The 52,272-nt window shown below is 69.1% G+C and carries 48 protein-coding genes, 1 tRNA gene, 1 pseudogene and 1 riboswitch; of the genes and pseudogenes, 27 read left to right on the plus strand and 23 right to left on the minus strand.

The window, feature by feature from the left end:
• The first annotated feature begins 66 nt into the window (after positions 1-66).
• Positions 67-456 (plus strand): 50S ribosomal protein L17, encoded by a 390-nt coding sequence (gene rplQ, locus PKA16_RS01470; protein WP_324399674.1) that lies wholly within the window; start codon positions 67-69, stop codon positions 454-456.
• A gap of 22 nt (positions 457-478) precedes the next feature.
• Positions 479-555, plus strand: a tRNA-Met gene (locus tag PKA16_RS01475).
• 99 nt (positions 556-654) lie between these two features.
• Here the strand turns inward: PKA16_RS01475 and PKA16_RS01480 are convergent.
• A complete protein-coding gene (locus PKA16_RS01480) occupies positions 655-3,339 on the minus strand; it encodes a bifunctional acetate--CoA ligase family protein/GNAT family N-acetyltransferase (protein WP_324399675.1) in 2,685 nt (894 codons plus the stop codon).
• A gap of 325 nt (positions 3,340-3,664) precedes the next feature.
• On the opposite strand from PKA16_RS01480, the gene PKA16_RS01485 reads away from it, so the two are divergent.
• Genes PKA16_RS01485 through PKA16_RS01505 form a run of 5 tightly spaced genes read left to right on the plus strand, consistent with a single transcriptional unit; the run spans position 3,665 to position 7,898 of the window.
• Positions 3,665-5,320 carry a cbb3-type cytochrome c oxidase subunit I gene (locus PKA16_RS01485; RefSeq protein ID WP_324399677.1) on the plus strand — a complete coding sequence of 552 codons (1,656 nt, stop codon included), beginning with the start codon at positions 3,665-3,667 and terminating at the stop codon, positions 5,318-5,320.
• Positions 5,310-5,960 (plus strand): cbb3-type cytochrome c oxidase subunit II, encoded by a 651-nt coding sequence (locus tag PKA16_RS01490; RefSeq protein WP_324399679.1) that lies wholly within the window; start codon positions 5,310-5,312, stop codon positions 5,958-5,960. Before PKA16_RS01485 ends, PKA16_RS01490 begins: the two co-directional genes overlap by 11 nt.
• Before the next feature lie 13 nt (positions 5,961-5,973).
• A complete protein-coding gene (locus PKA16_RS01495) occupies positions 5,974-6,579 on the plus strand; it encodes a cytochrome c (RefSeq protein WP_324399681.1) in 606 nt (201 codons plus the stop codon).
• 24 nt (positions 6,580-6,603) lie between these two features.
• Positions 6,604-7,266, plus strand: a complete 663-nt coding sequence (locus PKA16_RS01500) for an SCO family protein (RefSeq protein WP_324399683.1) — start codon at positions 6,604-6,606, stop codon at positions 7,264-7,266.
• Entirely contained in the window at positions 7,263-7,898 is a 636-nt protein-coding gene (locus PKA16_RS01505; RefSeq protein ID WP_324399685.1) for a hypothetical protein, read from the plus strand. The genes PKA16_RS01500 and PKA16_RS01505 overlap by 4 nt, the downstream gene beginning before the upstream one ends.
• Here PKA16_RS01505 and PKA16_RS01510 read toward each other — a convergent pair.
• Entirely contained in the window at positions 7,882-8,754 is an 873-nt protein-coding gene (locus PKA16_RS01510; RefSeq protein ID WP_324399687.1) for an HAD-IIB family hydrolase, read from the minus strand. The genes PKA16_RS01505 and PKA16_RS01510 overlap by 17 nt on opposite strands.
• A 234-nt stretch (positions 8,755-8,988) precedes the next feature.
• Between PKA16_RS01510 and PKA16_RS01515 the strand changes: the two genes are divergently transcribed.
• The 5 genes from PKA16_RS01515 to PKA16_RS01535 all read left to right on the plus strand — a co-directional run bounded on the left by PKA16_RS01515 (position 8,989) and on the right by PKA16_RS01535 (position 18,239).
• On the plus strand, positions 8,989-9,561 hold the full coding sequence (locus PKA16_RS01515) for a hypothetical protein (protein WP_324399689.1): 573 nt from the start codon (positions 8,989-8,991) through the stop codon (positions 9,559-9,561).
• A 64-nt stretch (positions 9,562-9,625) separates the two neighbouring features.
• On the plus strand, positions 9,626-12,889 hold the full coding sequence (locus PKA16_RS01520) for an Ig-like domain-containing protein (RefSeq protein ID WP_324399691.1): 3,264 nt from the start codon (positions 9,626-9,628) through the stop codon (positions 12,887-12,889).
• Positions 12,890-13,079: 190 nt separating this feature from the next.
• Complete coding sequence (locus tag PKA16_RS01525) at positions 13,080-15,362, plus strand: type I secretion system permease/ATPase (protein ID WP_324399693.1); 2,283 nt, start codon at positions 13,080-13,082, stop codon at positions 15,360-15,362.
• Positions 15,352-16,599, plus strand: a complete 1,248-nt coding sequence (locus PKA16_RS01530; RefSeq protein ID WP_324399695.1) for an HlyD family type I secretion periplasmic adaptor subunit — start codon at positions 15,352-15,354, stop codon at positions 16,597-16,599. The genes PKA16_RS01525 and PKA16_RS01530 overlap by 11 nt, the downstream gene beginning before the upstream one ends.
• 413 nt (positions 16,600-17,012) lie before the next feature.
• Positions 17,013-18,239 (plus strand): TolC family protein, encoded by a 1,227-nt coding sequence (locus tag PKA16_RS01535; protein WP_324399697.1) that lies wholly within the window; start codon positions 17,013-17,015, stop codon positions 18,237-18,239.
• A gap of 24 nt (positions 18,240-18,263) precedes the next feature.
• Here the strand turns inward: PKA16_RS01535 and PKA16_RS01540 are convergent, their stop codons facing one another.
• From PKA16_RS01540 to PKA16_RS01550, 3 genes are read right to left on the minus strand one after another with little or no spacing between them, the layout of a single operon-like run.
• Positions 18,264-19,892, minus strand: a complete 1,629-nt coding sequence (locus PKA16_RS01540; protein WP_324399699.1) for a peptide chain release factor 3 — start codon at positions 19,890-19,892, stop codon at positions 18,264-18,266.
• Positions 19,893-19,898: 6 nt separating this feature from the next.
• Positions 19,899-20,264 carry a type II toxin-antitoxin system RelE/ParE family toxin gene (locus tag PKA16_RS01545; RefSeq protein WP_324399700.1) on the minus strand — a complete coding sequence of 122 codons (366 nt, stop codon included), beginning with the start codon at positions 20,262-20,264 and terminating at the stop codon, positions 19,899-19,901.
• Positions 20,210-20,482, minus strand: a complete 273-nt coding sequence (locus PKA16_RS01550; protein ID WP_324399702.1) for a type II toxin-antitoxin system ParD family antitoxin — start codon at positions 20,480-20,482, stop codon at positions 20,210-20,212. The genes PKA16_RS01545 and PKA16_RS01550 overlap by 55 nt, the downstream gene beginning before the upstream one ends.
• Before the next feature lie 58 nt (positions 20,483-20,540).
• Positions 20,541-20,624, plus strand: a riboswitch (S-adenosyl-L-homocysteine riboswitch).
• 66 nt (positions 20,625-20,690) lie between these two features.
• On the opposite strand from PKA16_RS01550, the gene ahcY reads away from it, so the two are divergent.
• The 4 genes and pseudogenes from ahcY to PKA16_RS01570 all read left to right on the plus strand — a co-directional run.
• Positions 20,691-22,148: an adenosylhomocysteinase gene (ahcY, locus tag PKA16_RS01555; protein WP_324399704.1), complete on the plus strand. Its 1,458-nt coding sequence runs from the start codon at positions 20,691-20,693 to the stop codon at positions 22,146-22,148.
• Between the two features lie 46 nt (positions 22,149-22,194).
• Entirely contained in the window at positions 22,195-22,998 is an 804-nt protein-coding gene (locus PKA16_RS01560; RefSeq protein ID WP_324399765.1) for a TlyA family RNA methyltransferase, read from the plus strand.
• On the plus strand, positions 22,995-23,828 hold the full coding sequence (metF, locus tag PKA16_RS01565; protein ID WP_324399706.1) for a methylenetetrahydrofolate reductase [NAD(P)H]: 834 nt from the start codon (positions 22,995-22,997) through the stop codon (positions 23,826-23,828). Before PKA16_RS01560 ends, metF begins: the two co-directional genes overlap by 4 nt.
• A 492-nt stretch (positions 23,829-24,320) precedes the next feature.
• A pseudogene (locus tag PKA16_RS01570) lies at positions 24,321-24,623 on the plus strand (septal ring lytic transglycosylase RlpA family protein); the annotation flags it as partial.
• A gap of 191 nt (positions 24,624-24,814) precedes the next feature.
• Here the strand turns inward: PKA16_RS01570 and PKA16_RS01575 are convergent.
• The 8 genes from PKA16_RS01575 to rlmJ all read right to left on the minus strand — a co-directional run bounded on the left by PKA16_RS01575 (position 24,815) and on the right by rlmJ (position 32,011).
• Positions 24,815-25,714, minus strand: a complete 900-nt coding sequence (locus PKA16_RS01575) for a DMT family transporter (RefSeq protein ID WP_324399708.1) — start codon at positions 25,712-25,714, stop codon at positions 24,815-24,817.
• 50 nt (positions 25,715-25,764) lie between these two features.
• Complete coding sequence (gene paaE, locus PKA16_RS01580; protein WP_324399710.1) at positions 25,765-26,868, minus strand: 1,2-phenylacetyl-CoA epoxidase subunit PaaE; 1,104 nt, start codon at positions 26,866-26,868, stop codon at positions 25,765-25,767.
• A gap of 178 nt (positions 26,869-27,046) precedes the next feature.
• Positions 27,047-27,571, minus strand: a complete 525-nt coding sequence (paaD, locus tag PKA16_RS01585; RefSeq protein ID WP_324399767.1) for a 1,2-phenylacetyl-CoA epoxidase subunit PaaD — start codon at positions 27,569-27,571, stop codon at positions 27,047-27,049.
• A 59-nt stretch (positions 27,572-27,630) separates the two neighbouring features.
• Positions 27,631-28,467, minus strand: a complete 837-nt coding sequence (paaC, locus tag PKA16_RS01590; RefSeq protein WP_324399712.1) for a 1,2-phenylacetyl-CoA epoxidase subunit PaaC — start codon at positions 28,465-28,467, stop codon at positions 27,631-27,633.
• Entirely contained in the window at positions 28,467-28,766 is a 300-nt protein-coding gene (gene paaB, locus PKA16_RS01595; RefSeq protein ID WP_324399714.1) for a 1,2-phenylacetyl-CoA epoxidase subunit PaaB, read from the minus strand. Before paaB ends, paaC begins: the two co-directional genes overlap by 1 nt.
• Before the next feature lie 15 nt (positions 28,767-28,781).
• Positions 28,782-29,807 (minus strand): 1,2-phenylacetyl-CoA epoxidase subunit PaaA, encoded by a 1,026-nt coding sequence (gene paaA, locus PKA16_RS01600; RefSeq protein ID WP_324399716.1) that lies wholly within the window; start codon positions 29,805-29,807, stop codon positions 28,782-28,784.
• A 163-nt stretch (positions 29,808-29,970) separates the two neighbouring features.
• Positions 29,971-30,918, minus strand: a complete 948-nt coding sequence (locus tag PKA16_RS01605) for a hypothetical protein (protein ID WP_324399719.1) — start codon at positions 30,916-30,918, stop codon at positions 29,971-29,973.
• Between the two features lie 184 nt (positions 30,919-31,102).
• Positions 31,103-32,011, minus strand: coding sequence for a 23S rRNA (adenine(2030)-N(6))-methyltransferase RlmJ (gene rlmJ, locus PKA16_RS01610; protein ID WP_324399721.1), 909 nt, complete (start codon positions 32,009-32,011; stop codon positions 31,103-31,105).
• A 200-nt stretch (positions 32,012-32,211) separates the two neighbouring features.
• Between rlmJ and rplM the strand changes: the two genes are divergently transcribed.
• The 4 genes from rplM (at position 32,212) to erpA (ending at position 34,099) form a co-directional block, all read left to right on the plus strand.
• The gene (rplM, locus tag PKA16_RS01615) at positions 32,212-32,640 is read left to right on the plus strand and encodes a 50S ribosomal protein L13 (RefSeq protein ID WP_324399723.1); all 429 of its coding nucleotides are present in this window, start codon (positions 32,212-32,214) and stop codon (positions 32,638-32,640) included.
• Positions 32,641-32,651: 11 nt separating this feature from the next.
• A complete protein-coding gene (rpsI, locus tag PKA16_RS01620) occupies positions 32,652-33,044 on the plus strand; it encodes a 30S ribosomal protein S9 (RefSeq protein WP_324399725.1) in 393 nt (130 codons plus the stop codon).
• Between the two features lie 149 nt (positions 33,045-33,193).
• Positions 33,194-33,646 (plus strand): polymer-forming cytoskeletal protein, encoded by a 453-nt coding sequence (locus tag PKA16_RS01625; protein WP_324399727.1) that lies wholly within the window; start codon positions 33,194-33,196, stop codon positions 33,644-33,646.
• 87 nt (positions 33,647-33,733) lie between these two features.
• Entirely contained in the window at positions 33,734-34,099 is a 366-nt protein-coding gene (gene erpA / locus PKA16_RS01630) for an iron-sulfur cluster insertion protein ErpA (protein ID WP_324399769.1), read from the plus strand.
• A gap of 187 nt (positions 34,100-34,286) precedes the next feature.
• On the opposite strand, the gene PKA16_RS01635 is transcribed toward erpA, so the two are convergent.
• Positions 34,287-35,651, minus strand: a complete 1,365-nt coding sequence (locus PKA16_RS01635; RefSeq protein WP_324399729.1) for a M23 family metallopeptidase — start codon at positions 35,649-35,651, stop codon at positions 34,287-34,289.
• A gap of 148 nt (positions 35,652-35,799) precedes the next feature.
• On the opposite strand from PKA16_RS01635, the gene tyrS reads away from it, so the two are divergent.
• The 3 genes from tyrS (at position 35,800) to dtd (ending at position 38,518) form a co-directional block, all read left to right on the plus strand.
• The gene (gene tyrS, locus PKA16_RS01640; RefSeq protein WP_324399731.1) at positions 35,800-37,035 is read left to right on the plus strand and encodes a tyrosine--tRNA ligase; all 1,236 of its coding nucleotides are present in this window, start codon (positions 35,800-35,802) and stop codon (positions 37,033-37,035) included.
• Positions 37,036-37,101: 66 nt separating this feature from the next.
• Positions 37,102-38,052: a cation diffusion facilitator family transporter gene (locus PKA16_RS01645; RefSeq protein ID WP_324399733.1), complete on the plus strand. Its 951-nt coding sequence runs from the start codon at positions 37,102-37,104 to the stop codon at positions 38,050-38,052.
• A 16-nt stretch (positions 38,053-38,068) separates the two neighbouring features.
• Positions 38,069-38,518 (plus strand): D-aminoacyl-tRNA deacylase, encoded by a 450-nt coding sequence (gene dtd, locus PKA16_RS01650; RefSeq protein WP_324399735.1) that lies wholly within the window; start codon positions 38,069-38,071, stop codon positions 38,516-38,518.
• Between the two features lie 34 nt (positions 38,519-38,552).
• Here the strand turns inward: dtd and ybeY are convergent, their stop codons facing one another.
• Positions 38,553-39,035, minus strand: coding sequence for an rRNA maturation RNase YbeY (ybeY, locus tag PKA16_RS01655; RefSeq protein WP_324399737.1), 483 nt, complete (start codon positions 39,033-39,035; stop codon positions 38,553-38,555).
• Positions 39,036-39,088: 53 nt separating this feature from the next.
• Between ybeY and ttcA the strand changes: the two genes are divergently transcribed.
• Together ttcA and PKA16_RS01665 are read left to right on the plus strand one after the other, a co-directional pair.
• Complete coding sequence (gene ttcA, locus PKA16_RS01660) at positions 39,089-40,030, plus strand: tRNA 2-thiocytidine(32) synthetase TtcA (RefSeq protein WP_324399739.1); 942 nt, start codon at positions 39,089-39,091, stop codon at positions 40,028-40,030.
• A gap of 18 nt (positions 40,031-40,048) precedes the next feature.
• Complete coding sequence (locus PKA16_RS01665) at positions 40,049-40,693, plus strand: DUF4136 domain-containing protein (protein WP_324399742.1); 645 nt, start codon at positions 40,049-40,051, stop codon at positions 40,691-40,693.
• Between the two features lie 220 nt (positions 40,694-40,913).
• Here the strand turns inward: PKA16_RS01665 and PKA16_RS01670 are convergent, their stop codons facing one another.
• Positions 40,914-42,149 (minus strand): MFS transporter, encoded by a 1,236-nt coding sequence (locus PKA16_RS01670; protein WP_324399744.1) that lies wholly within the window; start codon positions 42,147-42,149, stop codon positions 40,914-40,916.
• 132 nt (positions 42,150-42,281) lie between these two features.
• On the opposite strand from PKA16_RS01670, the gene PKA16_RS01675 reads away from it, so the two are divergent.
• Together PKA16_RS01675 and PKA16_RS01680 are read left to right on the plus strand one after the other, a co-directional pair.
• On the plus strand, positions 42,282-42,929 hold the full coding sequence (locus PKA16_RS01675) for a histidine phosphatase family protein (RefSeq protein ID WP_324399745.1): 648 nt from the start codon (positions 42,282-42,284) through the stop codon (positions 42,927-42,929).
• A complete protein-coding gene (locus PKA16_RS01680; protein ID WP_324399748.1) occupies positions 42,913-44,097 on the plus strand; it encodes a DSD1 family PLP-dependent enzyme in 1,185 nt (394 codons plus the stop codon). The genes PKA16_RS01675 and PKA16_RS01680 overlap by 17 nt, the downstream gene beginning before the upstream one ends.
• Positions 44,098-44,181: 84 nt before the next feature.
• Here the strand turns inward: PKA16_RS01680 and PKA16_RS01685 are convergent, their stop codons facing one another.
• From PKA16_RS01685 to PKA16_RS01715, 7 genes are all read right to left on the minus strand, one after another.
• Complete coding sequence (locus PKA16_RS01685) at positions 44,182-44,973, minus strand: ABC transporter ATP-binding protein (RefSeq protein ID WP_324399750.1); 792 nt, start codon at positions 44,971-44,973, stop codon at positions 44,182-44,184.
• Positions 44,970-46,232 (minus strand): ABC transporter substrate-binding protein, encoded by a 1,263-nt coding sequence (locus PKA16_RS01690; protein ID WP_103045390.1) that lies wholly within the window; start codon positions 46,230-46,232, stop codon positions 44,970-44,972. The genes PKA16_RS01685 and PKA16_RS01690 overlap by 4 nt, the downstream gene beginning before the upstream one ends.
• A 46-nt stretch (positions 46,233-46,278) precedes the next feature.
• Positions 46,279-47,352, minus strand: coding sequence for a branched-chain amino acid ABC transporter permease (locus PKA16_RS01695; RefSeq protein ID WP_324399753.1), 1,074 nt, complete (start codon positions 47,350-47,352; stop codon positions 46,279-46,281).
• A 152-nt stretch (positions 47,353-47,504) separates the two neighbouring features.
• The gene (locus PKA16_RS01700; protein ID WP_324399755.1) at positions 47,505-48,383 is read right to left on the minus strand and encodes a branched-chain amino acid ABC transporter permease; all 879 of its coding nucleotides are present in this window, start codon (positions 48,381-48,383) and stop codon (positions 47,505-47,507) included.
• Positions 48,380-50,314, minus strand: coding sequence for an AMP-binding protein (locus PKA16_RS01705; protein ID WP_324399757.1), 1,935 nt, complete (start codon positions 50,312-50,314; stop codon positions 48,380-48,382). The genes PKA16_RS01700 and PKA16_RS01705 overlap by 4 nt, the downstream gene beginning before the upstream one ends.
• A gap of 237 nt (positions 50,315-50,551) precedes the next feature.
• Positions 50,552-51,352 (minus strand): ABC transporter ATP-binding protein, encoded by an 801-nt coding sequence (locus tag PKA16_RS01710; protein ID WP_324399759.1) that lies wholly within the window; start codon positions 51,350-51,352, stop codon positions 50,552-50,554.
• Between the two features lie 201 nt (positions 51,353-51,553).
• Complete coding sequence (locus PKA16_RS01715; RefSeq protein WP_324399761.1) at positions 51,554-52,054, minus strand: Lrp/AsnC family transcriptional regulator; 501 nt, start codon at positions 52,052-52,054, stop codon at positions 51,554-51,556.
• Positions 52,055-52,272 lie beyond the last annotated feature (218 nt).

Below are 52,272 nucleotides of genomic sequence, written 5' to 3' on the forward strand. Positions count from 1 at the left end.
TCATTCGTGCACCAGGCCGTACCTGATCCGGCGGCCTGCCCAACAAGGAAAGAAAGGAAAAGCACCATGCGACACGGACACGGTCTGCGCAAACTCAACCGCACCAGCGCGCATCGCCAGGCGATGCTGCGCAACATGATGAACTCGCTGATCGAGCATGAGGCGATCAAGACCACGCTGCCCAAGGCCAAGGAGCTGCGCCGCGTGATCGAGCCCATGATCACCCTGGCCAAGACCGACAGCGTGGCCAATCGCCGCCTGGCCTTTGCCCGCCTGCGCGACGACGCCAGCGTGGCCAAGCTGTTCGTCGACCTGGGCCCGCGCTTCAAGGCGCGTCCGGGCGGCTACACGCGCATCCTGAAGATGGGGTTCCGCCTCGGCGACAACGCTCCCATGGCCTTCGTCGAGCTGGTCGACCGCCCGGAAACGGGCAGCGACGCACCCGCAGCCGAATAAGCTGATATAATTATTGGTCTACCGCGCGATGGAGCAGTCTGGTAGCTCGTTGGGCTCATAACCCAAAGGTCGGAGGTTCAAATCCTCCTCGCGCAACCAGATCCCGAAGGCCCGCCGATACCCGGCGGGCCTTTTTGCTGGGCGCGCCGCTGCCGCGCTCCGTGCCCGCCGGCCAGCCGCGCCCCGCGGCGGCAGCCCTCACAACCCGTGCACCACCAGCTTGAAGTCCGGATCTTCCGGAAACGCGCGGATCGAGAAGTCCAGGCTCCGCATCAGCTTCAGCATGGGCGTGTTGCCGGCCAGCACCAGGCCCTCGATGGTCTTCAGGCCGCGCTCGCGCGCCACGTCCATGATGGCGCGCATCAGGCGCGTGCCCAGGCCCTGGCCGGCGTGCGCGTCGTCCACCACGAGCGAGAACTCGCAGCTGGTCTGGTCCGGATTCGTGATGTAGCGTGACACGCCGATGATGCGCGGGCGCGTCACCCGTTCCCCCTCCGGCGTCTCCTCCTCGACGTCGATCTCGGCGCACAGCGCCATCTCCCGGTCGTAGTCGATCAGGGTGAAGCGCGACAGCATCGACGGCGGCAGCACCGCGACGTTGGCGGCGAATCGGAAGTAGCGGCTTTCGTCCGAGAGCCGTGACACCAGCTCCTGCAGCATCTGGGCGTCGTGCGGGCGGATCGGGCGCAGCCGGTATTCGCCGCCACCGCGCAGCGGCCAGACCTGGGCCAGTCGTGCCGGGTAGGGCGGGATCGACAGATGCCCGTATTCGCGGCCGCGCACTGCACCCGCGTGGGCACCATCGGCGATGACGATGCGCGCATCGACGGCAATCACGCCGTCCGGGCTGGCGATCAGCGGGTTGATGTCCATCTCGCGCAACTGGGGCAGCTCGCAGGCCATCTCGGAGACGCGCAGCAGCAGGCGCTCCAGCGCCGGCGCGTCGATCGCCGGGTGGCCGCGCCAGTCACCCAGCGTCTCGGCCACGCGGGCGCGCTGGATCAGGCGCTCGGCCAGGAAGCGGTTGAGCGGCGGCAGTTCCATCGCGTGGTTGCTGAGCAGCTCGATCAGCGTGCCCCCGGCGCCGAACGCGATCACCGGGCCGAACGGCTCGTCGGTCTTGATCCCCACGTACAGCTCGCGCCCGTGCTCGGCGCGCGCCATGGCCTGCACCGTGATGCCGTTGAGGCGCGCGTCCGGCCGCTGCGCGCGCACGACATCCATCATCTGCTGGTAGGCGTCGCGCACCGCGGTCGCGCTGACCAGGTTCAGCGCCACGCCGCCGACGTCGCTCTTGTGGCTGATGTCCGGCGAGTCGATCTTGAGCGCCACCGGAAAGCCGAGCTGGCTCGCGATCAGCATCGCCTCGTTCGCGCTGCGCGCGAGCAGGGTCTGCGTCACCGGCACGTGGAAGGCCGACAGCAGGGCCTTGGACTCCATCTCCGTCAGCACCGTGCGCCGTTCGGCCAGCACGCTCTCGATCAGCAGGCGTGCGCCTTCGAGGTCGGGCGCGGCGAGCTCGGTCAGCGGCGCCGGCGTCTGCTGCAGCAGCAGCTGGTTCTGGTAGAAGGACGAGATGTTGCCGAACGCCCGGATCGCGCCTTCGGGCGTGCGAAACACCGGGATCTGCGCCGCCGTCAGGATCGGGTCGCTGGCGCGATCGCCGCCCATCCAGCACGCCACCAGCGGCTTGGCCAGCCGCGGCCGCGCGGCCGCCACCTCCTGCGCCACTGCCTGCGGGTCGTCCTCGAACTTGGGCGAATGGATCACCAGCACGCCGTCGATCGCGCGGTCGCCCGCCACCGCCTCCAGCGCCGCGCGGTAGTGCGCGGGCGTGGCATCTTCCGACAGGTCGATCAGGTCGGCGAGCGAGGCCGTCGGCGCGACCTGCGCGGCCAGCGCCGCGCGCGGCTCGGGGCTCAGCGTGCCCAGTTCCAGTCCCAGCGACTGCACGCCGTCGGCCGCCAGCACGCCGGGGCCGCCGCCGTTGGTGACGATCGCCAGCCGGTTGCCGGTGGGGCGGTAGCGCGACGCCAGGCACTTGGCGGCCGAGAACAGCTCGACGAAGCTGCGCACGCGCACCGCGCCAGCGCGCCGCAGCACGGCGTCGAACACGTCGTCGCTGCCGACGATGGCGCCGGAGTGCGTCTGTGCCGCCACGTTGCTGGCCGGGTTGCGTCCGGCCTTCAGGATCACCACCGGCTTGGCGTGGGCCGCGGCGCGCAGCGCGCTGGTGAAGCGCCGCGCGCTGGCAATGCCCTCCATGTAGACGATGATGCTGTGCGTCTGGCGGTCGCTCGCCAGGTAGTCGAGCACGGCGGCCAGGTCGACCTGGCTGTGCGGGCCGGGCGCGACCACCGAGGAAAACCCCACCTGGTTGGCACGCGCCCACTCGAGGATCGAGGCCGTGAGCGCGCCCGACTGCGACACCAGGGCCAGCTCGCCAGGCGCCGCCAGCGCGCCGGCGGGACTGGCGCTCAGCCCCAGCGCCGGCCGCTGCAGGCCCTGGCTGTTGGGCCCCAGCATCCAGAAGCCGTGGCGTTCGGCCACGCGGTGCATGTCGCGTGCCTGCGCCGCGCCGATGCCGGCGGCCAGCACCAGCGCCGCCTTCACCTTGATGCGGCCCGCCAGTTCCAGTGCCGGCAGGATCTCGGCTTCGGGCAGCGCGATGATGGCCAGGTCGGCGCTGGCGTGCGCCAGGTCGGCCAGGGTGCCGGAGGTATTCACGTCCAGCGCCGTCACCTCGCCCTGGAACGGCTGGGCGTGCAGGTGCGCCAGCAGCGCGCGCGCCAGGCGCGTCTGCTGCGCCGGCGCCGCCGCGTCGCCCGTGAACAGGATGACCGAGGCGGGTTCGAACAGGGCAGTGAGGTAGTGCTTGTCCATGGTCGTCGCGGGCGCCGCCACCGCGGCAACGTCCGCCCGATTGTCGCAGTCCGGCGCCGCGCGCGTCCCGATTGTGTGCGCGGGGCACGCCCACGCCCGCGGCCGGACACCGCCAACGCGACCGCGCGGGGCGACCAACTTACAAGCTGAAACCCTGATGCGAACCTGAGTTTGTCAGTATCGATTCTGACGAATTGATGCGGGTCAGGCATAAACGGGGGCCGCGCGGCGGGGCGAGGCACGCCAACGCCCGTCGCTGCGCCATGCCGGTGCCGACCGCTCCGAGGGTTCGGGATCGGCATTCCATTCACGAGGAATTCACACCATGGACAGCGCTCTCCTGAGCTTGCTGGCAGCGTTCCTGCTGTCGATCCTGGGGCTGTTTGCGTTCATCTGGTCGCTGCGCAAGGGCCTGCTGGTCGAGAACGTCAAGGCCGCTTCGGCGATCTTCGCCAAGGGCGAGATCGGCCAGGTCGACGACCCGGCGCTGCGCACGGCCGCGCAGGCCGACCTGCAGGCCGCCGCCGTCGAACCCGGCGACGCCGTCCACGTGCCGGACGCCGAGGAGATGGCGGAGCGCCTGGCGGCCGACCGCTCCAGCGCCTTCCCGGTCTTCATGTTCATCGCCTTCGGCTGCATGTGGCTGCTGTTCGGCGGCCTCGCCGGGCTGATTTCCTCGTTCAAGCTGCACTGGCCCGACTTCCTGGTGAGCGACGCCTGGATGACCTTTGGCCGCATGCGCACGGTGCACCTGACGGCGGTGCTGTACGGCTGGATCACCAACGTCGAGCTGGGCATCATCATCTGGCTGATGCCGCGCCTGCTGCGCCGGCCGCTGATGGGGCCGATGTGGATCATGCTGGGCGGGGCGCTCGTCAACACCGCCATCGCCAGCGGCATCGGCGCCATCGGCGCCGGCTGGACCGACGGCCTGGAATACCTCGAAATGCCCTGGCAGATCGGCATCTTCTTTGCCGCCGGCATGGTCTGCATCATCGTGCCGGTGCTCTACACGCTGGCCAACCGCAAGGTCGAGTCGCTCTACGTCACCACCTGGTACCACACCGCCGGCCTGCTCTGGATCACCATGCTGTTCATCGTTGGCAAGCTGCCCGGCGTGCACTTCGGCGTGCAGCAGGCGGCCATGAACTGGTGGTACGGCCACAACGTGCTGGGCCTGTGGTTCACCCCGGTGGCCGTGGGCGCGATCTACTATTTCCTGCCGAAGATCATCGCGCGGCCGGTGCGCTCGTACAACCTGTCGATCCTCGGCTTCTGGACGCTCGCCTTCTTCTACGCCCAGGTCGGCGGCCACCACCTGGTGGGCGGTCCGGTGCCGGGCTGGCTGATCACGCTGTCGATCGTGCAGAGCATGATGATGATCATCCCGGTGCTGGCCTTCACCATCAACATGGCGCTGACGATGAAGGGGCGCATGCGCCTGTCGCGCTACTCGCCGACGCTGCGCTTCATGATGTTCGGCGGCTTCATGTACATGCTCAGCTCGCTGCAGGGCTCGTTCGAGGCGCTGCGCTCGGTGCAGCAGGTGGCGCACTTCACGCACTTCACGGTGGCGCACGCGCACCTGGGCGCCTATGGCTTCGTCACCATGGTGCTGTTCGGCGCGATCTACTTCATGATGCCGCGCATCCTGCACTACGAATGGCCCTACCCGAAGCTGATCTCCTGGCACTTCTGGCTCGCCAGCATCGGCATCCTGATCTACTTCTTCTTCCTGACCTATGGTGGCTGGCTGCAGGGCCTGGCCATGCTGGACCCGGCGCGGCCGTTCATGGAGTCGGTGGCCGTCACCATGCCCTACCTGCAGTGGCGCAGCGTCGGCGGCTCGCTGATGGTGGCCAGCCACGTGATCTTCGTGCTGCACTTCCTGGCCATGGTGCTGCGCTTCGGCCCGAACCGCGTCGGCGCGGCGCTGTTCTCGACCCAGGCCCAGTCGATGGAGGTGGCGCATGGAAAATGAAGTCAAGCTGACCACGGGCGCGATGGTGACCTTCGCCATCGCCGTCTCGGCCCTGGTGATCCTGCCCTACATCCAGGTGCGCGGGGTCGAGCCGCCCGATGGCCTCAGGCCCTACACCAGCGCCGAACTGCGCGGCCGTGCCAGCTACATCGCCAACGGCTGCATGTACTGCCACAGCCAGCAGCCACGCTCCGAGAGCTTCGCCGCCGCCGACGCCAAGCGCGGCTGGGGTCGCCCCTCGGTGCCGGGCGACTACTACTACGACAAGCCGCACCTGCTGGGCAGCATGCGCACCGGCCCCGACCTGTTCAACATCGGCGTGCGCCAGCCCAGCAAGGACTGGCAGCTCGGCCACCTCTACCAGCCGCGCGCCTACGTGCCGGGCTCGATCATGCCGTCCTACCCCTACCTGTTCGAGGTCAAGGACAAGGCCGATCCGGACGAGGAGAAGGTCAACCTGCCGCCCGGCATCGCCCCCGAGGGCCGGGTGGTGGTGGCCAGGCCCGAGGCGCTGGACCTGGTGAGGTACCTGCAGTCGCTCAAGCGCGAATACCCGATCCTGCCGCCCGAGCCGCGCGAGGCCGAGGGCGCCAAGACCTCGGCCGCGCCGCAGGCCGCCCGGCCGGCGGCGGCCTCCTGAAAGGATCGTGACGATGAGCCAAGATGCCGAAACGCGCGCCCAGCAGCGCGAGAACGAAGACCCCGAGGAGGCGATCCGGCCGATGCCGCTGTCGGCCCTGCTGATCGCCGTGTTCATGGTGCTGTGGGCGGTGGTCTACATCCTGTATTCCGAGCCGCTCGCCAACTCGCGCTATGGCGACCAGCGCACCCTGGCCGAGCTGTCCGGCCCGGCCCCGGGCGCCGCCGCGGCCGGCGGTGCGGTCGATGGCGCCGCCATCTTTGCCGCCCAGTGCGCGGCCTGCCACCAGGCCACGGGCAAGGGCCTGCCGGGCGTGTTCCCGCCGCTCGACGGATCGGAGTGGGTGCATGGCGAGCCGCGCATCCTGGCCAACATCCTGCTGCACGGCATCACCGGCGAGATCGAGGTCGAGGGCCAGAAGTACCAGGGCCAGATGCCCGCTTTCGCGCAGCTCTCGGACGCCGAGCTGGCGGGCGTTGCCAGCTACATCCGCGGCACCTGGAGCAACAAGGCCGAACCGCTCGGCGCCGAGCTGTTCGCCGCCGAGCGCAAGAGCGATCGCACCACGCCGTTCGAGGGCGGGGCCGCCCTCAAGGCGCTGCTCGAGAAAGGCAGCTGAGCGGCGCCCGCCGCGGCTGGGCCCATGCTGCGTACCGCCGCCCTCAGCCTGCTGCTGCTGCTGGGCGGTTGGGGCGCTGCGTCCTGGCTGACCTACGACTTCCAGGTCTGGACCGACGAGGGCGCGCGCCGCCTGGAGGTCGCCCTGCGCCCGGTGCCGGCGCCCGCGGTCGCGGTCGAGGGGCCGGACACCCCGGCGCTGGCGCTGTCGGCGCTGCTGCGGCAGGACGGCGGCGTCACCATCGTCGACTTCATCTACACCCACTGCCAGACCGTCTGCCTGACCCTGGGCGGCAGTTTCCAGCAGTTGCAGGCGGCGCTGCAGGCCGATGCCGCGACCGGCCAGGCCAGTGGCGTGCGCCTGCTGTCGATCAGCTTCGACGCCGCGCGCGACGATGTGCCGGCGCTGCGCGCCTACGCTGCGCGCCTGGGCGCCGACCCGGCGCTCTGGCGCTTCGTGCGCGTGCCCGCGCCGGCGCAGCAGCAGGCCCTGCTGCTGCGGCTGGGCGTGGTGGTGGTGCCCGATGGCCGCGGCGACTACGAGCACAACGCCGCCCTGCTGGTGTTCGACCGGGACGGCCGCCTGGTGCGCGTGTTCGACCTCGCCGAACAGCAGCTCGCGCTCGACTACGCACGCCATCTGGCGCGGCAGGCGCGCACGCCCGTCGTGGCGCAGGGGCCGTCGTGAACCGCCTGCACGCCGAGGCCGTGCTCGGCGCCGGACTGCTGGCGCTGCTGGCCCTGCCCGCCGTGCGCCACGGCATGGAGGCCAGCATGTGGCGTCACATGCTGCTGCAGGCGCCGGCCTGGCTGCTCGCCGGCGCGCTGCTGGCGGCCGCCCTGCCCGTGCGCGCGCGTGCCGCCTGCGCGCGCTGGAACCGGCACGGCATCAGCGGCCTGCTGGCCTCGGCCCTGGTCCTGACGCTGCTGATGGTGCCGCGCGTGCTTGATCTGGCGTTGGTGCGCATGGATGTCGAGGCCGTCAAGCTGCTGGCCCTGCTGCTGGCCGGCGTGGCGCTGCGCCTGTCCTGGCGCCCGGCCGGCCTGGTGCTGCAGTTCTTCTTTCTCGGCAACCTGCTGGGCATGATGGTGGTGGTGGGCCAGCTCTACATCGACTCGCCGCTGCGCCTGTGCAACGCCTACCTGCTGGACGACCAGGAGCGTCTGGGTCGCTGGCTGATCGGCGTCGCGGCGGTGCTGGCGCTGGCCTGGCTGGCGCACGCGTTCTGGGGGCTGGTGCGCAGCGAGGAGGCGGCGCGGCAGGCGGAGTCTGCGGCGTCGCGCCCGGCCGATGGCCGGTCGATCACGCGACGCGCGTGAGCGATGTCTCGCCTGCCGCTCGATCCGCCAGCAACCGCTCGACCACCTCGGCAAAGCCGGCCCCGCGCTCGCCCTCGGTGACGTAGCGCGGCGGATCGGTCAGTTCGTGGGCGAAGCGGCGGATGTTGGCCACGCCCACGCTGTGCGGGAAGTGGCGAAACATCACCTGGTCGTTGGTCGAGTCGCCCACGTAGACCCAGCGCCCCACCTCGTCCGGCAGGTCGCGCCCCAGCAGCGCGCGCGCGATCCAGCACGCGCCCTGCCACTTGTCGTGTGGGCCGATCCAGCCGTTGACGTGGATGCTGCTGACCGTGGCCTGCAAGCCCTCGGACCGCATGATCGTCGCCACTTGCGCGATCCGGGCGGCGTCGAGGTGGCTGAATTCGCTGTGATCGATCGCGATGTCGGTCTCGCGCCCGGCCGAGTCGCGCGCCAGCGTCGCGCCCGGCACCTCGCGCAGCACGCGCGCGGCCACCGCCTGCAGGCGCGCGTGGTTGGCCGCGCGCGTCGCGGCATCGGCCTGATAGAGCCGGCCCGGCGCGCCGGGTGTGGCCCGCACTGCCGCCGCATCGTCCCGGAACAGGGCCACCGCACCGTTCTCCGCCACGATGGCATCCAGCGGCCAGGTCTGCGCAAACGGCACGCTCCAGCCCACCGGGCGGCCGGTGATGGCGATGCAATGCAGGCCGGCGCCGCGCAGCCGGGCCAGCGCGTCCAGCGCCTCCGGCGTGATCGCGCCCTCGGCGGTCAGCGTGTCGTCGATGTCGGTGAAGACGCCCAGCATCGCCCGCCACGCGTCCGCGGGCAGGCTGGACAGTGGCTGGGGCGGCGACGGCGCGCTGGGTGGCAGGGTCATGGTCGCTGGCCATTGTGACTCACGGCATCGCTGGCGCACGACACCGGCAGGCCCGCGCGTGCAACACGGTGTCGTCGCCCTGTGCAGTAATCGAGGATTTGCTCGCCGGCGATCTCGATTTGGCATTTTTTCACGGGGACGGACGTGAACCGCACGTAACAATCTCGAGGTTTCATGACGGCGCCAGCCCATGCACCCGGTGCCATCGACAAGGTAATTACCAAGGATTGCAGCATGCATCAACAAGTCTTCAAGATCCGCGACGCACTGGCGCGCCAGGCTCTGCGCGGCGCACTGGCCGGGGCCATCGGCCTGGCGCTGTTGGGCCTGCAGGCCTGCGCTGGCTCGGGCGGCCAGGCCGAGCGCTGGGACATGGTCGAGCAGCGTGCGCCCCAGCCGGCACCGCAGGCCACTGCCCCCGCGCGCCAGCCGGTCGCCGTCGTGTTCTACCGCGAGGCCGGCAGCGGCGCCGATGCCGCCACGCCCGTCAACGTCTACATCAACGGCCAGTACCAGGCCTCTCTGGTTGGCAACACCTACACCGAGCAGGCCCTGTGCCCCGGCAGCCACCGCCTGAAAGTCGCCTACAACGACGTCCAGCGGCGCTACGTCAGCAAGGATGAGGGCCTGGACTTCGCCATCGGCACCGAGCCGGTCCAGTACTTCCGCGTCACCGAGGCGGGTGCCGGCGTCGCCGCGATCGCCGCGGTCCCGTCGGAAACCGCCCAGGCGGCCCGCACGAGCCTCAGCGAGCTGCAGCATCACACCATTCCGCGCGTCGTGCGCAACGGCTGCGCCGCCTCCTGAGGTGGCACGTCCGCTGCACGCCACATTCGCTTCATTGCATTCACCAGGGTAGGGATCACCGAACATGAAAGTTCAGATCAACATCAACAACGACCGTGAAGTCGTCTCCAGCCACCAGGTCCAGTCCGGCGCCGGTGCCAAGGGCCAGGCGCTGCACCTGCAGGCGCAGAAGAACGTCAAGTACGAACTCGTCAACGAGGACAGCGGCTTCGCGCCCGAGAACATCGCCACCAAGCGCGTCGGCAACGACCTGCACATCGCCTTCGAAAAATCCGACATCGAGCAACCCGATGTCGTGATCGAGGGCTACTACGACGACCCCGGCACCGCCGCCATCGTCGGCAAGGCCGAGAGCGGCGTCTACTACAACTACGTGCCCGAAAGCGGACTGAACCAGGAGGCCATCAGCCAGCTGGGCGACTCTATGCTCGCCGGCCAGGCTCTGGGCGGCGAGCAGTTCATCGCCCCGTTCTGGATCCCGCCGGGCGTCGGTCCCATGGCCGCCCTGGGCTTTCTGCCGCTGCTGGCGCTGGGCGGCGGCGGCGGGGGTGGCGGCGACGATGCGCCGCCGCCTCCGGCCAACGACGCGCCGCAGTTCGTCGAGCCGGATGGAGACGGTGGCACGCGGCCGGTGGACCCCGAGGTGGGCTACGTGTTCGGCTACGACGAGAACAGCGCGAAAGACACGGTGCTGGGCACCGTGCAGGCCACGGACATTGACGGTCCGGACGCGGTGACGTATGAGATCACCGCGGGCAACGCCGACGGCTGGTATGCGATCGACCCCGCGACGGGCGTGATCACGCTGACCGAAGCGGGTGCGGCCTCGGCGGCCAATGACTACGAGGCTGGGTCCACCGAGCACGTTCTGACCGTCACGGCCAGCGATGGCGTGGACACGACCACCATCACGGTCACGCTCAACGAGCAGGACGTCAACGAGGCGCCGAGCATCACGGTGACTGCAGGAGATCCGGTCAACCAGGGCCAGGCTGCGTATGGCGACGTGGTGGCCACCTACGTGGTCTCCGATCCCGATGCCGGGGATACCTTGATCGTGGCTTACAACGGTACCGAGAACGACGACCACTACAACGATCCCGAGCAGACGCCATTCCACTACTACGAAATCCAGAATGGTGAAGTCACGCTCACCCACGATGGAGCCTGGATGGTTAACCATGGCTATCCCCTGCCGCCGGTGAAGCTCGTGGTCACGGACTCGGGTGGTCTCACGGATACCGGTCAGGTGTCAGTGGTTGTCGAGGCAGATACCACGCCGCCGACGCTGGAACTGACCATCAATGAGGACGGCACGGTGGTGACGTTCCAGTTCAGCGAAGAGGTCGAGGGCTTTGATGCGAGTGACGTTGAGCTCACCAATGGTGCGAGCATCAGCAACCTGGTGCAGGATTCGGAAGACCCGACCAAATGGACGGCCGAACTGACGGTCCCAAGCAACTTCGAAGGGAACGTGGAAGTCAGCGTTGCCGACAACCGCTACACCGACCTGGTAGGCAACCCGGGCTCGGGTGACAACGCCACCATCACCGTGGACACACTGCCGACGCCGGCGCCGACGGTGGAGATTACCGATGACGCGAACAACGACGGCACGCTGACCAGCGCTGAACTGGGCACGGCGACCGAAGTGAACGTCGAGATCTCGCTGCCTTCCGAGGCGAAGGCCGGTGATACCCTGACCGTGAGCGATGGCACGACGGAACAGGTCTTCGTGCTGACATCTGACGACATTACGGCCGGAAGCGTCACCACCACGGTCGCGCGACCGGACGATGGTGAAACCCTGACCGTCACGGCCACCATCACCGATGCGGCGGACAACGTTTCTGCACCGGGGAGCGACAGTGCGCTCGTCAACATCACGCCGATGCTGGTGATCCCAGCCACGAGTTCCAATGGCGACAACGAGATCCACGGCGGTCCCGGCGACGACGTGCTGCTCGGAGACGTCGGAGGCGTGCAAACCAGCACGACGCCCGGGCAGAATTACAACATCGTGATCCTGGCGGATCTGTCGACCAGCATGAACTCTGACGGTCGGCTCCAGTTGATGAAGGATGCGCTAACGCAATTTGCGCCGACGCTGGCTCATCACGACGGGACGATCAATATCGCGCTGATCGGCTTCGGGAGTCTGAGTGGTACCTCGGTGCGTCTGAATCTGGCCGATCTGAATGATGGCAACAAGGGGAGCTTGACGAATGCCATCAGCGCCTTGTCGGTGCAGGGCATTCAATACACCAACTACGAAGCCGCCTTCAACGCGGCTGTGAAGTGGTTTAACGGAGAGGGTGGGTCGGTCGCCAATACCTCAGGCACCTACCAGAACCTGACGTTCTTCCTGACCGATGGCGACCCGACTCGCTTTGTGAAAAACAACGGGCAAGAAGGAGGTACCGGGAACAACGCGAACTACGAGACCATGCGCGAATCAGTCGAGGCCTTCAACAAGGACGGGGGGCTGGCCGAGATCAGCACGGTGCATGCGATCGGTATCGGCAACGGCGTTCAGGAGAACTATCTCAAGTTCTTCGACAACACCGATCTGATGGGGTCGGGTTCCGTCGCCTTCGGCTCGCAGACGGTCACTGGGCCGGTTGGCGAGGTCTCGATCGTGCACACGGCGAGCGACCTGCAGGCGGCGCTTGAGGGCGGATCTTCGAGCAGCATGCCGGTTTCGGTCGGTAACGACATCATCCATGGCGGCGATGGCAACGACATCCTGTTCGGCGATGTGATCAATACCGATCACCTGTCCTGGGGCGGCCGCGACGACTTCCCTGATGGCTCGGGCTTGTCGGCACTCAAGGCCTATCTGAAGGCCACTCCGGTGGCCGACGGTGGTACGGGTGGTGCGGAGCCTTCGGATGTCGACTTGTACTCCTACATCCGAGATCATCACGCCGACTTCAACGTGGCAGGCGACACCCGCGGCGGCAACGACGTGCTGTATGGCGATGGCGGCAACGACATCCTCTACGGCCAGGGCGGCAACGACGAGCTGCACGGAGGCCTGGGCGACGACATCCTGTATGGTGGCACGGGCGCAGATCAGTTCGTGTTCGACGTCTCCATCGACAACGGCGCCGATGAGATCGGTGACTTCACGGTGGGCGAGGACAAGCTGGTATTCAAGAATGCCAGCACCGATCTGAGCGACCTGAACGCCGTGTGGGATGCGGGGAGCAGCACGCTGACGTATGACGACGCTTCGGGAACCTCGACGGTGAAGCTGACTGGCGTGAGCATCAGCGGCGATGTGCTGGACTGGCTGCAAGCCAACGCGAGCAACGTCATCATCTGATGCCGCCCCGGCGTGCCGACCGCCTTGCGGTGGCCGGCACGCAACATGCCCAGCCGCGACGGCCGGGCAATTCTCACGATCGCGCCACACCCGTGGCGCGATCTTTTGTTTTAAGGCGCCGCTGCAGCAACGGGCGCGCTAGACTGCGCAGCGACTTGGCGCCGCCTGGCACCCCGCGAACTTTCCCATCATGACTGCCCTGTTCGACCAGTTTTCCCTGCTCACGCGCCTGCTCGGCCACCCGCTGTCGGCCGAGGCGCTGGCGGCGCAGACGCTGCGGGGGCCCGAGGGGCGCGTGGACTTTGCCAGCCTGGCCGAGGTGCTGCGCAGCGAGGGCTTCGACAACCAGCCGAGCGAGCGGCCGCTGGACCAGATCCCGGCGGCGGCGGCGCCGCTGCTGCTGATCACGCACGCTGGCGGCGCGGCGGTGGTGAACGCGATCACGCAGGACGCGAGCGGCGCGCGCCACTACGAGCTGGTGGCGGCCGACGGCGCGCGCGCCCTGCTCACGGCCGAGCAGATGGCGGCCGAGTACGCCGGCTGGTGCTGGCTGGTGAAGGCGCGGCCGGCGCAGGACCGGCGCTCGGAGCTGCCCGAATACGCCATGGGCCAGGGCTGGTTCTGGAAGGTGATGTGGCGCTTCAAGGGCTACTACGCCCAGGTGGTGGTGACCTCGCTGATCGTCAACGTGCTGGCGCTGATCGGCTCGCTCTACGTCATGAACGTGTACGACCGCGTGATCCCGAACCGCGCCTACGAGACGCTGTGGGTGCTGAGCATCGGTGTCCTGGGCGCGGCGCTGTTCGAGTTCATGGCGCGCACGCTGCGCGCGCGGCTGACCGACATCGCGGGCAAGAAGGCGGATCTCATCATCAGCTCGGCGCTGTTCCGGCGCCTGCTGGCGCTGGACCTGGCGGAAAGGCCGGTGTCGGCGGGCTCGTATGCTAACAACCTGCGCGACTTCGAGTCGGTGCGCGATTTCATGACCAGCGCCTCGCTGCTGGCGCTGGTCGATCTGCCGTTCATCCTGCTGTTCATCGCCATCATGTGGCTGGTGGCGGGCCCGCTGGCGCTGGTGCCGCTGCTGACGATCCCGCTGGTGGTGGGCATGGGCCTGCTGGCGCAGGTGCCGCTGTCCAGGTACACCTACGCCTCGATGCGCGAGTCGTCGCAGCGCCAGGGCCTGGCGGTGGAGGCGATCGAGGGCCTGGAGACGCTGAAGTCGCACAACGCGAGCAACTGGGCGCAGCGCAAGTGGGACGGCTTCACGGCGGCGACCGTGGCCTCGTCGATCAAGCTCAAGGACTGGAGCAACATCGTCATCCACTTCTCGGTGCTGGTGCAGCAGATGAACACCGTGTTCCTGGTGATCTACGGCACCTACCTGATCCACGCGCCGAACCCGGCCGACCGCATCACCATGGGCGCGCTGATCGCCTGCGTGATCCTGTCGGGCCGCGCGCTGGCGCCGCTGTCGCAGGTGGCGGGGCTGATGGTGCGTTTCCAGCAGGCGCGCGTGGCGCTGCAGGGCATCGACAGCATCGTCGGCCGCAAGTCCGAGCGCGACAGCACGCGCAGCTACATCAGCCCGGGCACGGTGCGCGGCGCGCTGCGCTTCGAGGGCGCGGGCTACCAGTACAAGCTGGGCGACCAGCCGGGGCCGCTGGTGCTGCGCGGACTGAACCTGACGATCCAGCCGGGCGAGAAGGTGGCCCTGCTGGGCCGCATCGGTAGCGGCAAGTCGACCCTGCTGCGGCTGGCGGCCGGGCTGTTCACCGCCAGCGAGGGCGGCGTGCTGCTGGACGGCATGGACCTGCGCCAGATCGACCCGGCCGACCTGCGCGCCCAGGTCAGCCTGCTGGGCCAGCAGCCGCGCCTGTTCTTCGGCACGCTGCGCGAAAACCTCGACCTCGGGCGCTCGGACCGCTTCGCCAGCGACGAGGAACTGATGGCGGCGCTGCACCGCTTCGGCCTGGACAGGCTGGTGCGCGCGCACCCGTTGGCGCTGGACCTGCCGATCGGCGAGGACGGCCACGGCCTGTCGGGTGGCCAGCGCCAGATGGTGGGGCTGGCGCGGCTGACGCTGCGCGACCCGCGCGTGCTGTTGCTGGACGAGCCGACCAGTGGCCTGGACGAGCAGAGCGAGCGCATGGCGCTGCGGGCGCTGGCGCAGTGGGCCGGCGACCGCACCATGCTGGTGGCGACGCACCGCCCGGCGGTGCTGCAGATGGTGAGCCGCATCATCGTGATCGACAACGGCCAGGTGGTGATGGACGGCCCGCGCGACGCCGTGCTGCAGAAGCTGCGCGGCCCGGCACGCAAGGCGGCGCCGGCCGCCGGTGCGACCCCCGCGCGCGCGCCGGCCCAGGCGGGCGGCAAGGCGCTCAAGGTGCAGGTGGTGCCGCTGCATGCGGCGACGGCGGCCGATGCGGCCGCGGTCGAGGCCGACCGGGAGGCCGAGGATGTGGCGTAAGGGACGGGCCGGCGCGGCCGGCCGCGAACGCGTGGCGCAGCAGGACCTGCCCCTGCTCAACGACCTGCAGGCGGCGCTGCAGCACGAGCGCCATACCGGCATCTTCTGGACGCTGGGCCTGATCACCCTGCTGGTGGCGGGCTTCATCGCCTGGGCCTGGTTCAGCAGCGTCGACGAGGTCACGCGTGGCCAGGGCAGCGTCATCCCATCGAGTCGCGAGCAGGTGATCCAGAGCCTGGACCCGGGCGTGCTGGCCGAGATGCTGGTCAAGGAGGGCGACCTGGTGCAGGCTGGCCAGGTGCTGGTCAAGCTGGACACGGCGCGCTCGCTGGCGGTGTTCCGCGAGGCACAGAACAAGGCGCGCGCGCTCGAGGCGACGGCGGCGCGCCTGCGCTCGGAGGCCTACGGCGTGCCGCTGAAGTTCGCGCCCGGCACCCCGGCCGAACTGGTGGCGCGCGAAACCGCGGCCTTCAAGGCGCGCACGCGGGCCGTGAGCGAATCGGTGCAGGGCCTGCAGCAGAGCAAGCAGCTGCTGGACCGCGAGATCGCCATCACCGAGCCGATGGCCGCCAAGGGCGTGGTGTCGGAGGTCGAGATCCTGCGCATGAAGCGCCAGGCCAACGAACTGCAGTTGCAGATGACCGAGCGGCGCAACAAGTTCCAGTCCGACGCCAACACCGACCTGGTGCGCGTCGAGGCCGAGCTGGCGCAGGCCGAGGAGGTGGCGGCGGCGCGCGCCGACCCGGTCAAGCGCGCGGAGATCAAGGCGCCGTTGCGCGGGGTGGTCAAGAACATCCGCATCAACACCGTGGGCGGCGTCATCAGCGCCGGCCAGGAGATCATGGAGATCGTGCCGGTGGAAGGCCCGCTGCTGGTCGAGGCCTACATCCGCCCGCAGGACGTGGCCTTCATCAAGCCCGACGACGACGCGCTGGTCAAGCTGACGGCGTACGACTACGCCCTCTATGGCGGGCTGGACGGCAAGGTGACGCTGATCAGCCCCGACACGCTGCAGGACAACCGGCGCCCGAGCGAGCTCAAGCTGAACGCCGACGAATCCTTCTACCGCGTGATCGTGCAGACCGTCGGCAGCGAGCTGACGGATCGCGACGGCAAGGTGATGCCCATCATCCCCGGCATGATCGCCACGGTCGACATCAAGACCGGCCAGAAGACGGTGTTCCAGTACCTGACCAAGCCGATCACGCGGCTGAAGCAGGCCCTGCGCGAGCGCTGAGGTGGTGGGTTGTCGGTCCCATCGCGAGGCGCCGCGGGCGACGCGGCAATCCAGTGCGGCGGTTCGATGGGGGACCGTCGACACGCATCGTGGACGCGATGGTGGAGCGAACCCGCGTCGCACTGGATCGCCACGGCCTGCGGCCTCGCGCGGGTGTTGCTCCCTCGCCCCTCTGGGAAGAGGGCTGGGGTGGGGGCCGGGTGGCTCAATGACACAATGACGCCCGGTCGCCACCAGGCCTGTCCAGCCGACGCCGGCACGCGCCGCGCGGTCAGGGCGCCGCACCCGCCAAGCCGCTCGCACGCACGTCTCCCAATGAGAACCGCCCCCCGACAGCCCGCGCTCTGGCTCCTTTCGCCGCTGGTGGAAGTCAGGGAGAGAGGCAACTCGCGGCACGGCGCCAGGAGGCCCGCATGGATCTGAACCGGTTCGATCGCCGCGCCCTGCGCCGACGGCTCGCGGCTGGCGTGCTGCTGGCGCTGGGCGGCGCGGCGCAGGCGGCCGGGCTGGCCGGACTGATTGCCGATGCCGTCACGCGCGACCCCTCGGTGCTCGAGGCCCAGGCCAACGAGGAGGTGGCCGAGGCGCGGGCCGACGCCGCGCGCGCCCAGCATTACCCCACGCTGGCCGCCGAGGCCGGCGGCTTCATCGCCAACCCGGACCGCTTCAACCAGCCGTTTCGCGGCGTCGTCGGCCGCGTCAACCTGTACGCCGCCGGCTCCATCGAATCGTCGATCCTGCGCGAGGAGCGGCGCCGCGAATCGCTCGAGTCCAGGATCACGCAGACGCGCGAGCAGGTCGCAGGCAGCGTGGCCCAGTTCTTCCTGGAGGCGCTGCGCGCCCGGGAGCTGGCCGACGTCGAACAGCGCAACCTGGCGCGGCACGAGAAGATCGTCGGCGACCTCGAGGTGGTGGTGGCCAACGACCCGGGGCGCCGCTACGAGCTGGTGCAGGCCGAGTCGCGCGCGCTGCAGGTGCGCATGCGCATCGTGCAGTACGAAAAGGCCGTGCAGCTCGCGCTGTCGCGGCTGTCACGCTACACGCGGCTGGACGCCACGCTGGACAACCCGATCACCGCCGAATGGCGGGCGCGCCTGCCGGCCGGCGCCGAGACGCGCGTGCATCCCGCCATCGTGGCGCAGCAGCGCGAGGCCGATGCCATCCGCGCCGACCAGCAGACGCTGCGCCAGCAGCGCCTGCCGCGCGTCGACCTGGAAGCCGGCGCCGGCAACCAGCGCTACGCGCGCGTGGTGCTCAACTGGTCCTTCTTCGACCGCAGCGCCGACTTCACGGTGCAGAGCGCGGCCAAGCAGATCGGCGCCGCCGAGCAGCGCGCCGAGCTGCTGCAGCGCGAGGTCGAGCAGCGCTCGGCCACGGCCGAGGCCGACATGGAGCAAAGCCAGCGCGAGATCGCCGCGGCGCAGGAGCAGATCGGCGCCTCGGCCAGCGTGGTCGAGCTCTACGAACTGCAGTTCAAGGTCGGCCGGCGCAGCCTGATCGAGCTCGTCAATGCCTACCAGGAGCTGGCCGCGGTCGAAGCCTCGCGCGTGATCGCCGAGAACAACTGGCGCCAGGCGGTGGTGAGCTACCTGGACGCGCACGCGCTGCTGGCGGACTGGGCGCAGGCGCAGCGGCGCTGAACCCCGGCGCGCGGGGCTCGCGCGTCACGCCGCCTGCTGCAGCGCCAGCCCGGCGTGCTCGCGCAGCGGGTGGAAGTGGATCTTCGGGAAGCGCTCCTGCGCCAGGCGCACGTCGTAGGGCGAGGTGCACAGGTAGGCCAGGGTGTCGGCGGCGTCGCGCGCCATGCGCAGCGGGTAGGCGCGCTCGAACTCGCGCAGCTCGGCCGGGCTGTCGGCGGTGATCCAGCGCGCGCCGGTGTACTGGCAGCCCTCCAGCCGCACGTCGCAGTCGTACTCGGTGTTCAGCCGGTGCTGCACGACCTCGAACTGCAGCTGGCCGACGGCGCCCAGCAGCATGTTGCCACCGGCCTCGGGCCTGAAGACCTGGATCGCGCCTTCCTCGCCGAGCTGCATCAGGCCCTGCTGCAGTTGCTTGGTGCGCAGCGGGTTCTTCAGCACCACGGTCATGAACAGCTCGGGCGCGAAGAAGGGCAGGCCGGTGAACTGCAGCGCCGGGCCGTCGCTGATGCTGTCGCCCAGTTGCACGCCGCCGTGCGTGGTGAAGCCGACGATGTCGCCGGCGTAGGCCTCCTCCACCGCCTCGCGGCGCTGGCTCATGAAGGTGACGACGCTGGTCGGGCGCAGCTCCTTGCCGGTGCGCTGCACCTTCATCTTCATGCCTGGGGTGTATTTGCCGCTGGCCACGCGCACGAAGGCGATGCGGTCGCGGTGGTTGGCGTCCATGTTGGCCTGCACCTTGAACACCACGCCCGAGAAGAACGGGTCCTCCGGATGCACCGTGACCTGCTCGCGCGCCTCGCCGCTGCCGGACCAGGCCAGGCGTGGCCCGGGCGGCGGCGACATGTCGACTACGGCGTCCAGCACTTCGCGCACGCCGAAGTTGTTGACGCCGGAGCCGAAGAACACCGGGGTCAGCCGCGCCGCCAGGAATTCGGCGTGATCCCATTCGGCCGAGGCGCCAACCGCCAGCTCCATGCTTTCCATGGCCTCGTCGAAGGCGCTGCCGAAGCGCCGGCGCAGGGTCTCGGCCTCGCTCAGCGGGATGACCTCGAAGTCCTGCGGGCGCCGGTCGCCGCCGGCCTGGAACACCGTCATGTGCCGCGCACGCAGGTCGATGATGCCGGCAAAGGTCTTGCCGTGGCCGACCGGCCAGGTCATCGGGCAGCAGGGCATGCCGAGCTCGCGCTCGACCTCGTCCAGGATGTCGAGCGGGTCGCGCACCTCACGGTCCATCTTGTTGACGAAGCTGATGATCGGCGTGTCGCGCTGCCGGCAGACCTCGATCAGGCGCCGCGTCATTTCCTCCACGCCGTTGGCCGCATCGATCACCATCAGCGCCGAGTCGACCGCGGTGAGCACGCGGTAGGTGTCCTCGGAGAAGTCCTTGTGGCCCGGCGTGTCGAGCAGGTTGATGACGTGGTCGCGGTAGCTCATCTGCATCACGCTGGAAGCCACCGAGATGCCGCGCTGCTTCTCGATCTCCATCCAGTCGCTGGTGGCGTGGCGCGTGGCCTTGCGCGCCTTCACGCTGCCGGCGATCTGGATCGCGCCGGAGAACAGCAGCAGCTTTTCCGTCAGCGTGGTCTTGCCGGCGTCGGGGTGCGAGATGATGGCGAAGGTGCGGCGGCGCCGCGTTTCGGAAGCGAGGGACACAGGTCGTTATTGTGGTGGCAGGTGTTGCGGAATGTCGCTGGCCTGGTGCAGCACGCGCACGACGTCGATGCGCTGCGGACCTGCGAGATAGAACAGGGCAAAGGGAAAGTGGTTCAGCGTCCAGAATCGCAAGGTCTCATGGCTGCCGCTGCGAGCGTAGCGGGTGGAGCCGGTGCCCGGATGGAGCGAGATGTGCCTCAGCGCGACCTCGACGTCATCTCGGAAGCGCTCGGCGAGCGTCAGATTGACCGCCTCGAGGTAGTGTGCAAACGCGTCTTCCAGGTCCGCGACGGCCTGACGGGTAAGGACAACGGGAATCACCGAGACGCCGGGCTTCGAGCCGTGCGCGCGGCCTCGATGCGTGCTGTCCACTCATCGCGCAATTCGCTCCAGGGGCGTGGATCGATGCCGGAATCGATGCCCTCCTGGATCAGCGCCACGAAGCGTTCCTCGGCCGCGCGCTCGGCGTCGCGACGCACCAGCTCGCGCATGTACTCGCTGGTGCTGCTGTAGCCGCGCGCCTTGACGCGGGCGTCGACGAAAGCCTTGAGCTCGCCGGTCAGCGAGATGTTCATGGTGACGGTGCTCATGCGCGCATTTTACGTCTTGGCAAGACTTGTCAATGAGCCTGGACCGCTATAATTTGCGGCTTCCGAGGAGCGTTGCAGCGCCGCCCGTCCGTGCGGTGGCGCGAGGCTCGGAGATTCATCATCGCAACGACGCTCACCCACGCCGGGCCGGCGGGTGAGTCGCTCTTCCCAAGGTCGCGTGGTTCCAGACACCGGATTGGAGAAGACCTTGAGTGCAGTCCTGAAACCCGTTGCGGCGCCCGTGCAGGATGCCGTGGTTGCCGACCTGTCGCTGGCCGCCTGGGGGCGCCGCGAGATCGCCGTCGCCGAGACCGAGATGCCCGGCCTGATGGCGATCCGCGCCGAATACGCGAAGAAGCAGCCGCTCAAGGGCGCGCGCATCGCCGGCAGCCTGCACATGACGATCCAGACCGCGGTGCTGATCGAGACCCTGCAGGCGCTGGGCGCCCAGGTGCGCTGGGCCTCGTGCAACATCTTCTCGACCCAGGACCACGCGGCGGCCGCGATTGCCGCCGAAGGCACGCCGGTGTTCGCGGTCAAGGGCGAGTCTCTGGCCGACTACTGGGACTACACGCACCGCATCTTCGAATTCGGCGGCAAGGGCAGCAAGGCCGAGGGCCCGAACCTGATCCTCGACGACGGCGGCGACGCCACGCTGCTGCTGCACCTGGGCGCGCGCGCCGAGCAGGATCCGAAGGCGCTCGCCCGGCCGACCAGCGAGGAAGAGCGCGTGCTGTACGCCGCCATCAAGGCGCGCCTGAAGCAGGACGCAAGCTGGTACAGCCGGCGTCTGGCGCAGGTCATCGGTGTCACCGAGGAAACGACGACGGGCGTGCATCGCCTGGCCGAGATGTCGGCCCGGGGCACGCTGAAGATGCGCGCCATCAACGTCAACGACTCGGTCACCAAGAGCAAGTTCGACAACCTGTACGGCTGCCGCGAATCGCTGGTGGACGGCATCAAGCGCGCCACCGACGTCATGGTGGCCGGCAAGATCGCCGTCGTGTGCGGCTATGGCGACGTCGGCAAAGGCAGTGCGCAGGCGCTGCGAGCCCTCTCGGCCCAGGTCTGGGTGACCGAGGTGGATCCGATCTGCGCTCTGCAGGCGGCGATGGAGGGCTACCGCGTGGTCACCATGGATTACGCCGCCGACAAGGCCGACCTCTTCGTCACCGCCACCGGCAACCGCGACGTCATCACCTACGCCCACATGGCGGCCATGAAGGACCAGGCCATCGTCTGCAACATCGGACACTTCGACAACGAGATCGAGGTGGCGGCGCTGGAGAAGCACTGTCAGTGGGAGGAGATCAAGCCGCAGGTGGACCACGTGATCTTCCCGCGCGAAGGCAAGAAGCCCGCCAAGCGCATCATCCTGCTGGCCAGGGGGCGCCTCGTGAACCTGGGCTGCGCCACCGGCCACCCGAGCTATGTCATGAGTTCCAGCTTCGCGAACCAGACGCTGGCGCAGATCGAGCTGTTCACGCGCCAGAAGGACTACGAAGTGGGCCAGGTCTACGTGCTGCCCAAGCACCTGGACGAGAAGGTGGCACGCCTGCAGTTGTCCCGGCTGGGCGTGCAGCTCACCCAGCTCACCAAGGCGCAGGCGGCCTACATCGGCGTGCCGGTGCAGGGGCCGTACAAGAGCGACAGCTACCGCTACTGACGACGACAGGCGCCGACGCCACGCGTCCATGCTGGTTCAACGTTCCGTGCGCGCCGACCAGCAGCTGGTCGAGCGGGGCCTGGCCGCCAGCCGCAGCCAGGCCCAGCGCCTGATCGCGTCCGGCGCGCGCTGGCGCGCGCCCGATGGCTGGCGCGTCCTGGCCAAGTCCGATGTGCTGCCCCCGGATGCCGAGATCGAACTGCTGGATGCGGCGGAGGCGCGCTACGTCTCGCGCGGCGGCCTCAAGCTCGAGGGTGCCCTGGCAGCCACCGGGATCGTGGTCGCCGGACGCACTTGCCTGGACGTCGGGCAGTCGACCGGCGGCTTCACCGACTGCCTGCTGCAGCACGGCGCGACGCGCGTGGTCGGCGTGGATGTCGGCCACGGCCAACTGCACCCGCGCCTGCGCGCCGACGCACGCGTGCGGGTGCTGGAGGGCGTCAACGCGCGGCAATTGAGCGCTGCCCGATTGAGGGCCGCTGACGCCTTCCAGACCGGCACCGAAGGTCGATCCGATGCGGATTTCGAGCTGATCGTCGGCGATCTGTCCTTCATCTCGCTTGCCCTGGTGCTGCCGGCGCTGGCGCCGCTGCTGGCGCCCGGGGGCGACCTGCTGCTGCTGGCCAAGCCCCAGTTCGAGCTGCGGCCGGCCGACATCGGCAAGGGCGGCATCGTGCGCGACGCGGGCCTGTACGCGCAGGTCGAACGGCGCCTGCGCGCCGCCTGCGCCGAGGCTGGACTGGTGGTCCAGGCCTGGCTGGACAGCCCCATCTCCGGCGGTGACGGCAACCGCGAGTTCTTCATCCACGCCCGCGCCGTTCCGGGCGGTGCCCGCCAGCGATTTCCATGACCCTGCCCATCAGTTTCGAGTTCTTTCCGCCCAAGACGCCCGAGGGGGTCGACAAGTTGCGCGGCGTGCGCCGCCAGCTCTACGCGCTGCGGCCCGAGTTCTGCTCCATGACCTATGGCGCCGGCGGATCGACCCAGGCCGGCACCTTTGCGGCCGTCGCCGAGATGCTGGCCGAGGGCGTCGATGCCGCCAGCCACTTCTCCTGCATCGGCGCCACCCGCGCCAGCGTGCGGAGCCAGCTCGCCGAACTGCGGGACATGGGCGTGACGCGGCTGGTGGCGTTGCGTGGCGACCTGCCGAGCGGCTACGGCGCCGGCGGCGAGTTCCAGTACGCCAGCGAACTGATCGAATTCATCCGCGCCGAAACGGGCAGCCACTTTCGCATCTACGCCGCCTGCTACCCCGAGGTGCATCCGCAGGCGCGTTCGCCCCAGGCCGACCTGCAAGCGCTGGCGGCCAAGGTGCGCGCCGGTGCCGACGTGCTGGTGACGCAGATGTTCTTCAACGCCGACGCCTACTTCCACTTCGTCGACGAGGTGCACGCGCTCGGGCTTCAGGTGCCGGTGGTGCCCGGCATCATGCCGATCACCAACAGCGCCGGGCTGCTGCGCTTCGCCGACAACTGCGGCGCCGAGGTGCCGCGCTGGATGCGCCTGCGCCTGCAGGGCTTCGGCGACGATGTGGCGGTGATCCGCGCTTTCGGCGCCGAGGTCATGGCGCGGCTGTGCGAACGCCTGGTCGCCGGGGGCGCCCCGAGCCTGCATTTCTATACCCTGAATCAGGCGGCACCGACGCTGGCGTTGTGCGCGCGCCTCGGCCTGGGCGCTTGAGCGACAGAAGAATGTTTGCAAAGGATTCGCCGAGTTAGAACGAATCGGTCTGTTCAACCCGCCTGACCTCGAGTTTTGTATCTGAAAGCTGGACCTGGATACAAAAACGGGACCACAGGTGCCCGGGAATCCGTAGAATCGGGAACCATGTCACGGGACACCTCTCCCGGGCTGCGCCAGTCTGGCGTGGTTCCGGCTCAGGGAAGTGCACGCCGTCTGCCTGAAGGTTCTCTGCGCCGCTGGTTCTGGCTCGGCACCTTCTGCTTCGTCGCCGGACCCCTGGCGGCACAGACGGCCTCCACGAACACTTCCACACCGCTGCTCTCCGAGCCCTGCAGTTCTGCGCGGGCGGTGCACGATGTGCGCTGCCCGAACTACACCGGGTTCAAGTCGCGCTCGGGCGGCCGCTCGGCCGAGTTCGAGTTGCCGCGCGCGCCGGCACTGGGCGGCCTGGCGCCTGGGCACGGCGAACTGCGGCTCAAGCCGGGCAGCGCTCCGCAGCACGGCCTGGCGTCCTGGTACGGCCCGGGCTTCCACGGACGCCTGACGGCCAACGGCGAGCGCTACGACATGAACGAGCTCACGGCGGCGCACAAGACGCTGCCGTTCGGCACCCAGGTGCTGGTGCGTAACCCGGACAACGGCAAGGAGGTGGTGGTGCGCATCAACGACCGCGGCCCCTTCGTGGCCGGGCGCGTGATCGACCTGAGCAAGGCCGCCGCCCAGGCCGTCGGCATCGACGGCGTGGCTGCAGTGGAACTGCACGTGCTGGCGCCCGATACCATCGACGGTTGAACCTGAAAACGGCAGTTGGACGCGCTCTCACCCAACAGGTGGAGGTGATCGAAGCAGCGGAAGTCAAGGTTCATGCGGGGCTCGTGAAGAAGCCAAGCAATCAATCGTTTTTGGATTCAACCGGGCCGCCTGCGGGCGCCTGGTGGCCCGTGCTGGTGCTTGCGCGCGCCGTGCCCGGGACGGCCGGCGCTTCAAGCCGCCCGCCGCCGGTTGACCAGGTAGATGCCGGGCAGGATCAGGGCCAGTCCGACTGCGTGGTAGACGTGGATCGATTCGCCCAGCACCAGCCAGGCCATCAGCGCGCCGTAAGGTGGCCCCAGGTAGAGCACGACGCTGACGCGAGCCGGGCCGAGTTCGCGCAGCATCACCGAATAGCCCAGGTAGGCGGCGTAGCCTGGCAGCAGCGCGCCGGCCAGCGCCAGCAGCAGGCCCTGTGTTGAAAACGCCGGCTCGGGCGCGGTCAGCGCCTCCCAGGCCGCGAACGGCAGGATCACCAGCACGCCCGCGAGGCTGATCGTGCCCAGGCGCGCGCTTTCGCTCAAGGGGCTGGACCAGCGCTTGAGCAGGATGGAAAAGAAGGTCCAGGACAGCGCCGCGCCCAGCACCCAGGCGTCGCCCACCACCCACTGCACCCGGGCCAGTTGCGACCATTCGCCCTTGAGCACCACATGCAGCACGCCGGCCAGCGCCAGCGCCACGCCCAGCGACTGCACCGCGCTGAACGGCTCCTTCAGCCACAGGCGCGAGACCAGCACGATCAGCACCGGCGCCAGCGAGTAGATGAGCGCGAGGTTGACCGCGCTGGTGGTCTGGCCGGCCAGGTAGACCCAGGCGCCGCAGATCCACATGCCCAGCGTGCCCAGCACCAGGGCGTGGCGCCAGTCGGCCAGCACGGCGCGACGCTGCGCCCACAGTTCGCGGTGCGTCAGGGCGCAAAACAGCAGGCCCGCGAGCAGCCAGCGCTGGCCCGCCAGCATGTTGGGCGCGATCACGCCCGGGGCGCTGCGGGCGATCAGGTAGTTGACCGCCCACAGGGCGGGCACGAGCATGAGCAGGGCCAGGGCGAGCTGGTGGCGTGACGACTGGAGCATGGAAACGGGGCTGGCGTCGGATGCGCGCGTCCGTCGAACGCGAATCCCGCTCAGCGCTCGTCGTAGCTGATCGACAGCGCATCCGTGTCCGGGCGCGCCTGGCAGGTCAGCACGAAGCCCTGTGCCAGTTCGTCGGGTTCGAGGCTGAAGTTCTTGTCCATCGTCACGCTGCCCGCCAGCACCTTGGCGCGGCAGGTGCAGCAGACGCCATCGCGGCAGGAAAACGGGGCGTCCAGGCCGGCGGCCAGGGCCACGTCGAGCACGCGCTGGCCGCGCTGCATGGCGAGCTGGTGCGTCTTGCCGTCCAGCGTCAGCGTGAGCGCGACCTCGCCCGCCGGCGCCTCGGGATCGGCATGCTGAAGCGCGGCGGCGCGCGCCTCGGCATCCAGCACGTCCAGGCGCGGCGAGCTGAAGCGCTCGGTGCGGATGCGGTCCTGCGGCACGCCGGCCTCGACCAGGGCTGCCTGGGTCGCGTCGATCATGGCTTCGGGGCCACAGATGAAGACCTCGTCCATGCTGGCCGACGGCAGCAGGGTGTCGACGAGTTGGCGCACCTTGGCGGCGTCGATCCGCCCTTCCAGCAGCGGCACCTCCTGCGCCTGGCGCGAGAGCACATGGATCAGGGTCAGGCGGTCGCGGTACTTGTCCTTCAGGTCCTGCAGCGCCTCGTTGAACATCACGCTGGCCATGCGCCGGTTGCCGTAGACCAGGGTGAACTTGGCGGTCGGGCTGTCTTCCAGCGTGCTGGCGACGAGGCTGAGGATCGGCGTGATGCCCGAACCGGCGGCAAAGCCGACACGGTGCAGGGCGTGCGGCCGGCGCATGGTGAAGCGGCCGTCGGGCGGCAGCACGGCCAGGCGGTCGCCGGCCTTCAGGCGCGTGGCCGCCCAGTTGGAAAACAGGCCGCCCTGCATCGGGCGGATGCCCACTTCCAGCTCGCGCGCCTGGCGGTAGCGGCGACGGGTCGAGCAGATCGAGTAGTTGCGCCGCACGTCCTCGCCATCGAGCTGTGCGCGCAGGGTCAGGAACTGGCCGGGCTCGAAGGCGAAGACCTCGTGCAGTTCGGGCGGCACGGCAAACGTGATGGCCACCGCGCCGGCCGCCTCGGGGCTGATGCGGGCGACGGTGAGCTCGTGAAAGCGGGGGCTGGCCATGGCGGATTCCGGGTTGGATGTCAATGGGCGGCGGGTCGTGGCGCCGCCAGCGCCGAAGGACCGCGGAGCAGGCCATGCCAGCGAACCCCGTGGCCGGACCTGTGCCGGCCGCTGGCGTTGTCCTCCCCACCGGAGAGAGAGGGAGGAAGGCGCCGCTGGCGACTCAGGAGGGCTTCCTTCATATCGGCTTGAAATAGTCGAAAGGCTCCAGGCAGTCGAGGCAGCGGTAGAGCGCCTTGCAGGCCGTGGAGCCGAAGTGGGAGATCTCGGTGGTGTGGCGGGAACCACATTGCGGGCAGGGGACGGCAGGTCCGGCATCCCCGAGGCTGCCGCCCGTCGTCTTCTTGCGGCGCGTCAGCTGGAACGGCGTGGCGGGGCCAGCGCTTGCGCACGCAGGCGGCGCGATGCCCCAGGCACGGAGCTTCTCGCGCGCCTCGTCCGTCATCCAGTCGGTGGTCCAGGCCGGCGCGAGCTGGGTCACCACGCGCCCGTCGACGCCGGCCTGGCGCAGCGCGGCGGCGACATCGTCCGCGATCTGGCTCATCGCCGGACAGCCACTGTAGGTGGGCGTGATGACCACCTCGACCTGGCCATCGGCGGCCTGCCGCACGGCGCGCAGGATGCCCATTTCGCGCAAGCTGATGACGGGGATCTCGGGGTCGGTGAGCTGGCCGAGCAGTGCTTCCAGGCGCTCGAGCGCCAGGTCTTGCTCCCCCGACCCTTTGGGGAGGGGGAGCAAGTCCAGGGTGGTCGCTGGCAGGCTCACCACGTCGCCCCCGGATGCGCGCGCGCCAGGCTTTGCATCTCGGCCAGCAGGTAGCTCAGGTGCTCGGAATGGATGCCCTGCTTGCCCTGCGGCACGTAGCCGGTGACGGCGGGCGGGCGCGCCAGCGTGGCCTCCTGCAGGGCGGCATCGACGCGGCGGTTCCACTCGCCGCGCAGGCCGGGCACGTCGACGCCGGCCTTGGCCGCGAGCGCATCGACGTCGCTGGCGGCCCAGAATTCCTCGGTGAAGGGCAGCAGGTAGTCGACGGCGGCCTGCGCGCGCTGGTGCGATTCCGGCGTGCCGTCGCCCAGCCGCACGAGCCAGTCGCGCGCGTGGCGCAGGTGGTAGCGCACCTCCTTCAGGCTCCGGGCGGCGATGGCGGCGAGTTGCGCGTCGGGCGCCTCGGCCAGCCGCTGCCACACCAGTTCCATCAGCACCGCGTACAGGTAGTTGCGCACGATGCTGATGCCCCAGTCGCGGTCGCCCACGCCGGCAGGCACCAGGCCGGGGCTGTGCGGCAGCTCCTGCAGGGTGTAGTTGCGAAACGCGCGATCATCGCGGAAATAGGCCAGCACGTCCTCGGTGACGGGGCCGGCGGGCCAGGTGCCGGGACGCGTCGCGTGGCCCTGGGCGTTCAGGCGCTCGGCGGCGCACTGGTAGAGCAGGCGCGCCTGCCCGATCAGGTCGAGCGCCTGGTTGGCCATCGCCAGGTCTTCTTCCAGGATGGGGGCGTGGCCGCACCATTCGGCGTTGCGCTGGCCGAGGATCAGGGCGTTGTCGGCCAGATGCAGCAGGTAGTCGACGGGCGCCTGGGTGCTCGCGCGGGCGTCCATCACATGTGCCCCACTTCGTCCGGGATCTCGTAGAAGGTCGGGTGGCGGTAGATCTTGTCGCTGGCCGGATCGAACAGGATGTCCTTGTCCTCGGGATCGCTGGCCGCGATCAGGTGCGACGGCACGACCCAGATGCTCACGCCTTCCTGGCGGCGCGTGTAGACGTCGCGCGCCATCTGCAGCGCGTGCGCGCTGTCGCTGGCGTGCAGGCTGCCGCAGTGCTTGTGTTCCAGGCCCTGCTTGCTGCGCACGAAGACTTCCCACAGCGGCCAGTCCTTGAGTGCGGGTTGCGTGCTCATCGTGTCTCCTTGGGGTCAGGCGGCCTTGCGGGCGCGGGCCTGCTGCTTTTCGGCATGGGCGGCCGCGGCTGCACGCACCCAGGCACCATCGTTGTGCGCCTTGACGCGCGTGGCCAGGCGCTCGCGGTTCATCGGGCCGTGGCCAGCCACCACCTGCCAGAACTCGTCCCAGTCGATGGCGCCGTAGTCGTGGTGGCCGCGCTGCTCGTTCCACTTCAGGTCCGGGTCGGGGAGCTCGACGCCCAGCACCCGGGCCTGGGGCACGGTGGCATCGATGAACTTCTGGCGCAGTTCATCGTTGGAAAAGCGCTTGATGCCCCAGCGCGCCGCCTGCGCGCTGTGCGGGCTGTCGGCGTCGGGCGGGCCGAACATGGCCAGGCATTTCCACCACCAGCGATTCACGGCGTCCTGCACCATCTCGCGCTGTGCCTCGCTGCCCTGCATCTGCACCAGCAGCGACTCGTAGCCCTGGCGCTGGTGGAAGGACTCTTCCTTGCACACCCGCACCATGGCACGCGCATAGGGTCCGTAGCTGCAGCGGCACAGCGGGATCTGGTTCATGATCGCCGCGCCGTCGACCAGCCAGCCGATCACGCCGACGTCGGCCCAGGTGAGCGCCGGGTAGTTGAAGATGCTGCTGTACTTGGCCTTGCCGGAATGCAGGGCGTCCAGCATGTCGGCGCGCGAGGTGCCCAGCGTCTCGGCGGCGCTGTACAGGTACAGGCCGTGGCCGCCTTCGTCCTGCACCTTGGCCAGCAGGATGGCCTTGCGCTTGAGGCTCGGGGCGCGGCTGATCCAGTTGCCCTCGGGCAGCATGCCGACGATCTCGCTGTGCGCGTGCTGGCTGATCTGGCGCACCAGGGTCTTGCGATAGGCCTCGGGCATCCAGTCGCGCGGTTCGATGCGGGCATCTTCAGCGATGCGCGCGTCGAAGCGGGCCTGGTGCGCGCTGTCCTGGGTGGCCGTGGCATCGGCGCCGCCTGGCAGCACGCTGGCGGGGCGCTCGGCATCGTCCGGGATGGAAAGGGATTGGGTATACACGCCGTGCGTCTCCTGGGGCGCCGCCCATGCTCTGGCCACGTCGGCACCGGCCGGCGGCCGGTGCCTGCGGGACATTCAAGTATAGGGAGTTGGTGGCGCGCGTGCCGGAGCACCTGGGTCGTGGCGGCCGGTGGATCCGCCCGCCGTCCGGACCCGCGGCCGCTCAGTGCGTCGCCGCGATGGCCTCGTCGAGCGTGCGCCACAATGGCTTGGTGGCCGGCACCATGTCCTGGCGAAAATACCACCAGAAATAGCCGCCCACGTAGTTGGCCACCGCTGGCTTGAGGGCGTAATAGCGCCGCAGGTAGGCCGCCTTGGCGTCCGGATCGCTGGTGCCGACCTCACCGAAACCGAGCCGGGCATGGGGAAACATCGCGGCCAGTTTCGTGAACACCGCATTCCAGTCGGGCTTGAGGTTGTTGCAGTCTTCCTCGTAGTAGCTCACCAGCACGTAGTCCAGTCCCTGTTTCATGCGTTCCGGCACGTTGGCCTGGGCCCAGGTGAACATCTCGTTGCTGCGCTTCTCCCAGCAGTCCTCGTTGTAATAGAGGGTCAGCGCGGTGGTGCGGCCCTGGCCCTTGGCGATGTCGTAGGCGCCCGTCATCTTGGCCACCACGTCGGCGTTGCTGCCCATCCATTCGCCGTTGATTTCGTTGCCGATCTCCCAGATGTCGACGACGTCTCCGAGGGCGGCGAGATACTCGCGCGTGCGGTCCAGGTAACCTTTCACGTCAACCGTGGTGAGGTACTGGGAATCGAGGATCTCGCCCATCACATAGCTGACTTCGTGGATCGCCTCGGTTGCCTTGCGATAGCTGGCAGCGGACTGGTATTCGTCGAACACGATGCGGGTGGTCGGCGTGCGCGACAGCCGGGACAGGGACTCGGTGATGGACGACAGGCCGCTGACGTCGTCCACCGTCACCCCATGGAGTGGTGCCGGCACCTGGCGACCGCTGGCGACCGGTGGTCGCGCCGACGCCCCCCCGCCAGCGCTCGGTGGCACGGTGGACAGGCTGGCGGCGCCCGTGCCGCCTCCACCACAGGCGCTGAGCAGCAGGCCGATGCCGAGCAGCGAGGCCTGGAACAGCCGGAGGGATCGTGTCTGCATTGGAGGTCCTTTGCGCGGCGCGGTCGGTGGGGGGGCTACAGGTCTGGCGGTGGCGCAGCCGACGCGCCATGGGATCCGGGTGGCAGTCTAGGGGGTCTGCGGCGTCGGTTCGTAAGAGCTTGTATCGCGGCCGGCGCCCGGCATGCATCGTGCGTGAGCAGGCCGCCCGATGGTGCGGTCCGGATCAGTCGGACGTGTCCACGTGCCAGTTCGCGTTGGGGCCCCGGGCCAGGGCGTCGCGCACCCGGGGGAGCGCGTCGCGCAAGGCCGCCGCCAGCGTGTGCGGGGGGTTGATGACGAACATGCCGCTGGCCGACAGGCCACCCGCCGCGACCTGGCCCACATGCAGCGTGGCGTGCAGCCAGGCCCGCCCGGCCTGGCGGGCCAGCGTCTTCAGGCGTCGCGGCAGGGCATGGGCTTCCGGACGCGCGATGATCGGGTGCCAGACGAGGTAGACGCCGGTCGCGAAGCGCTGCAGCGCGTCCTGAATCGCGGTTGCCACCCTGGCATAGTCGCTCTTGATTTCATAGCTCGGGTCGATCAGCACGAGCGCGCGGCGCGAGCCCCCGGCGCTCGCGGGCGGTGGCAGCAGGGCCTTCAGCCCGTCGAACCCGTCCCTGCGCTCGACCTGCACCTGGCGTCCGGCATGCAGTTGCGCCACGTGCGCCGCCAGCGCGCGAAAGTCGCTGGGGTGCAGTTCGAACAGGCGCAACCGGTCGCGCACGGCGGCGCGCGTGGGCTCGCTCATCAGGGCATGCATCAGCAGCGGCGAGCCGGGGTAGACGCGCCATGCCGCGCCCGCGGGTGCCGATCGGTTGAAGCCGGCCAGCAGTCCCAGGTAGTCGGCGAGCACGTCGGCTGGCGCAGGCGTGCCAGCGTGCTCCGGCTGCAGGCGCCCGATGCCGGCGAGTGCCTCGCCCGAGGTGCGCGCGGCCTCGCCGTCGATGCGGTACACGCCGGCGCCTGCGTGGGTGTCGATCAGCGTGAGCGGCGCGTCCTTCTGCATCAGGTGGCGCAGCGTGGCCACCAGCACGAGGTGCTTGAGCACGTCGGCGTGGTTGCCGGCATGGAACGCGTGGCGATAGCTGAACATGGCGCGATGGTAGCGCCAGGCCCCACCGCGGGCGCGCGGCAAACCTTGTCGCGTTGAGGCAGACGAAGTACAATGCATGGTTTTGCAGCGTTTTCGGCCCCGCGGCAGAAGCAGTACATCCCACCTAAGAGGCTCCCGCCCGATGAGGAGCACCGACCGTGGAAAAGGGCCGGCCAGACCATCCTGAACCAGGAAACCGCATGAAAACGTTCAGCGCCAAGCCCGCTGACGTGACGCGCGAGTGGTTTGTGATTGACGCCACCGACAAGGTGCTCGGACGGGTTGCCAGCGAAGTGGCCCACCGTTTGCGCGGCAAGCACAAGGCCATCTACACGCCTCACGTCGATACCGGCGACTTCATCGTCGTCGTCAATGCCTCCAAGTTGCGCGTCACCGGCGCCAAGGAGACCGACAAGATCTATTACCGCCACACCGGCTACCCCGGTGGCCTGCGCGAGACGAACTTTCGCGACATGCAGGCGCGCCATCCCGGCCGTGTGCTGGAGAAGGCGGTCAAGGGCATGCTGCCCAAGGGCCCGCTAGGCTACGCCATGATCAAGAAGCTGAAGGTCTACGGTGGCGCCGAGCATCCGCACGGCGCGCAGCAGCCCAAGGTGCTGGAAGTCTGAGGAGCGGCACGATGATTGGTGAATGGAACAACGGCACCGGCCGACGCAAGTCCAGCGTCGCCCGCGTGTTTCTGAAGAAGGGTTCGGGCAAGATCACGGTCAACGGCAAGGCGATTGACGAGTTCTTCGGCCGCCAGACCTCGATCATGATCAGCCGGCAACCGCTGGTGCTGACCGAGCATGTCGACAGCTTCGACATCCAGGTCAACGTGCGCGGCGGCGGCGAATCGGGCCAGGCCGGCGCGATCCGCCACGGCATCACGCGCGCCCTGATCGACTATGACGCGAACCTCAAGCCGGCCCTGTCGGCGGCGGGTTTCGTCACGCGCGACGCGCGCGAGGTCGAGCGCAAGAAGGTCGGCCTGCACTCGGCGCGTCGGCGCAAGCAGTTCAGCAAGCGCTGATCGCCGGGCGAGCCCTGCGGGCTCCCGCCCCCAAACCGCGCAGACTCCCCGGGTCTGCGCGGTTTTGTCTTGTCGCCGCAGGGCTTCGAAGGCCGGCTCGTGCTAAAAGACAGGCTGGCGACCGAAAGGGACATTGGAAGGGACTTGCCATGCTGGGCATGAAGCGGCCGGTGCAGATTCGCAGCGTCATCGGCACCGAATTGCGGGTGCAGGGCGCCTGTGCCTTTCGCGGGGGGCTGCAGGTCGACGGCCAGGTCGTGGGCGACGTGATGGCCGAGGGCGGCGCGCCCAGCGCGCTGGTGGTGGGCGCGAGCGGCCGGATCGAGGGCGCGGTGCGCGCCGATGAGGTGAGCGTGGCCGGTACCATCGTCGGGCCGGTGCAGGCGCGCGAACGGCTGGAACTGCTGGCCGGCGCGCGCATCGAAGGCGATGTGCGCTACAAGATGCTGGAGATGCAACCCGGCGCGGTGGTGGTCGGACAATTGCAGCCCCAGCCGATCGCGCCGCAGGCGCCGGAGCCGGTGCTGCTGGCCGAGCCGCCCGCGTTGCCGCCGGGGGCGGCAGAAACCCCGGGCGTGGAGGACGTGGAGCGCGCGCCCTGATGGCGGAATCCCTTGCGGTGTGTACCGCGCCGGGGATCCGGACCCCTCGTGCAATTGTTGGAACTGGAGTTGACCATGAATGCCCCGATGCGTGAAACCCAGGGTCTGTCGGACCCGGCGGAGTCGATCGTGTTCACCGATGCGGCGGTGGCCAAGGTGGCCGAGCTGATCGCCCGCGAGGGCAATCCCAACCTGAAGCTGCGCGTGTTCGTGGAGGGCGGCGGCTGCTCCGGCTTTCAGTACGGGTTTGCGCTGGAGGAGGCGGTGGGCGCGGACGACCGCACGCTGGTGCGCGACGGCGTCTCGCTGCTGGTCGATGCCGCCAGCTACCCCTACCTGATCGGTGCCGAGATCGACTATCGCGAGGAACTCAAGGGCGCCCAGTTCGTGATTCACAATCCGAACGCCCAGGCGACCTGCGGCTGCGGCTCGTCGTTCACGCTGGGCGAATAGCGTGGCTGCCCAGTCGGCTGCGCGGACCCGGGTGCCGGATCGTGGCGGCAGGGCGGATCACCTGGCGGACGCTGCCGGAGGGTGAGGCGATGGGCCGTGGCGCCACCGCGAGACCCACCGGCGCCGCGTAGCGGGCGCCCATGAAAAAGGCGCCCGCGGCGCCTTTTTCATGGGGTTCGCTCGCACATCATTCGAAGGTGGAGGCGTCCGCCACGCTTTGCGCTGCGGCCTCCAGCTGCAGCCTCATGGCGGTTGCCAGTTGCGCGAAGTCGGCGCGACCGTGCACGGCGATCGGAGCCCGCTCGCGCTGCTCGGCCAGCACCGCGGCCGGGTTCTGGGGCTCGCCGTTGATGCGGAACTCGAAGTGCAGGTGCGGTCCGGTGGCGAGGCCGGTGGCGCCCACCTCGCCGATCTTGTCGCCCTGTTCCACGGCCTGGCCGGTCTTCACGTCGATGCGGGACAGGTGGCCATAGACCGTTGTGTCCTGCTTGTTGCCGTGCTTGATGTAGATCACGTTGCCGTAGCCGTTCTGCACGCCGGCGAATTCGACCACGCCGTCACCCACGGTGCGCACCGGCGTGCCCTTGGGCGCACCGTAGTCGATCCCGGCGTGGCCGCGCCGACCGCCATAAACCGGATGACTGCGCATGCCGAAGGCGCTGGTCATGCGCGTGAATGCCAATGGCGCGATCAGGTAGGCCTTGCGCAGGCTCTGGCCGTCGAAGCTGTAATAGCTCCCCTTGCTGCTCGCGGACTCCTGGTACCACAGGGCTTCGTGCGTCTTGCCGCGGTTCACCAGCTCGGCACTCAGGATGCGCCCCGTGCGCAGCGGTTCGCCGTCGGCCTCCAGGCTCTCGTAGACGATGGAGAAACGGTCGCCGCGGTGCATGCCGCGGCGGAAGTCGACGCTGGACTCGAAGATGTCGACGAACTGGCGCGCCACGCTGTCGGGCACGTTCGATTCGTCGGTGGCGGCAAACAGGCTGGTGCGGATCACGCCGCTGGCCAGGCGCTGGGTGGCCACCAGCGGTGCGGTCTCGACGCGCGCGCTGAAGTCGGCGCCGTTCTTCTCAACCACCAGGCGCTTGAAGCGGCTGTTCGAGTCCCCGTCGGCCCACTGGGTGCGCAGCCGCTGCAGGCCTTGCCGGTCGTCGGCTTCGACGGTGACCATGCGCCCGGTGCTGGTGCGCCCGAACAGCGCGTCCCAGGCCGTCTGGTTGCGCCGCAGGAAGGCGGCGGCCTCGGGGTCGGCCACGCCCAGGCGCTTGAGCAGGCCTTCGGGTGAATCGGAGGCATGCGTGCGGTCGCTGCGGTAGAGCGTGAAGGCATGCGCATCCAGCTGCTGCAACTGGGCGTCCAGAGCCTGCGGCAGCACCGATTCGGTCAGCAGGCGCAAGGGCTGGGTCGGTGCCGTGGGCGCGAGCGATGCCACCGCGAAGGCGCCACCCGCGCCGCTCAGCAGGAACGCGGCGAGCACCGCCGTGATGCGCTTGGGGTGACGATGAATGAAGTCGGCAACGGCCAGACCGGAAGAAATCAGCTCTTGCTTCACGCGCGGGGGCTTTCGGAATTCGGATGACCAGCCAGCCCCGGTCGCCTGCGGGCTGCTGGGCAAGTCGCTCTTGACGTGCGTTGGCCTCTAGAATCCAGGGCCAGCGGGGAGTATATCGACCCGAAACTCGTTGGACAAGCCAATCCAGATGAATTTTGATACAAAAGTAACAATTGAAGCTGCCTCGGACGCGGTACGCGCAGCCATGGCGATCAGCCTGCGCGGTGTCGACGAGTTGCTGCCGCAAGGCGACTGGCTGGCCAAGCTGAAGAAGTCGGAGGCCACGGGCCAGCCGCTGCGCATCAAGCTCGGCCTGGATCCGACGGCGCCCGATATCCACCTGGGCCACACCGTGGTGCTCAACAAGATGCGCCAGTTGCAGGACCTCGGGCACCAGGTGATCTTCCTGATCGGCGACTTCACCAGCCTGATCGGAGACCCTTCTGGGCGCAACACCACGCGCCCGCCGCTCACGGCGGAGCAGATCCGTGTCAACGCCGAGACCTACTACGCCCAGGCCATGCGCGTGCTGGACGAGCAGCGGACCGAAATCCGTTACAACTCGGAGTGGAGCGATCCCCTGGGGGCGCGCGGCATGATCCAGCTGGCCGCCAAGTACACCGTGGCACGCATGATGGAGCGCGACGACTTCAGCAAGCGCTTCAAGGCTGGCCAGCCGATCTCCATCCACGAGTTCCTGTATCCGCTGATGCAGGGTTACGACTCGGTGGCGCTCAAGGCCGACCTGGAGCTGGGCGGCACCGACCAGAAGTTCAACCTGCTGGTCGGACGGCACCTGCAACAGGAGTACGGCCAGGAGCCCCAGTGCATCCTGACCATGCCGCTGCTCGAGGGCCTGGACGGCGTGGAGAAGATGTCCAAGAGCAAGGGCAACTACGTCGGCATCACCGAGGACGCCAACACCATGTTCGCCAAGGTGCTGTCGATCAGCGACGAGCTGATGTGGCGCTGGTACACCCTGCTGTCGTTCCGCTCGCTGGCCGAGATCGAGCAGCTGCAGGCCGAGGTGGCCGCCGGGCGCAACCCCAGGGACGCCAAGGTGCTGCTGGCGCGCGAGATCACCACGCGCTTTCACAGCGCCGCCGCGGCCGATGCGGCCGAGCGGGACTTCGCCAACCGCAGCCGTGGCGGCGTGCCGGACGAGATTCCCGACGTGCAGCTCACCGGCGCGCCGCTGGGCATCGGCCTGGTGCTCAAGCATTCGGGGCTGGCGCCGTCGACCAGCGAGGCCAACCGCCTGATCGAGGGCGGCGGCGTGCGTGTCGATTCGAGCGTGATCAGTGACAAGGGCCTGAAGCTGGGGGCTGGCCGCTACGTGGTGCAGGTGGGCAAGCGCAAGTTCGCGCGGGTGACCCTGGCATGACGCATCCGGGCGTCGGGGTGCGTTGCCGGCGGTCCGCTCCGATGGCCCGTGCGTTCGCCTGAACCGATGGCCACCGAACGGTACGGCGTCTGGATGACGCCGCGGCGTCTGATGGCGGTCTCGATCGCCGTGGCCCTGTTGACGATTGCGCTGAAGACCGCGGCCTGGTGGGTCACCGGCTCGGTCGGCCTGCTGTCGGACGCGATGGAGTCCTTCGTCAACCTCGCGGCCGCCACCTTCGGCCTGCTGATGGTGACGGTGGCGACGCGGCCCGCCGACGAGGACCACCCGTTTGGCTACCACAAGGCCGAATATTTCTCCTCCGGCTTCGAGGGCGTGCTGATCATCGGTGCGGCCGTGGCCATCGTCTGGGCCACGCTGCCGCGCTTCTGGGCGCCGCAACCGCTGGTGCAGGTGGGCTGGGGCCTGGCCCTGGCGGTGTTCAGCTCGGCGCTGAACGGCGTGCTGGCCTGGGTCATGCTGCGCGTCTCGCGCCGCCACCGCTCGATTGCGCTGGAGGCCGACGCGCGCCACCTGCTGACCGACGTCTGGACTTCGGTCGGTGTGGTCGTCGGCCTGGTGCTGGTCGACTTCACCGGCTGGCTGTGGCTGGACCCCCTGGTGGCCATCGGCGTGGCGCTGAACATCGTGCTGGAAGGGGTGCGTCTGCTGCGACGCTCCTCGCAGGGCCTGCTGGACGCGGCTGCCGAGCCCGAGGTGCAGGGGCAGATCGAAGCCGTGCTGGCGCGCTTCGCCGTGCGCCGCGGCGAGCACCATGTGGTGCTGTTCGACCACGTGCGCACGCGCAAGGCGGGGCAGCGGCGCTTCGTCAGCCTGCACATGCACCTGCCGCCAAGCTGGACCCTGGGGCGCGCCGACGCGCTGCGCGAGGAGGTCGAGCAGGCGCTGCTGGCGGTGGTTCCGGGCCTGCGGGCGAGCATCCAGATGCTGCCCGATGGTGTCGAGCCGATTTCGACCGAGCTCGATGAAGCGGCCGCGCAGGATGCGGTCGACTGATCCCGTTTCCTGTCTCATGCAAGCCCTGATCCAGCGTGTCTCCGAGGCCAGCGTGCGGGTGGGGGGCGAGACCGTGGGTGCGATCGGCCCCGGCCTGCTGGTCCTGCTGTGCGCCGAGCGCGGCGATGGCGAGATGGAGGCCGACCGGCTGCTGGCCAAGCTGCTCAAGCTGCGCATCTTCAGCGATGCGGCCGGCAAGATGAACCACAGCGTGCAGGACGTCGGGGGCGGCCTGCTGATCATCAGCCAATTCACGCTCGCGGCCGACACCTCGGGTGGCAACCGGCCGAGCTTTTCCGCTGCCGCCGAGCCTGCCACGGGGCAGCGGCTCTACGATCACTTCGTCGCGCAGGCGCGCCAGGCCCATCCGCAGGTGGCGACGGGGCGGTTCGGCGCCGACATGCAGGTGGCGCTGGTGAACGACGGGCCGGTGACCATCCCGCTGCGCATCGTGCCGGCCGGCTGATCCGCGCAGCATCAACGCGGCGCGCCGCCGTGGCTCAAGCGTCCGATCCGGTGGCGGCATAGGGATCCGGAAAGCCGAGCTGCGCCAGGATGGCGGTCTCGCGCGCCTCCATGGCCTCGGCTTCGGCCGCGCTGGTCTCGTGGTCCCAGCCCTGGGCGTGCAGGGCACCGTGCACCAGCAGGTGCGCGTAGTGCTGGTCCAGCGGCTTGTGCTGTTCGGCCGCCTCGCGTGCCACCACGGGCGCGCACAGCACCAGGTCGGCCATGACGTGGGGTGCGCCGCTGTAATCGAAGGTGAGCACGTTGGTGGCGTAGTCCTTGCGGCGGTAGTCGCGGTTCAGGGCGCGGCCTTCTTCGGCACCGACCACGCGCACCGTGATCTCGGCCGACGCGACGCCCACGTCCAGGGCATGGCGCAGCCAGCGCTGCACGCGATGCCGGACGAGTGCGGCGCGGTGCACGTCGGCGTCGTCGAGACGGGAGAACTGGAGCGACAGCACAAGCGGCGGCAGGGGCATGGCGTGATCATGCACGAATGCCGCGCGCACTGGCTTCTGGGACAATTTGCGCCATGAACCTCGCCGTTTCCGACTTGCAGACCCTCCACGACGTGCCCGCTCAAGGGGCGCATGGCCGTGCCGGCCGCACGCGCGACGAGCGCGAAATGCTGAAGCTGGAAAAGCGCCTGTGCCGGCAGATGGGGCAGGCGATCGGTGACTACAACATGGTCGAGGCCGGCGACCGCGTCATGGTGTGCCTGTCGGGCGGCAAGGACAGCTACGCCCTGCTCGACATCCTGCTGAAGCTGCAGGCGCGCGCCCCGGTGCGCTTCGAGCTGGTGGCGGTGAACCTGGACCAGAAGCAGCCGGGCTTTCCGGCCGAGGTGCTGCCCAACTACCTGCAGGAGCTCGGCGTCGAGTTCCACATCGAGACGCAGGACACCTACAGCATCGTCAAGGCCAAGATTCCCGAGGGCAAGACCACCTGCAGCCTGTGCTCGCGGCTGCGCCGCGGCATCCTGTACCGGGTCGCGCGCGAACTGGGCTGCAACAAGATCGCGCTCGGCCATCACCGCGACGACATCCTGCAGACCTTCTTCCTGAACCTGTTCTTCGGCGGCAAGCTGAAGGGCATGCCGGCCAAGCTGACCAGCGACAACGGCGAGTTCATCGTGATTCGCCCGCTCGCCTACGTCGACGAGCGCGATCTCGTCGCCTGGGCCGAGCACCGTGCGTTCCCGATCATCCCGTGCAACCTGTGCGGCAGCCAGGAAAACCTGCAGCGCAAGCAGGTGGGCGAGATGCTGCGTGATTGGCAACGGCGCCATCCGGGACGCATCGAGACGATGTTCACGGCCCTGCAGAACGTCGTGCCTTCGCACCTGATGGACGGAACCTTGCACGATTTCCGCAACCTCAAACCCACGGGCGTGGCCGACGTGCTGGGCGACAAGGCGTTTGACGAGGATCATTTCCCGACACCGTTCAGCGTGCGGCGCAGCGCGTCTTCCTGACGAGGTACAAGCATGTGGATGATCCGGATCACCCTGGTTCTGCTGGCCAGCCTGCTCACGGCGTGCGCGAGTGGTCCGCGCATTGTCGCGTCCGACGTGCGCACGGTGGCGGCCCAGGCCCCCGGTGCGTCGGTGCTGGTGGGTGCCCACTATCGTTTCGAGCCGGCCCCGCAGGGCGCCGGCCAGCCACCGGTGGCGCGCGTGCAGGCGCTGGCCGAGACGGCACTCGCGCGGGCCGGGCTGGTGCGTGATGACGCCCAGCCGCGGCTGGCGGTCCAGGTCGCCGGCACGGTGCAGGCCTACTGGGTGAGCGACTGGGGGCCGTATGGCGGCTGGAGCAACCCGCGCCTCGCGCTCGGGCTCGGCTACGGCTGGCGCGGCGGTGGCATCGGCCTGGGCTGGGGCGGGCCGCTCTGGGATCCGACGTTCCCCGCATACGTCACCGAAGCCCATGTGCTGATGCGCGACCTGCAGACCGGTCAGATCGTCTACGACAGCCGGGCGCGCCACGACGGTACCTGGCACAACACCGACGCGGTGCTGGCGGCACTGTTCGTGGCTGCGCTGGAGGGCTATCCCGACCCGCCCGCCGGCCCGCGCCGGATCGACGTGCCGATCAGCCCGGCGCCGGCACAGGCCGCTCCAGCGGCCGATGAGAAATGACGGATGACTTCGCTACGCGCCGATGACGAACCCGTCAGCCTGGAAACGGCAGTTGGACGCGTCCGCCAGCGCCGCTATCGGCATGGCAGGCGAGGCGAGAGTGGTGCTGGCGGGCGTGTAGCGTGCTCACCCATGTGTGGTGAACGGGAGGGAAGCTGCCAACGTCCATGGCCATGCGGGCTTGGAGAAGGCTGCAAGCGGTCAACTGCCGTTTCCAGGGTCACTTGTCATTTGACGGCGGCTGCGGCAACCAGCGGAACGCCAGTGCGCCGATGGCCAGCAGCACGGCGATGCTGCCGAACACCGGGCCGAACGGATCCAGCCCGCGCGCCTGCGCCAGCTGCGCGATGGCGCCGGTGGCCCACTGCATCAGCGCCACGCCCATGAACATGGCCATGGTGAACAGTGCCAGCGCGCGGCCGATCACGGCCGGCTCGTAGGCGTCCTTGACGTCCGGGTATTGCAGCGCCCCATAGCCGGAGACCGCCCCCAGCAGCAGCATCAGGGCGATGTCGAAACCGGCGCCCAGGCCGAGCGCGAGCAGGGCGAAGATCGCGGCCACCGCCAGCGTGAAGCCGGTGAGCCAGGTACGGCGCCGCCCCGGCCCGGGGTCGGCGCGGCCGAACACCGGCAGGCTCACCACCATGACCAGGGTCAGCACGATTGCCAGGTTGCCGGCATCCACCAGGCTCCAGGCGTAGCGTTGCATCATGGCCGGGCCCAGCCAGAGACCGCGCAGCGCCATGAAGGAGGCATAGACCACCAGCCCGAGCGCGATGATGCCGGCCGTGTGCGGCAGTCGAAACAGCGCGCCGAAGGTGCGCACCGCCTCGCCCAGCGACTCGCGGCGCGGCGCGGCGGGCAGGGGCGGCTCGCGAAACCACAGGGCGATCGCCCCCCAGGACAGCAGCGCGCAGCCGCCCAGCACCCAGAACCCCATGCGCCAGGAACTGGCTTCGATCAGCCAGGCCAGCGGCGTGCCGGTGAGCAGCATGCCGATGCTGCCGAAGGCCAGGATGATGCTGGAGACGGCGGCGTAGCGCTGTGGCGCGAAATGGCGCGCGATGTGCACGGTGCAGACCAGGAAGGCCGGCGCGCAGCCGATGCCGATCAGCACCTGTCCGGCCACCAGCATCGGAAAGCCGGTGGCCAGCGCGGACAGGGCGGAGCCCAGCACCATCAGCGGCGACACCACCAGGATGGTGCGGCGCACGCCATGCAGGTCGATGCCGATGCCCATCAGGAGCTGCAGCCCGCCGAAGGCGAAGTGGTAGGCGGCGGCGAACACGCCGAGCTGCTGCGCGCTCAGCGCCAGCTCGGACTGCAGCGGCGGCGCCATGATGGCGGCGATGGTGCGAAACGCCTGGCTCATCAGGAAGCCGGTGGAGAGGACCAGCAACGTGGCCCAGGCGCCCAGCGCCCGGGGGGCTGCGGCACGCACGAGGGGGGATGTCATGGGGAGGGCGGGGGGATGCTCGGGCCGGCCACCAGGCCGGTGCTGGCCCGAGCCTAAACGGTTTCGCGGCGCCACGTGCGTCGCGCGGGCGACCGCTGCCGGGTGCTGGTCGCGCGTGGCATGATCGCGCCCATGCAAGCCACCCGCATCCTGCTCGTGCGCCATGGCGAGACCGACTGGAACCGGGATGCCCGCGTCCAGGGCCATGAGGACATCGCGCTCAACGCCGCCGGCCGGCGCCAGGCGCGCTGCCTGGCCGCGGCGCTGGCCGCGGCCGATCCGATCGACGCCGTGTTCAGCAGCGACCTGGCGCGCGCGCTGGAGACGGCGCGTCCCTGCGCCGAGGCCATCGGCGCGCCGTTGCAGCCCACGCCGGCGCTGCGCGAGCGCCATTTCGGGCTCTACCAGGGTCGTCGCTTCGTCGACGTGCGCGCCGAGCAGCCGGCGCAGGCCGAGCGCTGGCGCCGCCGCGACCCCGACTGGGCGCCGCCGGGCGGCGGCGAATCGCTGCAGCAGTTTCGGGACCGCATCGTGCCGGCCGTGCAGGCGCTGGCGGCGCGGCACCTGGATCGGCACATCGCCGTGTTCACCCACGGCGGGGCGCTCGACGTGCTGTACCGCGCCGCCACCGGCCTGGGCTTGCAGGACGCGCGCACCTGGCAGCTCGGCAATGCGGCCATCAACCGCCTGCTGTGGACGCCCGACGGCGGCTTCGCCCTGGTGGGCTGGGCCGACACGCTTCACCTCGTACAGCACGCGCTGGATGAAACCCTTGCCTGATCTCCGCATTTCGCGCCTGCACGCCCTGGTCGGCCAGGGCGTGGACGCCATCGACACCCCGGCGCTGGTGGTCGACCTCGACGCCGTGAACCGCAACCTGCAGCGCATGACCGGGTTCGCGACCCGGCACGGCGTGCGCCTGCGCCCGCACGCCAAGATGCACAAGAGCGTCGAATTCGCGCGCATGCAGCTGCAGGCAGGCGCCGTCGGCCTGTGCACGCAGACCGTGGCCGAGGCCGAGGCGCTGGCCGCCGGTGGCATCAACGACCTGTTCATCAGCAACGAGGTGGTGTCGGTGGCCAAGCTGCGCCGGGTGGCGGCGCTGGCGCACCAGCTCAAGCTGCGCGGCGGGCAGCTGGCCATCGCGGTCGACAGCGCCGAGGGCATCGAGCGCCTGGCGCAGGCCATGCAGCTCACGCGGGCGGTGATCGACGTCTTCGTCGAAGTCGATATCGGCCAGGGCCGCTGCGGCGTGCCGCCCGGGGCCCCTGTGCTGGAACTGGTGCGACAACTCGCAGCCCGCTCCACCAGCCTGCGCTATGCCGGCCTGCACGCCTACCACGGCGCGGCCCAGCACCTGCGCAGCGTGGCCGAGCGCCAGGCGGCGATCGCGCGCGCGGCGGACGCGCTGCGCGCGACGCGCGAGCTGCTGCAGGCCGCCGGCCTCGCACCATCGCTCATCACCGGAGGCGGTACCGGCACCTTCGGCAACGAGGCCGCCAGCGGGCTGTGGGGCGAGTTGCAGCCGGGCAGCTTCCTGTTCATGGACGGCGACTACCAGCGCAACGAACGCGATCCGATGCAGCCTGCATTCGAGCCGGCACTGTTCGTCAAGTCGCAGGTGATCAGCGTGTCGGCGCAGCATGCGGTGTGCGACGCGGGCCTGAAGGCCTGTGCCGTGGACAGCGGCCTGCCCACGGTGCACGCCCTGGCCGGCCAGCCGGCGCTGGCGACGGAGGGCGGCGGCGACGAACACACCATCCTGCGTCCCGTGGCGGCGAGCGGGGATGCGCCTGGCCTGCCGGCGCTGGGTGACACGGTGTGGCTGATTCCGGGGCACTGCGACCCGACGGTGAACCTGCACGCCCACCTTGTCGCCGTGCGCGGCGGCCTGGCCGCGGGCGAAGTCGAGGCGGTGGTGTCGGTGCAGGCGCGCGGCGTCTGGTGAGCGGGCGCGCCGCGTTCGTTCACGCGCCGCCGGGGACACTCGCCCCTGACCTCTCCCAGGAGGAGAGGGAGCAAGAGGCAGGAGCTATGCCAGCCAGCGTTTGCGCCGGCGATAGTGCTTGACGTTGTGATAGTCCACGCGCTCGCCGCCACCCAGGTAGAACTCCTGGATGTCGGGGTTGCGTTTGAGCTCTTCGGTGGTGCCGCTCATCACGATGTTGCCGTTTTCGATCAGGTAGGCGTGGTCGGCCACGTCCAGCGCGGCGCGGGCGTTCTGCTCGACCAGCAGCACACTGACGCCGTGCTTGCGGTTGATCTCGCGGATGATCGTGAAGATCTCCTTGACCAGCACCGGCGCCAGGCCCAGCGACGGCTCGTCGAGCATGATCAGGCGCGGTTCGGTGATCAGGGCGCGCGCGATCGCCAGCATCTGCTGCTCGCCGCCCGACAGATAGCCGGCCTTGCTTTTGGAGCGCTCGGCCAGGCGCGGGAAGTAGGCGTAGGCCTGCTCGCGCAGCTGGCTGAAACTGCTCTTGGCGCTGCGCCCCGGGTAGGCGGCCAGCAGGTTGTCGTCGGGCGTCAGGTGCTCGAAGATGCGCCGGCCCTCCATCACGTGCACCAGGCCCATGCGCACGCGCTCGGGCGGCGCGAGCTGCCCGATGTCCTGGCCGCGAAACAGCACCTGGCCGCGGCGCACCTCGCCGCGCTCGGGCGCCAGCAGCCCGCTGATGGTCTTGAGCGTCGTAGACTTGCCGGCGCCGTTGGCGCCGAGCAGGGCCACCATCGAGCCCTCCTCGACGGTGAGCGACACGCCCTTGATGGCGAGGAAGACCTTGTCGTAGGCCACCTCGACATTGTTGAGGCTCAGAAAGCTCATTTCTTCTGCGCCTTGGCTTCGTCTTCGCGGATCAGGTCCCAGACCACGTCCTGGTAGGCGTGCTGCCAGTCGCTCTTGGGCGCCCACTGCTTGCCGTCCCATTCCGACACCCGGCCCCAGCCGCCGCCCTGGTGGTCCTTCGCGGTGATCGTGAGCTTGGGCATCAGGCCTTCGGCGTCGAAGTCCTTGAGCAGCTCGAAGCCCTTCTTGAGCTTCTCGCCCGTGAGCGGCTCGCCGAAGTTCTTCAGCGCCAGACGCGCCGCCTCGACCGGAATGGCCATGCTGGCCACGCCGATGTTGTAGCCGCTCCAGCCCACGCGCTTCTTGTCGCCGGTGCCGTTGCCCGGCTCGACGACCTGCTTGACGATGCGCTGCAGGATGGGCGAGCCGGTGCCGGTGTTCACCGCGGTGAAGCGCTTGACGCCGACGACCTCGTTGCCCTTGAACGACTCCATGTCGCTCTCGGACAGCCAGATGACCGAGTGGATGTCCTTGGCCGGAATGCCGTTGCTGACCGCGCCGCGGATCGACACGCCCTGGCCCGGGCCGGCGCCCCAGATGATGACCTTGTTGGGGCGAAAGCGCCGCACGTCCGACCAGGTGGCCGCCTGCTCGGTGCCGGGCACCGGGTAGGGGAAGAGCTTGACCTCGAAGCCCTTGGTCTGCGCCACGCGGTTGAGCAGCTCGATGGGCTCTTTGCCGAACGGCGAGTCGATGTGCACGAAGGCGATCTTCTTGTCCTTGAGCCCGCCTTCGTTCTCGTCGATGTACTTGAGCAGCAGCGCCGCCTGCGAGCGGTAGATGGCGGCCGACGGGAACACGTAGGGGAAGGCCTGGCCGTCGGCGGCGTCGGCGCGGCCGTGGGCAAACGCGATCATCGGCAGCTTGTCCTCGTCCACGCGCGGCATCAGCGCGTTGGCCACCGGCGTGCTCAGGAAGTCGAAGAACAGGGCGCCTGCGGCCTTGGCCTCGTTGTACAGCGCGATGCCGCGCTCGGGGTAGCTGGCGTGGTCCTTGACGATCATCTTGATCGGGTGGCCGTCGATGCCGCCCTCAAGATTGACCAGCTTGATGTAGTCCTGCTGGCCCTGGCTGTATTCGTCGGTCAGAAAGGTGTAGACGCGGGTGAAGTCCAGCAGCGTGGCGAACTGGATGGGCTCCTTGTTCTGCGCGTGTGCCAGCGGGCCGGCAAGGCCGGCCGCGGCCAGGGCGGCGGCAGCCAGGGTGGTGCGAACGAGGGTGCGACGGGTGTGCTTCATGGCGGTGGTCTCCTTGCTGTGGTTGTCGTGGTGAAAATTTCCAGATTCAGCTCTGCGTGTGGCGAAACGGCCAGACGAGGAAGTATTTGCGCATGTTGTCGTAGATCTTGGCCAGGCCCAGCGGCTCGAACAGGAGGAAGCCGATGATCATCGCGCCGTAGAGCATCAGAGGGATGTGCGCCATCAGCGAGGTCGACAGGTTGAGCCAGCCGGCGTCGACCATGGCCGCGATCAGGTTGAGCAGCACGATGGGCGCCAGCAGCACGAAGCCCGCGCCGAGGAAGCCGCCGACCACGCTGCCCAGGCCGCCGACCAGCGCCATGGCCACGAGCTGGATGGTGACGTCGAAGTTGAACTGCGAGGGCGTCACCGCCTGGTAGTAGCAGAACGCCAGGATGGCGCCCGAGACGCCGCCCAGAAAGCTGCTGGTGAAGAAGGCGAGCAGCTTGTACTTGAAGATGTTGACGCCGATCACCGCGGCGGCGAAGTCCTTGTCGCGCACCGCCACCAGCGCGCGACCGTAGCTGGTGCGCTTGATGTTGAGGATGAGCAGCGTGACGACCGCGGTCCACAGCAGCGCCAGGTAGTAGCGCGCGGTGAGCGTGTCCAGCGCGATGAACAGGAAGTTCACCTTGGGCGTTTGCAGCGTCGCCACCGCGCCGCCCGAGATGGCGCTGACGTTGACGATCACCCAGTCGACCAGGAACTGCATGGCGAGCGTCGCCATCACCAGGTACAGGCCCTTGACGCGCAGTGCCGAGGCGCCGAACAGGCAACCGATCAGCGCCGCCATCAGGCCGGCAGCCAGCAGCGCGAGCTCGAAAGGCACGCCCGCCTTGGTCAGGTGGATGCTGGTGTAGGCACCGATTGCCATCACCGCGGCAAAGCCGAAGTGCAGCTGCCCGGCCAGGCCCATCAGCAGGGTGAGGGCCAGCGTGGCGGCGCTGAACACCAGCCAGGGCAGCATGTAGCTCGACAGGTAGAGCTCGGACATGTAGAAGGGCGCGGCCAGCGCCAGCGCCAGCAGCAGGGCGACCTGCCAGCGGTCGGCCGGGATCGGCCAGAGCTGGCGCGTCTGTGCGTAGCGCGTGTGATAGACCCCGGACAACCGATAAAACATCGCTTCACTTCTCCATCGTGCGCCGCATCACCCGCGACGCCTGAAACAGCGCAAATCCGATGGCTGCGGAGCAAGCCAGTCGCCCCGCTCTGCTGGGCCTCGTGCGTCCCCCTTTGGGGGGAAGGAGCGCAGCGGCATGGGGGAGTGCGTCATCAAATCCTCTCGATGTCTTCGCGCCCGAACATGCCGTGCGGCCGGATCAGGATGGTGAGCAGGATCACCAGCGAGGTGACGACGTCGCGCGTGCTGCCGCCGACCAGCGAGTCGACGTAGCCCGGGATCACGCTGCCGAGGATGCCCACCACCAGGCCGCCGAGCAGGGCGCCGACAATCGAGTCGATGCCACCCAGGATGACCACTGCGACGGCCGGGAACAGCAGCGCGGTGAGCGACCAGTCCACCCCCTGCACCGCCCCCCACATGGTGCCGCCGGCGACCGCGCACAGGCCGGCCAGGCCCCAGGAGATGGCGACGGCGTGTTCGACCGAGATGCCGACCGACCAGCTCGAGACGTGGTCGTCCGATACCGCGCGCAGCTTGGTACCCAGGCGCGTGCGGAAGAACAGCAGGGCCAGCGCGATCAGCAGCAGCGCCACCACGCCGCCGATGACGTAGGTGCGGTTGGTGAGGATGTCGCCCATGATCAGGGGCGCCATGCCGATGCCCAGATCCAGGTGCTTCGGCTCGGTGCCGAGGAAGCCCGGGCCGAGGCCGCGCAGGAACACGTCCAGCCCCAGCGTCAGCATCACGATCATGATGATCGGCTGGCCCACCATGGTGCGCAGCAGCACGCGCTCGGTGAGCCAGCCGAAACCGAACATCACGACCAGCGCCAATGCGATCGCACCGTAGATCGGCAGGCCCCAGGAGCCCAGCAGCCACACCACGTAGCCGCCGATCATCACCATCGCTCCGGCGGCGAAGTTGAGCACGCCCGAGGACTTGTAGATCAGCACCACCCCCAGCGCGACCAGGCTGTACATCAGTCCGGTGAGGGCGCCGTTGATCAGCAGTTCGAGGAAATAGCTCATGCGGCGGCCCCCGTGGCTGCACCGACGTCGCGAATCGCCAGTTCGCGCCGCAGCACGCCCGACTCGCCGGTCTCGTAGGTGATCTGCGCCACCGACTCGACCGAGGCCTGGCCAGCGTAGATGGCGTCGATGATGTCCTTGTAGTGCTCGTCGATGACGCCGCGGCGGAGCTTGCGCGTGCGCGTGACCTCGCCGTCGTCGGGGTCGAACTCCTTGTGCAGGTTGACGAAGCGGTGGATGCGCGTGGCCTCGGGCAGCTTGGCGTTGACGGCACGCATCAGGCCCTCGATCAGGTCGTACACCAGCGGCTGCTGCGACAGGTCGGCAAACGAGGTGTAGGCGATGCCGCGCTCCTGCGCCCAGTGGCCCACTGCCTCCCAGTCGATCGCCACCAGCGCGGCCAGCCAGTCGCGTCCGTCGCCGAGCACGCAGACGTCCTTGATGTGGGGGCTGAACTTGAGCTGGTTCTCGATGAAGGTGGGGATGTAGCGCTCGCCGCCGCGCGTGTGCACCAGCTCCGAGACGCGCCCCAGCACCACGAGCTGGCCGTCGTCCTCCAGGTGGCCGGCGTCGCCAGTGTGCAGCCAGCCGTCCTGCAGCGCCTCGGCCGTGGCAGCGGGGTCGTTGAAGTAGCCCTCGAACACGTTGCCGCCGCGCACCAGGATCTCGCCGCTCTCGCTGATGCGCAGCTCCATGCCGGGGAAGGGCTTGCCGACCGTGTGCAGCTTGACGGTGCCCACGTCCTGCGCCGCGCACAGGGCCGAGTTCTCGGTCTGGCCGTAGAACTGGCGCAGCGGCAGGCCGAGCGCGCGGAAGAACAGGAAGATCTCCTCGCCGATCGCCTCGCCGGCCGTGTAGGCGTGGCGTGCGCGCGCCAGGCCGAGCTGGTCGCGGATGGGCCCGTAGATCAGCAGCTCGCCGATGGCGCGCCACAGGCGCTGGCCGGCGCTGGGCTCCTGGCCCGCCAGGTGGCGACGTTCGAGCTCCACGGCAAACGGCATGAAGCGCTCGTACAGCCAGCGCTTCAGGCGCGTCGACTCGGCAATGCCGACCTGCACCCGCGTCAGCATGGTCGACCAGGCGCGTGGCGAGGTGAAGTAGACCGTGGGCGCGATTTCGCGCAGGTCGCGCTGCACCGTCTCCTGCTTCTCCGGGATGTTGGCCGAGAAGCGCAGCGCCAGCGCCGCCGCGATGGTGAAGATGAAGTCGCCGACCCAGGCAATCGGCATGTAGGCCATGTGCGTCTCGCCCTCGCCGAAGTAGCCGGCCTGGGCCGCGCTGCGCACGGCGAACAGCACGTGGCGGTGCTTCAGCGGGATCCCCTTGGGCGCGCCGGTGGTGCCCGAGGAGTGCAGCAGCACGGCGTCGTCGCTGGCGCGCGGACGCGCCAGCAGATCGTCCTGCAGGCCGGGCTCGCGGCGCAGGCGTTCGGCGCCGCGTTGCACTAGGTCGGTGAAGGCCAGCACATGGGCGGGCGCGCTGCCCTCCAGGCCGCGCGGGTCGTCGTAGACGATGCTCTGCAGGCCGTCGTAGCGATCCGCCAGGCCGAGCAGCTTGTCGACCTGCTCCTGGTCCTCGGCAATGGCAAAGCGCACGCCCTCGCGCTGGATCTGGCCCAGCAGCTGCTCGGGCGTGAAATCGGAATAGGCGGGCGAGGGCACGGCGCGCAGCGCGATCGCGCCGAGCATCGCGAAGTACAGCGCCGGCCGGTTGTCGCCCACCACCAGCACCTTGTCGCCGGGCGCTACGCCCAGCGCCTCGAGGCCGGCGGCCGCCGCCAGCACCTGGTCGAGGTAGGCCTGCCAGGTGATCTCCTGCCAGATGCCGCGGTCGCGCTCGCGCATCGCCACCTCGCTGCCGTGCGCGCGCGCGTTGGCCGCCAACACGGCGATCAGGTGGTCGCCTTCGTCGTGCGCTGCAGCCTTCTGCATCTCGGTCATCCCTGATGCAGTGCGCCATCCACGGCGCACGCGAGAGCTCTGTTCCAGTGGCCGCGGAGCAGGCCAGGCGCAGGCACCCGTGACCGGTGTTCCCCCGGACACTGGGTGCGTCCCCCTTCCAGGGGGCTGAGGCCCGCGGCTCCAGACCTGCCAGCGCAGGTCCGGACGGGCCGAGGAGGCGCCGCCTCTGGCGGCGAGCACGTGGAGCGCAGCGACATGGGGGGTGCGTCAGTCATCATCGGGCGCCCCTCCGATGTAGGCGGCGATCACGTCGGGGTGGTTCACCGCTTCCAGCACCGGCCCCTCGGCCAGCATGCGGCCGTTGTTGAGCACCAGCGCGCGGTCGCAGATGCCGGTGATGACGTCCATGTGGTGCTCGATCAGCAGGATCGTCAGGTCGAGCGCTTCCTTGGCGTCGAGGATGAAGCGGACGATGTATTCCTTCTCCTCCTGGTTCATGCCGGCCATGGGTTCGTCCAGGATCAGCATGCGCGGCTCGGCGGCCAGCGCGCGCGCCAGCTCGACGCGCTTCTGCAGGCCCAGCGGGATCACCTCCACCGGCTCGTCGCGCACGCTCTCGAGCTGCAGCAGGTCGATGATCTCCTCGACCTTCAGGCGGTGCGCGATCTCCTCGCGCTCGGCCCACCACCAGTAAAACAGGGATGCCAGCGCGCTCGGGCGCATGAAGATGTGGCGCCCGAGCAGGATGTTGTCGAGCACGCTCATGCCCTTGAACAGGGCCACGTTCTGGAAGGTGCGCGCGATGCCGCGCAGCGCGATGCGGTCCGGGCGCACGCCCGTGAGCGGTTGGCCCTCGAAGCGGATGCTGCCCTTCTGCGGCGGGTAGAAGCCGGTGATGGCATTGACCAGCGTGGTCTTGCCCGAGCCGTTGGGACCGACCAGGCCGTAGATCTGGCCCTTGCGGATGTCGAGCGACACGTCGGCCACCGCATGCACGCCGCCAAACCAGCGACTGACATGCTCGCAGCTCAGGATGGATTCGCGCTCGGTGGGCGCAGCAGTGGGCAAGCGGCGGTCCTCTCGTCGTCCTGGTGGCTCCCTGGCGGGAGGATGGGGCGTCGGGTCGATAGTGTAGCGCAGGTGCGGCTGCGTGGCATCTGGATTTGAGCACTCCGGAGTCCCGGAAAACCCGAACAAATGACGTCCCAACGACAAAGAAAGGCCGCATTGCAGCCGCGTCGGCCGGCCGCGCGCCTCCGGGCCGCTGCGTCAGGGCGGCGGCGCCCGGCGCGCGGGCAGGTCCAGCGGCAAGCCGGGATCGAAGCGGGCGCAGCGCGTGGCAAAGAACACGCGCACGTTGCGCACGTTGGCGTCCTGGGTGAACAGGCGCTCGGCCAGTTGCTGGTAGGCCGGCATGTCACGCACACGCAGCACCAGCATGAAGTCGGGCCCCGGCGCCACGCGCCAGCACTGGCGCACGGCCGCGTCCTGCACCGCGCGACGCTCGAAGGCATCCAGGTGCTCGGCGCCCTGGCGGTCCAGCGCGACCTCGGCCAGCGCCGTCAGGCCATGTCCCTGGATGGCGGCCAGCCGATCCTCGTCGAGCAGTGCCACCGTGCGCCGGATCAACCCCGCTTCGCGCAGGCGGCGCACGCGGCGCAGCGCGGTCGGCGCCGAGACGCCGGCGCGCTCGGCCAGCGCCTGGTTGCTGACGCCGGCATCGATTTGCAGCAGATCGAGCAGTCGCCAGTCTATTTCGTCAAATTCCATATGTGTGAATATCTAGAAATAATATTTTGACAATCAAGTTTGGTGAAATTATTCATCAAAATCGTCACGAATTCGACTCCAAATGTCTCGTCACCCTGCGTACCATCGCAGCGATCGACAACCAGGGAGGACATCACCATGTGCGGCATCGTCGGCGCGGTTGCCACGCGCAACATCGTTCCCATCCTCGTGCAGGGCCTGCAGCGGCTGGAATACCG

Source organism: Ottowia sp. (genome assembly GCF_035325765.1).
Classification (GTDB): domain Bacteria; phylum Pseudomonadota; class Gammaproteobacteria; order Burkholderiales; family Burkholderiaceae_C; genus Ottowia.

Coding starts and splice junctions, on each gene's coding strand:
- PKA16_RS01695 (WP_324399753.1), bottom strand. CDS start 47,352: ATGTTTTATCGGTTGTCCGGGGTCTATCACACGCGCTACGCACAGACG.
- PKA16_RS01495 (WP_324399681.1), top strand. CDS start 5,974: ATGAGCCAAGATGCCGAAACGCGCGCCCAGCAGCGCGAGAACGAAGAC.
- PKA16_RS01480 (WP_324399675.1), bottom strand. CDS start 3,339: ATGGACAAGCACTACCTCACTGCCCTGTTCGAACCCGCCTCGGTCATC.
- paaE (WP_324399710.1), bottom strand. CDS start 26,868: ATGGCCAGCCCCCGCTTTCACGAGCTCACCGTCGCCCGCATCAGCCCC.
- PKA16_RS01550 (WP_324399702.1), bottom strand. CDS start 20,482: ATGAGCACCGTCACCATGAACATCTCGCTGACCGGCGAGCTCAAGGCT.
- erpA (WP_324399769.1), top strand. CDS start 33,734: ATGCGTGAAACCCAGGGTCTGTCGGACCCGGCGGAGTCGATCGTGTTC.
- PKA16_RS01485 (WP_324399677.1), top strand. CDS start 3,665: ATGGACAGCGCTCTCCTGAGCTTGCTGGCAGCGTTCCTGCTGTCGATC.
- PKA16_RS01715 (WP_324399761.1), bottom strand. CDS start 52,054: ATGGAATTTGACGAAATAGACTGGCGACTGCTCGATCTGCTGCAAATC.
- ybeY (WP_324399737.1), bottom strand. CDS start 39,035: ATGCCCCTGCCGCCGCTTGTGCTGTCGCTCCAGTTCTCCCGTCTCGAC.
- PKA16_RS01510 (WP_324399687.1), bottom strand. CDS start 8,754: ATGACCCTGCCACCCAGCGCGCCGTCGCCGCCCCAGCCACTGTCCAGC.
- PKA16_RS01675 (WP_324399745.1), top strand. CDS start 42,282: ATGCAAGCCACCCGCATCCTGCTCGTGCGCCATGGCGAGACCGACTGG.
- PKA16_RS01525 (WP_324399693.1), top strand. CDS start 13,080: ATGACTGCCCTGTTCGACCAGTTTTCCCTGCTCACGCGCCTGCTCGGC.
- PKA16_RS01690 (WP_103045390.1), bottom strand. CDS start 46,232: ATGAAGCACACCCGTCGCACCCTCGTTCGCACCACCCTGGCTGCCGCC.
- tyrS (WP_324399731.1), top strand. CDS start 35,800: ATGAATTTTGATACAAAAGTAACAATTGAAGCTGCCTCGGACGCGGTA.
- ttcA (WP_324399739.1), top strand. CDS start 39,089: ATGAACCTCGCCGTTTCCGACTTGCAGACCCTCCACGACGTGCCCGCT.
- PKA16_RS01535 (WP_324399697.1), top strand. CDS start 17,013: ATGGATCTGAACCGGTTCGATCGCCGCGCCCTGCGCCGACGGCTCGCG.
- paaC (WP_324399712.1), bottom strand. CDS start 28,467: ATGGACGCCCGCGCGAGCACCCAGGCGCCCGTCGACTACCTGCTGCAT.
- rplM (WP_324399723.1), top strand. CDS start 32,212: ATGAAAACGTTCAGCGCCAAGCCCGCTGACGTGACGCGCGAGTGGTTT.
- metF (WP_324399706.1), top strand. CDS start 22,995: ATGACCCTGCCCATCAGTTTCGAGTTCTTTCCGCCCAAGACGCCCGAG.
- PKA16_RS01520 (WP_324399691.1), top strand. CDS start 9,626: ATGAAAGTTCAGATCAACATCAACAACGACCGTGAAGTCGTCTCCAGC.
- PKA16_RS01665 (WP_324399742.1), top strand. CDS start 40,049: ATGATCCGGATCACCCTGGTTCTGCTGGCCAGCCTGCTCACGGCGTGC.
- PKA16_RS01685 (WP_324399750.1), bottom strand. CDS start 44,973: ATGAGCTTTCTGAGCCTCAACAATGTCGAGGTGGCCTACGACAAGGTC.
- rlmJ (WP_324399721.1), bottom strand. CDS start 32,011: ATGTTCAGCTATCGCCACGCGTTCCATGCCGGCAACCACGCCGACGTG.
- paaB (WP_324399714.1), bottom strand. CDS start 28,766: ATGAGCACGCAACCCGCACTCAAGGACTGGCCGCTGTGGGAAGTCTTC.
- PKA16_RS01515 (WP_324399689.1), top strand. CDS start 8,989: ATGCATCAACAAGTCTTCAAGATCCGCGACGCACTGGCGCGCCAGGCT.
- PKA16_RS01490 (WP_324399679.1), top strand. CDS start 5,310: ATGGAAAATGAAGTCAAGCTGACCACGGGCGCGATGGTGACCTTCGCC.
- PKA16_RS01680 (WP_324399748.1), top strand. CDS start 42,913: ATGAAACCCTTGCCTGATCTCCGCATTTCGCGCCTGCACGCCCTGGTC.
- PKA16_RS01705 (WP_324399757.1), bottom strand. CDS start 50,314: ATGCAGAAGGCTGCAGCGCACGACGAAGGCGACCACCTGATCGCCGTG.
- dtd (WP_324399735.1), top strand. CDS start 38,069: ATGCAAGCCCTGATCCAGCGTGTCTCCGAGGCCAGCGTGCGGGTGGGG.
- rplQ (WP_324399674.1), top strand. CDS start 67: ATGCGACACGGACACGGTCTGCGCAAACTCAACCGCACCAGCGCGCAT.
- PKA16_RS01625 (WP_324399727.1), top strand. CDS start 33,194: ATGCTGGGCATGAAGCGGCCGGTGCAGATTCGCAGCGTCATCGGCACC.
- PKA16_RS01645 (WP_324399733.1), top strand. CDS start 37,102: ATGGCCACCGAACGGTACGGCGTCTGGATGACGCCGCGGCGTCTGATG.
- rpsI (WP_324399725.1), top strand. CDS start 32,652: ATGATTGGTGAATGGAACAACGGCACCGGCCGACGCAAGTCCAGCGTC.
- PKA16_RS01500 (WP_324399683.1), top strand. CDS start 6,604: ATGCTGCGTACCGCCGCCCTCAGCCTGCTGCTGCTGCTGGGCGGTTGG.
- PKA16_RS01575 (WP_324399708.1), bottom strand. CDS start 25,714: ATGCTCCAGTCGTCACGCCACCAGCTCGCCCTGGCCCTGCTCATGCTC.
- PKA16_RS01670 (WP_324399744.1), bottom strand. CDS start 42,149: ATGACATCCCCCCTCGTGCGTGCCGCAGCCCCCCGGGCGCTGGGCGCC.
- PKA16_RS01700 (WP_324399755.1), bottom strand. CDS start 48,383: ATGAGCTATTTCCTCGAACTGCTGATCAACGGCGCCCTCACCGGACTG.
- PKA16_RS01605 (WP_324399719.1), bottom strand. CDS start 30,918: ATGCAGACACGATCCCTCCGGCTGTTCCAGGCCTCGCTGCTCGGCATC.
- PKA16_RS01530 (WP_324399695.1), top strand. CDS start 15,352: ATGTGGCGTAAGGGACGGGCCGGCGCGGCCGGCCGCGAACGCGTGGCG.